The organism is Bradyrhizobium sp. Kon10, from assembly GCF_055807395.1.
Genome location: NZ_JBVVOZ010000036.1, coordinates 1 through 56,372, shown reverse-complemented (window position 1 = coordinate 56,372; position 56,372 = coordinate 1). Strand labels below are relative to the sequence as shown.

Below are 56,372 nucleotides of genomic sequence, written 5' to 3'. Positions count from 1 at the left end.
GACCAGAACCGCCCGGCAGTCGGCCAGCAGTTCGTCGGGATCGGACAGCATCACGCGCCACAGCGCAGGGTCGCGATAGATGGTGAGCGTTCGTTCGCCGGAGGGCTCGATCATGATCGCAGAGACCGGAGTCATGAGACCCGGCATGCGCACGATATGCGTGGTATCGACACCCTCGACGGCCATCAGCTCGAGGATGAAACGGCTCGACGTTTCCTGCGCATCGCCCATCGGACCGGCGAACGCGACGCGGCCGCCGAGCCGGGCGATGGCGATCGCGGCATTGAGCGCGTTGCCGCCGCAGATCTCCGCAAGGTGACTGGCATTGGCCTTGCTGCCGCGCTCGGGCACGGCCTCGACGCGAAAGATGAGGTCGCGCACGGGAATGCCGATGCAGAGGATGCGCGGCGCGATCCCGGCCATCGCCGATCTCAGCTCAAGCGCCGCTCTTTTCGTGCACCCAGCGGCCGAGCAGATGATGGGCGATGGCGAAGGGATGCGGGCCGGCGAGCCCGTCGGGATGCGTTCGCGTCAGCATCAGGGCTGCCTCCTCGCGTGTGAACCAGCGCGCATCCTCCAGCTCGGAGTGATCGACGACGATGTCCTCGCTCACGGCCCGCGCGCTGCAACCGATCATCAGCGACGACGGATACGGCCAGGGCTGAGTCATGTAATACTGCACGTCGGTGCAGCTGATGCCGGACTCTTCGAGGATCTCGCGGCGCACCGCATCCTCGATCGTCTCGGCGGCCTCGACGAAGCCGGCGAGGCAGGAATACATGCCCGGCGGAAACTGCTTCTGGCGCCCGAGCAGGCATTTTTCGCCGGAAGCCACCAGCATGATCACGACCGGATCAGTGCGGGGAAAGTGCTCGGCCTTGCAGGAAGGGCATTCGCGCTTCCAGCCGCCTTCCTTCATCGCGCTGCGCGCGCCGCAATTGGCGCAATAGCCGTGGCGCTGGTGCCAGCTCACCATCGATTTCGCCATCGCGATCGCCGAGAGCTCTTGCGGTGGAATCGCGCCCTGCATCGCCATGCCGCGCAGCTCGGTGACGGTATAGTCCTCCCGCCCGATCAGCTTCTCGGCGGCGGCCTGCGGCATCCCCATGCCGAACACGGCCGCACCATCGCGCAGCCCTAAGAAAATCGTGCCGGGATTGGCGCCGCACTTTAGGGCCTCGTCGATTGCCAGCAACGCGCGCGCCTTTTCGCCTTCGCGCTTCACCAGCAGCGAGTCGCGGTAGACGACATAGGCGCGCGATGAGACCTTCTGCTCCATCGCGAACAGTTTTTCCTCGTCGCGGCGCAGATGCGCGGCGCGATCGAGCACGTTGGTGACGAAGGCCGGTTGCCCCAGCGGAAAGGAATCGAATGCTGACATTTGTTCTTTCAACCCAACCAGATTTTTCGGCGAAGCGCGCTGATGAAAGTCTGCACCTCGGTGGCGTCATGCGCCAAGGGCTTCATCACCCCCCACACCGGCCGCGGCCAGGCGGCGTCACTGCTCCGGCGCGCGATGATGTGCACGTGCAGCTGCGGCACGAGGTTGCCGAGCGCCGCGATATTGAGCTTGTCGCATTGGGTGATCTCCTTCAGCGCGCGCGAGACGCGGGAGATCTCCGTCATCAGCTGCGCCTGCTGCACTTCATCGAGATCGATGATCTCGACTGCATCCGCGCGCCGCGGCACCAGCAGCAGCCAGGGATAATGCGCGTCCTTGATGACCAGCACCTTCGATAGCGGCAAGTCGCCGATGTCGATGGTGTCCTCTTTCAGGCGGGAGTGCAGCGACCAGGCGGGTTCAGACATGAAGGCTTCCGGATGGCCCGATGGGGCTTGTTTGGCCGGACCATACGACACGCAGTTGACGAGGGGAAGGTTGGGGCTCCGCTATCACTGCATACTCGATCGTCGTCCCGGACAAGCGCAGCGAAGCGGAGCGCAGATCCGGGACCCATATCCCCAGGAAGAAGTTTGGCGAAAGCTCGTAGTGAAGAGTCTTCCGGTGGGACGACCGCCAGCTTCTCGGCGTCCGTCTCGGCCCTCCATCACGTTCTGAAGCGTCGTCATGTGCGGGAATATATTGAAATGCTGGAACACCATGCCGGTGGTGGCACGGAATGTTGCGAGTGTCTTGACGTCCGGCAGCCTTGCGCCATCGCCGAATGTGAAGTGCGTGTCGCCGACGCGGACGCTGCCGCCGTCGGGCGCGACCAGGAGATTGATGCAGCGGAGCAGCGTCGACTTGCCGTCGAGAAAGAGCCAGCGATAGCTCCAGAGGATGCCAAAGTCCCACTGGTACATATTCTTTTGGGCCTCAGTCGCGAAGAAGTTTGGTCAGGCAGAGCGGCGGTCTCACTGCACCCCTCCCGCTTGCGGGAGAGGTCGGTGCGCGGCAGCGCGCCGGGTGAGGGCTGTTTCCTCTTGGGGAGTCTCCCTGGAGGAGAGACCCTCACCCCAACCCTCTCCCGCAAGCGGGAGAGGGGGCGCACCGCGCGTAGCGGATAGGGTCCGACTCAAACTCATCGCCTACAGCGAAACGCCGGCGGAATGTCCGCTTCGGTCACGCCCATCAGCTCCATGTTCGTGACGATCGCGTTGCGGATGAAGCCGAGACCCTTGTTGAAGTCGATCCAGGTGTTGAGGTAGTCGCGCCAGGTGTTGTCGCTCTCGCGGCGGAAGCCGGCATTCGACGTCGTGGCGAAAATCGGCGTCGGCAGCACGAAACTGGCCGAGCGAAGGATTCTTCTTCAAAACCGTCAGCGACAGCATGGTGATCAGGCACAGCGTCGACGCGGCCGGTCTGGAGCGCGGCGGTGGCCTCGTCGGCGCTCTTCAGCCGCGGGATCTGCGCCTTTGGTGTCAGCCAGCTGACGACCTGGTCGTGCGGCGAGCCCTGGTCGACCGCGATGGAGTTCCGGCAGCGTTCCAAGGCGCCCTCGGCAGTGAAAGCACAGCCTATCGGCTGGGCACACCGGGAATTGCCCGGAGGCCAGGCATGCCAATGCCAAGCCAAGGATAAATCGAGGCTAAGCCCAGCCCGTCCAAGATGATACCCGCTTGCTTTCCCGCCCTTTTGGCTCCAAATAGGCACCGGGAGATTGGCGGTGGACGAGCCACTCGCCAACCGGGTCAGGTCCGGAAGGAAGCAGCCCTAACGAGGTCCGGATCGGGTCGCTCGTCAGTCTCCTACCGTTTTTTCGAGCGAATTGCGCCGGCGGCTCGAACCGCCAGCGCGCTCCTTTCCGCAAAGCCGGCTGAGAGAGATTTCATTGCGGATCGACCGATGACCGATGCTGGCGCCCCTCCCAATTCCGATAGCGCCAGCCAGGCCGGCTTTGCACTCGGCGCGCCGGCGGGCACGCCCTACCGGGTGCTGGCACGCAAATATCGCCCCTCCAGCTTTGACGATCTGATCGGCCAGGAGGCCGTGGTTCGCACCGTCTCCAATGCGTTCGAAACCGGGCGCATTCCGCAGGCGTGGATTCTCACCGGCGTCCGCGGCGTCGGCAAGACCACCACCGCGCGCATCCTCGCCCGTGCGCTAAACTACGAGATCCCGGACGACTCGGTGAAGGGGCCGACCGTCCACATGCCGACACTGGGCGTGCATTGCCAGGCGATCATGGAAAGCCGGCACATGGACGTGCTGGAGATGGACGCGGCGTCGCATACCGGCGTCGACGACGTCCGCCAGATCAATGACAGCGTGCGCTATGCCCCTGCCAGCGCCCGCTACAAGGTCTACATCATCGATGAAGTCCACATGCTGTCGACGGCGGCGTTCAATGCCTTCCTGAAGACGCTGGAGGAACCGCCGGAGCACGCCAAATTCGTGTTCGCGACGACAGAGATCCGAAAAGTTCCGGTGACCGTGCTGTCGCGCTGCCAGCGTTTTGATCTGCGCCGGGTCGAGGCCGACGTGCTGATGAAGCACCTCGCCAACATCGCTGCGAAGGAAAACGTCGAGATCGAGCCCGAGGCGCTCGGCATCATCGCGCGCGCGGCGGAAGGTTCCGTGCGTGATTCGCTGTCGCTGCTCGACCAGGCGATCGCGCATGCGGCGGGCACCGTGAAGGCCGATGCTATCAGGCAGATGCTGGGGCTCGCCGACCGCACCCGCGTCATCGATCTCTTCGATTCGCTGGCGCGTGGCGACATCGCGGCCGCCTTCAAGGAGTTCCGCGACCAGTACGACGTCGGGGCTGACCCCATCGTGGTGCTCTCGGATCTCGCCGAATTCGTCAACTTCGTCACCCGCGTCAAGATCGTGCCGGCGACCGCGGACAATGTCGCCTATGGCGAGACCGAGCGCGTGCGCGCACGTGAATTCGCGTCCAAGATCTCGATGCGCGTGCTGTCGCGGATGTGGCAGATGCTGCTCAAGGGCATTACCGAGGTGCAGGCCGCGACGCGCCCGGCGGCTGCCGCCGAGATGGTGCTGGTGCGCATCGCCTATGTCGCCGACCTGCCGACGCCGGACGAAGCCATCAAAATGCTGGAACAGAACGGCGGCGGTTCGCCGGTCGTGAGCGGCAGCAGTGCCGCGCGCAGTACGCCGGCAGCACCTGTTGCCTCGGCGGCGCCTGTTCGCGCGCCGACCTCGTCGCCTTCATCGTTCGGCGGCGGCGCCCGGCCGCAGATGGCCGCGCCCGCGCCGGATCCGCAAGCTGCCGCCCCCGCGCTGCGGGTCACGAGCTTCACCCAGCTCGTCGCGCTCGCCGGCCAGAAACGCGACCTGATGACCAAGGGCGCGCTCGAAAGCGACATGCGCCTCGTCCGTTTCGAGGAAGGCCGGCTCGAGATCGCGCTCGAGCCGAATGCCTCCAAGACCATGATCACCGAGCTCGCACGCAAGTTCGAACTCTGGACCGGCCGCCGCTGGACCGTGATCGTCTCCAATGAACAGGGCCAGCCGACGCTGCGCTCGGTGAACCAGGCCGCCAAGCAGGAGCACGCACGTACCGCGGAAGCCGATCCGCGCGTTCAGGAGGTGCTGTCGCGTTTCCCCGGTGCGAAGGTCGTCGAGGTCCGCAGGCTTGCCCCCGAGACGCCGGAAACCAATATTAATGCGGACTATGGCAGTGACGATCCGCCCGACGATTCCGACGGCGACGATCTCTGAGCCAGTTTTGAGGACACGCACCGATGGCTGATTTTCTCGGCATGATGAAGCAGGCGGCGCAGCTGCAATCCAAGATGCAGGAGATGCAGGAGCAGCTTGCCAATGTAGAGGTCGAGGGTATCTCCGGCGGCGGCCTGGTCGCCGTGCGGATGACCGCGAAGATGGACGTCAAGGGCGTCAAGATCGACCCCTCGCTGATGAAGCCGGAAGAGCGCGAGGTGCTGGAGGACCTTCTGGTCACCGCGCTCGGTGACGCTCGCCGCAAGGCGGAGACGGCGATGCAGGAAAAGATGCAGTCGCTCACCGGCGGGCTCGGCCTGCCGCCGGGGCTGTTCGGCCAATAATATGGGCGCGGTTGCAGGTCCCGAAATCGAGCGGCTGGTGCAGCTTCTCGCACGGCTGCCGGGCCTCGGTCCGCGCTCCGCGCGGCGCGCGGCGTTGCATCTGATCAAGAAGCGCGAAGCGCTGATGATGCCGCTGTCCTCCGCCCTGCAAGTGGCGCTCGACAAGGTTCAGGTCTGCAAGACCTGCGGCAACATCGACACGCAAAATCCCTGCACGGTCTGCATCGATCCGCGGCGCGATCCGTCGATCATCGTCGTCGTCGCCGATGTCGCCGATCTCTGGGCGCTGGAGCGGGCCAATGCGACTCAAGGTCGTTACCATGTGTTAGGGGCGACCTTGTCGCCGCTCGACGGCGTCGGCCCGCAGGATCTGACCATCGATGCGCTGGTCGCGCGCGCGCATGACGCACAGGTCCACGAAATCATCCTGGCGCTGAATGCGACGGTGGACGGCCAGACCACCGCGCACTACATCACCGACCTGCTCCAGGACGCCAACGTAAAAGTAACGCGTCTCGCCCATGGTGTGCCGGTCGGTGGCGAGCTTGATTATCTCGATGAAGGGACGCTGTCGGCCGCGATGCGGCAGCGGACCCTGTTCTAGCAATCCAGAAGTTACGGAACGGACCACATGACGAAACTTTTCGCCACGCGATTGGCTTTGGCCGCGATGATGACAGTGCTGGTGACCCCGGCCTTCTCCGCGCAACAGGACGACGAGGCGTTGCCGCCTTCAAAGCCCGGCAAGCCGATCAACGCCGGCGAGGTGCTCTCCGGCGAGCTGAACACCATGAAAGTGCGCGACGTCAAGAACGCCGGCAAGAGGGTTGCGACCTACCAGATCACGTCCGAGCCGCGCCGCCTGCCGCCGCCGAACGGGCTGTGCAATCTCGAGACCGGGCCGGAGACCTTCCAGCTCGTCCCCAATGGCGATGCCCAGGCTGCGCAGTTGAAGACGTTTGCCGGCAAGGAGATCTCGGTCAAGGTCGACGAAGTCGCCTGCGCCAGCGATCCCGGCCAGATGAGCGAAGCCGTGATCACGAAGTGGAGTTTGGTGAGGAAGCAGTAGGGGGTCCGCTCTGCTCTCGTCGTCGTTGCGAGGAGCCCTTGCGACGAAGCATCCAGACTGGTTCTGAGGAGAGATTCTGGATTGCTTCGCTTCGCTCGCAATGCCGAGTGTGAGGCGGCGCCCTGCTAAATCCGCACCTGCCCCAGCGTCTCGAAATGCCGTCGCTTCTGCAGCCATGTCAGCAGGACGAGGCTCGGGACCGCCACCAGCACGCAGATCGCGAAGAACAGCGGCCATCCGGTCGCCTTGGCGACATAGCCCGCACCCGATGAGAGATACGTCCGTCCGACCGCCGCCAGCGCGGTGAGCAGCGCATATTGCGTCGCCGTGTGCAGCGGGTTCTGGCACAGCGCCGAGAGATAGGCGACGAAGATCACGGTGCCGATCGCGCTGGTGAAGTTCTCGCAAGTGATGGCGAAGGCCAGCGCCCATTGACTGGTGCCCACGAAGGCCAGCCAGGAGAAGGAGAGGTTGGCGAGCGCCTGCAAGACGCCGCCGATCCACAGCGACGTCGCCAGCGAATAGCGCCGCGCGACAAAGCCGCCGGCAAAGCCGCCGATCAGCGTCGCGGCGAGGCCGACGCCCTTCACGATCGCCGCATAGTCGTTGCGGGAGAACCCGAGGTCGATCACGAACGGCGCTGTCATGGTGCCGGAGAACGCGTCGGTGAACTTGAACAGCACGACGAAGATGAGCGCGGCGAGCGCGTCCTTGCGCGACAGGAACTCCGAGAAGGCGCCGATCGCGGCGTGGAGCACGCGCGCGAAGGCCGTCTCGGTGTGCGTCGCTGCTTCGGCCCGCGCCGATTGCTCGGGCTCGGTGGCGACCAGTGCCGTGACCGTCCCGATCAGCACCATCGCTGCCATCACCACATAGCCCCACATCCAGGCCGATGCGCGCGCAATGCCGGTGCTCTCGAAACCGGAGACGATGAACAGCGCGCCGGCGGTCGAGACCAGCATGCCGATGCGATAGGCCGCGACATAGGATGCCATGCCGGCGGCCTGCTCGCTCTCGGGCAGGCTCTCGACGCGGAAGGCATCGACCACGATGTCCTGCGTCGATGACGTCGTCGCCACCAGCAGCGCGCCGAGCGCGACGTAGAACGGCGAGCGCGCGGGATCGGTCAGCGCCAGGAGCAGGATCGCGATGATCAGCAGCAGCTGCGAGAACAGCAGCCAGCCGCGCCGCCGGCCGAACGCGCGGGTGAACAGCGGCACATGCAGCGCATCCACCAGCGGAGCCCACAGGAATTTCAGCGTGTACGGCGTGCCGACCAGCGCGAACAGCCCGATGGTGCCGAGATCGACGCCGGATTCCCGCATCCACACCAGCAAGGTCGACCCCGACAACGCGAGCGGCAGCCCGGAGGAGAAGCCGAGAAACAGCACGATCAGCACCCGCGGTTGCAGGTACACGGCGAGGCTGTCGCGCCACGAGGTGGCGGAAGTGTCTGTTCCGGCGGCGGAGGTCGCGTCGGGTGCGGTCATGGGCAGGTGTTAGCAGATTCTGGCGGCCACAAGGGAGGTGTCGTTCCCGCCGGCCACAAAGGAGGTGTCGTCGCCGGGCTTGACCGGGCGACCCAGTATTCCAGAGGCCGAAATTAGGGAGGACCAGCGATCCCCGCATAAAGATCGTTCCAATCCGGATTGTCCTTCTCGATTAGCGCGATCTTCCAGGCGCGCTTCCATTTTTTCAGCCGCTTCTCTCGTTTGATGGCGTTCTCGGGGTCATCGAGCTGCTCGAAATAGACCAGTCGAGCGACATCGTACTTCTCCGTGAAGCTCTCGATCAGCTTCGATTTATGCTCGGCCACCCGGCGGATCAGATCATTCGTCACGCCGATATACAACGTTCCGTCGATCTTGCTGGCGAGGATGTAAACGTAGTAGCAGCGTGCCCCCATGCCGCATTCCTCTCGCTGTCATCGTCCGCGAAGGCGGACGATCCAGTAATCACCGGCATCTCGGCTCAATCACCACCGCCGCGGCGTACTGGATGCCCCGCCTTCGCGGGGCATGACAGTGTACCGGGCCTCACTCCCCCGCTTGCAGCTTCCGTGGGAACAGCTCGGCGGCGCCGGTGGCCACCAAATGCGGGCCTTCGGGGGCGTCGGTCTTGCTGAAATCGAGCTCCTCGATCCGCCCCGCTCGCTTCTCGATCTTGTCGGCGGAGATCAGCACCTGCCGGACGTCCTCGTTGGCGTCGGCAAAATGCTTCTGCAGTTTCAGCACGCGGTCCCTGAGGCGGCCGAGGTCGTCGCCAAGCTTGATCACTTCGGTGCGGATCTGGTCGGCGGCGTCGCGCATGCGCGCGTCCTTCATGATCTGCTGCATCACCTGGATCGCGAGCATCAGCAGCGAGGGCGACACCAGCACCACGCGGGCGCGATAGGCTTTCTGGATCACGTCGTCGAAACCGTCATGGATCTCGGCGTAGACCGATTCCGACGGCACGAACATCAGCGCCATTTCCTGGGTCTCCCCGGCGACCAGATATTTCTCGGCGATGTCGCTGACATGCTTCATCACGTCGGCGCGCAGCCGCTGCGTGGCGATCCGGCGCTCCTCGTCGGTGCGGGCGTCGTGCAGCGCGGTCATCGCCTCCAGCGGAAATTTCGCGTCGATGCAGAGCGGGCGCTGGTCGGGCAAGAACACCACGCAGTCCGGCCGCTTTCCGGTCGAGAGCGTAAACTGGAACTCGTAGGCGCCCTTCGGCAAGCCGTCCTGGACGATCGCCTCCATGCGCGCCTGGCCGAACGCGCCGCGCGACTGCTTGTTGGCGAGCACGTCGCGCAAGGTCGTGACCTGGGTGGTGAGGTCGGTGAGGTTCTTGTGCGCGCTGTCGATGATGCCGAGACGCTCGTGCAGTGCGCGCAGGCTGTCCATGGTGTTGCGAGTGGTGTTCTCCATCGACTGGCCGACGCGGTGGGTCACCGAATCCAGCCGCTCGTTCACCGCGCGCGCCATGTCGGCCTGGCGGCCGGCGAGGGCCTGGGTCATGGCATCCACCCGGCCCGAAGCCTCGCTCTGGGCGTGCAGCATCTGGCTGACGCGCTCCTCGAGCTCGTCGGCGCGGATGGCATTGGCCATCGCGAGTTCCGCGCCGCGCCGCGAGGACCGCGCGATCGCGACGGCGATCACTGCCAGCAGGATGAGGACGAGGGCGCAAAAGCCGATCAGCGCGTCGATGGTGCGCACCGGCCAGTCGCCGAGCATGAAGATGATTTCGTTCATGGCCGCCTTTTAGCCGATTCGGCGGGTTTCGCGAACGAATAGCGAACATTTCTGGTTAATGGCCCCTTAATTTTTACGGTTAGCAAAGCCTCAAGTTTTATGGTTAGCGGACCGTTAACGGAGTTCCTCGCTGCATTGACCGCATCGGGCGCGCAGCTTAAATCGCGGCCATGGCCCTCAGAGAAATCATCATCCTGCCCGACAGGCAGCTGCGTCTGGTCTCCAAGCCGATCGAGAAGGTCACGCCGGAGATCCGCAAGCTTGCCGACGACATGTTCGAGACCATGTACGACGCGCCCGGCATCGGGCTCGCGGCGATCCAGGTCGCGCAGCCGCTGCGCCTCATCACCATGGATCTCGCCAAGCGCGACGAGAACGGCGAGACCAATCCGGAGCCGCGCGTCTTCATCAATCCGGAAATTCTGTCCTCGTCCGAGGAGCTGTCGGTCTATGAGGAAGGCTGCCTCTCGATCCCCGAATATTACGAGGAGGTCGAACGCCCCGCCAAGGTGCGCGTGCGCTTCACCGATCTCGACGGCAAGGTGCACGAGGAAGACGCCGAAGGCATCTACGCCACCTGCATCCAGCACGAGATCGATCATCTCAACGGCGTGCTGTTCGTCGACTATCTGTCCAAACTCAAGCGCGACCGCGTGATCAAGAAGTTCGAGAAAGCCGCCAAGCGCGGGGAGTAGGGTATCTGTCATTCCGGGGCGATGCGCAGCATCGAACCCGGAATCTCGAGGTTCTCAGGCGCGCAATTGCGCGCCGTAGTTCGGCTGTTCGAGCCGCCCGGAATGATCGTCAGTGGATCGCGTTTCTCGCAGGTTTTTCACATGCCCCTTCGCCTGATCTTCATGGGCACGCCCGACTTCTCCGTGCCGACGCTGTTCGAGCTCGTCGCGCATGGCCACGAGATCGTCGCCGTCTACACCCGCGCGCCGAAGCCGGGCGGGCGGCGCGGCCTGCAATTGCAGCCGACCCCGGTGGAAGAAGCCGCGCGAAAGCTCGGCATTCCCGTGCTGACGCCGAAGACGCTGAAGACACCGGAGGCGCTGGACGAATTCCGCGCGTTCGACGCTGATGCTGCGGTCGTCGTCGCCTACGGCATGATCCTGCCGCAGGCCATTCTCGATGCGCCGAAGCTCGGCTGCTACAATCTGCACGCCTCGCTGCTGCCGCGCTGGCGCGGCGCCGCGCCGATCAACCGCGCCATCATGGCCGGCGACGCCGAGAGCGGCGTGATGGTGATGAAGATGGATGTCGGGCTTGATACCGGCGACGTCGCCATGGCCGAGCGCATTGCGATCACGGACGCCATGACCGCAGCCGATCTGCACGATCGCCTGTCCCGGCTCGGCGCCGATCTGATGGTGCGCGCCATGGCGGCGCTCGACCGCGGTGCCCTTCAGCTCAGGAAGCAGAGCGAGGACGGCGTCACCTACGCCGCCAAGATCGACAAGGCCGAGGCCCGGATCGACTGGACCAAACCCGCGCGCGACGTGCTGCGTCACATCCACGGATTGTCGCCTTTTCCCGGCGCCTGGAGTGAGCTCGCAGACGTCAGCGAAAACGTGCGCGTAAAAATCCTGCGCTGCGAGTTCGCCAAAGGCGCAGGTGCCCCGGGCGATGTGCTCGACGACCAGCTCAGCGTCGCGTGCGGCGAGGGCGCGATCCGCATTCTCGAGCTGCAGCGCGAAGGCAAGGCGCGGATGCAGGCCGTCGACTTCCTGCGCGGCGTGCCGGTGAAAGCAGGTGCCAAATTCATCTAGCACTGTCATACCCCGCGAAGGCGGGGTATCCAGTACGCCGAGGCTTCTCGGCTTAACAGAGATGTCTCGGAGTACTGGATCGCCCGGTCAAGCCGGGCGATGACACCATCCGGATTGAGATGCCCCGCTACAAGCTCACCATTGAATATGACGGCGCGCCGTTCTTCGGCTGGCAGGTACAGGAGACGCTGCCCTCGGTGCAGGGCGCGCTCGAAGCGGCGGTGAAGGCGATGACTGGCGCGGATTTGCGGGTGCATGGTGCCGGCCGCACTGATGCCGGCGTGCATGCGCGCGGCCAGGTCGCTCATGTCGACGTCGAGAAGCAGTTTCCGCCGGGGCGTTTTCGCGACGGTCTCAACGCACATCTGCGCCCACATCCGATCGCGGTGCTCGAAGCCGAGATCGTCCCTGACAGCTTCGAGGCGCGCTTCTCGGCGATCAAGCGCCACTATCGCTACCGCATCGTCAACACCCGCGCCAATCTCGCCCTCGATATCGGCCACGCCTGGCGCGTGCCGCGCCGGCTCGACAGCAACGCGATGCATGCCGCCGCGCAGCGCCTGCTCGGCAAGCACGATTTCACGACGTTCCGCGACACCGAGTGCCAGGCCAAATCGCCGGAGAAGACGCTCGATCAGCTCGATGTGCTGCGCGACGGCCGCGAGATCACCATCGTCACCTCGGCGCGCTCGTTCCTGCACAGCCAGGTGCGCTCGATGGTGGGCTCGCTGGTGTGGGTCGGCGACGGCCGCTGGACCGCGGACGATCTCGCCGCGGCACTCGCCGCCCGCAACCGCGCCGCCTGCGGCATCGTCGCTCCGCCGGACGGGCTGTATCTGATGAAGGTGGATTATTGATTGGGGTGAGGGCGCGCGCTCTCGCTACTTCCACCACTGTCATGCCCCGGCTTGACCGGGGCATCCAGTACGCCGCGGCCTCTCGGCTCAATCACTGCCGTCTCTGGAATACTGGATCGGGCGATGACAGCGGAGGGCTCGCGAAGATCGCGTCTACCCAAAATACCTCTGCAAAATCCCGCGATACACCTGCGTCAGCTTCTGCAGATCCGCCACCGGCACGCGTTCGTCGACCTGGTGCATGGTCTGGCCGACCAGGCCGAATTCGATGACCGGGCAATAGCTCGAGATGAAACGCGCGTCCGAGGTGCCGCCTGAGGTCGACAGCTCCGGCTTGCGTCCGGTGACCTCCTCGATCGCCGACACGGCAAGATCGGTGAACGGGCCGGGCTGGGTGACGAACACGTTGGAGTTCGACGGCTCCCAGACGATGCGGGCGCGGATGCGGTTGCCGCAGGCTTTTGTCAGCCGCGTCTCGACCAACTCGCGCAGGCTCGCCTGGGTGTGGTTGTCGTTGTAGCGGATGTTGAACTTGGCGCGCGCCTCACCGGGGATGACGTTGTAGGCCTTGTTGCCGACGTCGACCGAGGTGAATTCGAGATTGGAGGCCTGGAACTGCGCGCTGCCATGGTCGAGCGGCTCGTCGGAGATCGCCACGATCAGCCGCGAAATATCCGGCACCGGATTGGACGCGCGGTGCGGATAGGCGACATGGCCCTGCACGCCGTTGACGTAAAGCGTGCCGGATTGCGAGCCGCGGCGGCCGACCTTGATGGTGTCGCCGAGCGTCTCGACATTGGAGGGCTCGCCGAGCACGCAATGATCGAATGTCTCGCCGCGCTCCGCCGCCCATTTGAGCAGCTTGATGGTGCCGTTGATCGAGACGTCTTCCTCGTCGCCCGTGATCAGGAACGAGATCGAGCCCTTTCCGTCACTGCGCGGCTTGCCGCCATTCGCGGCGAGATGCTCCAGCACCGCCGCAACCGAGCAGGCGATGCCGCCCTTCATATCGACCGCGCCGCGGCCGTGCAGGAAACCATCCTTCACCTCGCCCGAGAACGCGCCGACATTCCAGGCGGTCTCGTCGCCGGGCGGCACCACGTCGGTGTGACCGGCAAAGGTGATGTGCGGCCCTTCGCTGCCGATCCGCGCATAGAGATTGTCGACGTCGGCGGTGCCGGGCTCGCTGAAGGTCACGCGATGGCAAACGAAGCCGGCTTCCGTGACGGCCTTTTCGAGCACCCCGAGTGCGCCGGCATCGGCCGGGGTCACCGAGGGGCAGCGGATCAGATCGCGGGCAATAGAGAGAGCATCGGTCATGCGCTCCGCTTAACATGCATGCCGCCGGGCGGGCTAGCACTCGGCGGGACAATTTCGACCTCGCTCTGCTGGTCCCAGCTTTTTGCAGGGGACGAGGCGGATGCGGAGCTGTTCTCGGTTTCAGCCAGAGGGTCGGGGCCAAACCGGTTGTGGCCCGAGGTGCCGCGCAAGCAGAACATTTCGACGAGACCCCACAGCCACAGGATGGAGGCCGCGAGGGTGAACGGAAGAACCCAGTTGGACTTCGGCAACAGGTCTGAGAACTGGTCGAACAGGCCGGGCACGACGAAGAACGGAATCATCCACCAGCCGCTCCTGTTGCGATCGTGCAGCCGCTTGTTGGCGGTCGCGAGATAAATCCACAGAAACAGCGGCGTTGCGGACAGCTTGAAGATCAGGGTTGGGCGGTCTGCGGATCTCAGCAAACGGTACGACCTCGGATCGACAGCGTTGAAGAGCTCGTCGAGATTGAAGTCGAGGGAGAAGATAAGCGTGGTGGTGGTGGATTTGTGGCCCTTGAAGACGTTGATGGCCTCACCGATGGTCCCGAGTACGGCTGCCAGCAGCATGACGATCAGCAGCGCCTGCCACAGCAGGGCGCGGTTGATGCGGCCGTCGAAGCGGAAGAGATACCAGGTCCAGTCCATGCCAATGGCTCCGGGCGGTGGGCCGCCCGGTGATTTGTCGCGATTGAGGAAGGGTGGGTTCGATGCGGCAAGCTGGTGCCGCAAGTCACCTCGCCCCGCTTGCGGGGAGAGGTCGGATCGCTCTTGCGATCCGGGTGAGGGGGTACAGGTCTCGCGGCCATCTCATCCGCGGAGAGAAGCCCCTCACCCCAACCCTCTCCCCGTAAGAACGGGAGAGGGGGAAGATAGAGTCTTAATCCCGCAGCAGCTCGTTGATGCTGGTCTTTGAGCGCGTGCGCTCGTCGACGCGCTTGACGATCACGGCGCAGGCGGTGCTGGGGCCGATCTGGCCGTTCTTCATGGGCTTGCCGGGCAGCGCGCCCGGCACCACCACGGAATATTCCGGCACCTCGCCGATGAAGATCTCGCCGGTCTCGCGATCGACGATCTTGGTCGAAGCGCCCAGGAACACGCCCATCGCCAGCACCGCGCCCTTGCGCACGATGACGCCTTCGGCGACTTCGGAGCGCGCGCCGATGAAGCAGTCGTCCTCGACGATTACGGGCTCGGCCTGGAGCGGCTCGAGCACGCCGCCGATACCGACGCCGCCGGAGATGTGTACGCGCTTGCCGATCTGCGCGCAGGAGCCGACCGTCGACCAGGTGTCGATCATGGTGCTCTCATCGACATAGGCGCCGAGATTGACGAAGGACGGCATCAGCACGACGTTGCGGGCGATGAAGGCGGAGCGGCGCACGATCGCGCCGGGCACCGCGCGAAAGCCGGCGTCGCGAAAACGGTTCTCGCCCCAGCCGTCGAACTTCGAGGGCACCTTGTCCCACCAGGTCGCCTTGCCCGGGCCGCCGGGAATGGCGCCCATGTCGTTGAGGCGGAACGACAGCAGCACGGCCTTCTTCAGCCACTGATTGACCTTCCACTTGCCGTCAGCCCCGCGCTCGGCCACACGCGCTTCGCCCTTGTCCAAGATCTCCAGCGCATGATCCACCGCGTCGCGCACCTCGCCCTTGGTCGAGGTCGAGATGCCGTCGCGCGCCTCGAAGGCGCCGTTGATGGTGGATTCGAGGGCGGGGAGGGACATCGGGATTTCCTCTCGGGAAGGCTAACGACTGGTGGCGGATTGGAGCGCTTTTTCGGGATTTGGCGAGAGAGAGTCAAGGCATACTCCGCTGTGGACCATACTCCACTGTCGTCCCGGACAAGCGAGCGAAGCGGAGCGCCGATCCGGGACCCATAACCACAGGGCGGAGTTTGGCGAACACTCGGAGTTACCACTTCGCGCTACAACCACTCCCTGTGGCTATGGGTCCCGGGTCTGCGCTTACGCTTGCCCGGGACGACAGCGGTTATTTGGCAGACAGCTTGGCCAAAAACCCCGCCAGATCATCCGTGACGTGGTCGACATGGGCGGCATCGCGGCCCTCCAGCTCCCAATCTTCACGCACCACCTCCTTGGTGCCATCCGGCACCACCAGAACCGTGGTCATGCCCAGCTGATGCGGGACGGTGAGGTTGCGGGCAAGGTCCTCGAACATCGCGGCGCGCGCGGGATCGACCGCATGGTCCGCGAGAAATCTTTGATAGGTCTGCGGCGCCGGTTTCGGTTCGAAGCCGGCGGCGATGATGTCGAACACGCCGTCGAAATGCGCGGCCAGGCCGAGCCGCGCCAGCACCGCATCGACATGGTCGACCGAGCCGTTGGTCAGGATCAGCTTGCGTCCGGGCAGCTTTGCGATGGCAGCGCCGAGCGCCGGGTTCGGCTCCAGCGGCGAGTGATCGATCTTGTGGACGTAAGCGAGATAATCGTCGGCGCGTACGCCATGCAGGCTCATCATGCCGCGCATCGTGGTGCCGAAGCGCCGGTAATAATCCTTTTGGATCTTGCGCGCTTCATCCGGGCTTACGTTCAGCCAATTGCAGACGAACTCCCCGATCCGCGCATCGACCTGCTGCCACAGATTGACGTGATGCGGGTAGAGCGTGTTGTCGAGGTCGAACACCCAGGTGTCGACGTGAGTGAAGGTGCGGGTGGATTTCATTGCGGCTCTCTATCAGTTGGCGTGGCAGCCGCCAGACATTCCGTCGTCGTCCCGGCGAAGGCCGGGACCCATACCGCGTGATCTGTCAATGGGGCACTCTGGTCGTCGTTCTTCGCCAAAGGCAATTCGGTGGCTATGGGTCCCGGCTTTCGCCGGGACGACATTGGTGTTTGTGGCGCGCGCGTTCTGACCACAGCGCAATCCATCACGGCACCGCAAAGCGCAGCGTCTTGCCGCCGCTCGACATATCCACTGCGCCGAATCCAGTCGCCGCGAAGCCGCGCGCCGCGCAATCGGTCTGCTCGTTGGTCTCGAACTTGGTCTCGCGCGTGCAGAGCTGCCTGTCGCCGCCCCAGTTCAGCGGTCTGTCTTTGAGCTTGATGCTGCGGTTGTCGGCGTCGATGGCTTCGGCGAAGCTGAAGATCTGCTTCGGCTGTCCGGTCACATCCGGATGCAGGCATTTGCCGGGATCGATGCGATACCAGCCGCGGCTGGTCACGGATTTGCCGTCGTCGGTGGCGACCGCGGCCATCACCTTGTGCGGCGTGTCGTTGCACCAGGTCAGGCCGCTCGGCGAGGGCGTCTGCACCGCGTCGACCATGGTCTTGAAGAAGTTCGGCGAGGACACGACGTCGGACGGCAGCCCGCGGCTCTTCAGGAAGGCGGCAAGGGCCGCTTGCGTCTTCGGTCCGTCGACGCCGTCGATCGGCGCGGCATCATAGCCGGCGATCACGAGCAGCCGCTGGATGCCGGCCAGTCGCGCCTGCTCGTCGTCATATTCGGAATCCTCGGCGAGATAAGCCACGAGATTGCCGTCATCGCCTTGCGTCGGCGTCACTTGCGTGAAGGCGGCCTGGGTCTGGCCGCTGCGGCACTGCCGCGCGGCGGCGATGACGAAATTGTCCGGCGCGACGCACAGCATGTCGTTGCCGTTCTGCGGGATCGGCGAGGCGCCATAGACGCCGAGCGCGCGGGCGTTGAGCAGGATGCGGTCGGCGGACAGCGTGCCCTGCGCCACCACACGGCAGGTCGCGGGATCGATCCTGAACCAGCCGCGCGTCGCGGTCGCGGCCTTGTCGTCGATGCCGATCGCGGCTTCGACGACATAGGACATGCGGTTGCAGATCTTGAGGTCGGCAAAGGCCGGCGCGGAGGAGAACACGAACGAGACGGCCGCGGCTGGCAGCGTCATCAGGAGACGTGTCAGCGCTGAGCGGCGGTGTGGCCTCACCCCCCGCTCGTCATGGCCGGGCTTGTCCCGGCCATCCACGCGCAGCAGCGCCCACGGAGAGTCGTGGATGCCCGGGTCAAGCCCGGGCATGACGACCTTCTTCCGCTGCTCGCGTTCGCTCATCACTTGTGGATCAGCGTTCCCGTGCCCTGGTTGGTGAAGAGCTCGAGCAGCACGGCGTGCTGCATCTTGCCGTCGATGATGACGACGCCCTGCACGCCCTGCTCGAGCGCGTAGATGCAGGTCTCGACCTTCGGGATCATGCCGCCGGAGATGGTGCCGTCGGCGATCAGCTTTCGCGCATCCTTCACCGAGAGCTGCGGGATCAGCTTCTTCGACTTGTCGAGCACGCCCGGCACATCGGTCAGCAGCAGCAGGCGCTTTGCCTTGAGCGCGCCGGCAACCGCGCCGGCAAAAGTGTCGCCGTTGATGTTCAGCGTCTGGCCGTCACGCGAGGTCGCGAGCGGCGCCAGCACCGGGATCAGCTCATAGCCGATCAGCTGGTTCAGCAGCGTGAGATCGACCTTTTCGGGGTCGCCGACGAAGCCGAGATCGACCACCTTTTCGATCTGCGAATCGGGGTCCACCATGGTCCGCGTCGTCTTGGTCGCGGTCACCATGTTGCCGTCCTTGCCGCAGAGGCCCACCGCCTTGCCGCCGGCGCCGTTGATGTAGCTGACGATCTGCTTGTTGACCGATCCGGCCAGCACCATCTCGACGATCTCGATGGTCGCGGCGTCGGTGATCCGCAGGCCCGCGGCGAATTCCGAGACGATGCCGAGGCGCTTGAGCATGGTCGCGATCTGCGGCCCGCCGCCATGCACCACGACGGGATTGATCGCGGTCTGCTCGAGCAGCACGATATCGCGGGCAAAATTCCTTGCGGTCTCCTCGTCGCCCATGGCATGGCCGCCATATTTGATGACGATGGTTTCTTCGTCATACTGCTGCATGTGCGGCAGCGCTTCGGACAGGATGCGGGCCTGGTCGAGCGGGGAAATTTCGGTCATGAGGCGGATCTCGCTGGCGGGACAAACGCGGCCTGCGTTCTATCCGATTGGCGGACGACGCGCAAAGTGAGAGTCTTTACCCTCTCCCCTTGTGGGAGAGGGTGGATCGCCGCGACAGCGGCGAGACGGGTGAGGGGTTTCTATCCGCTGAGGCAGACCCCTCATCCGGCGCGCTACGCGCGCCACCTTCTCCCGCAAGGGGAGAAGGAAGAAAGGGACACTACTTCCGCCGCACCACCGCCGCCAGCGTCACGGCCAGCCAGCTCGCGATCATGGTCGTCCCGCCCGTCGGCGCGGCGTAGGGAAACAGCGAATGCCCGGCGTATTGCCGCACGGTGAGGTCGCCCGCGAACAGCGCCGGGCCGAGCATGAAGCCGAACGCCGCCACAAGGCCAATTCCGCCGTGCAGAAGTCCGCGTTCGATCAGCGCGACGGTCGCGAGGATGGCAGTTGCATGAAACAGCAGCATGGCGCTTGCCGAGGCAAGCCGGCCTGCGTCGGCGCCGTGTGCGGAAGCGGCGGCCAGCACGACCCCGCCGGCGCCCATCAGACCGGCGAGCGCGATCAGCGGGCGCAACGCAGCCATCAAGAGCTCCGCTCTTCCAGCAGCTTCGCCATCGCGGCGCGCAGCTCGGCCATTCCGGCCCCGGAGCGCGAGGAGGTCGTCAGCACATCCGGAAACGCGGCGGCATGCTTGGCGAGCACCACCCCGGTCTCGGCAATCCGCTCGGCGAGCTCGGAGGCCTTCACCTGGTCGGCCTTGGTCAGCACGATCTGATAGCTGACGGCCGAGCGGTCGAGCGTGCCCAGGATTTCGAGATCGACGTCCTTCAGCCCGTGGCGTGCATCGATCAGCAGGTAGACGCGTGCGAGTGACGCGCGGCCCAGCAGGAATTTGTGAATCAGGTCGGTCCAGGACGCGACCTGGGTCTTGGGCGCCTTGGCATAGCCGTAGCCGGGCATGTCGACCAGGCGCAAATCTGTCTTGCCCGGGACCTCGAAGAAGATCAGCTCCTGGGTGCGGCCCGGTGTGTGCGAGGTGCGCGCGAGCGCGTTGCGGCCGGTGAGCGCGTTGATCAGGCTCGACTTGCCGACATTGGAGCGGCCGGCAAAGGCGATCTCGAGCCCCGCCATCGGCGGCAGCGTCGCAATCGAGGGCGAGGCCCAGATGAACTGCCAGTCGCGGGTGAATAGCTTTCGCCCGGCCTCGATCAGCTTCGCATCGGTTTCGTCATTCATGCGAAGACTTTCAATTGTCTGCCTGGTCATTGCGAGCGAAGCGAAGCAATCCAGAAATGCACCCGGGGAGGGACTCTGGATTGCTTCGTCGCTTGGCTCCTCGCAATGACGATCGCTACGTCGCCTTCCTCGCGAACGTCGCCTTGAGATTGTCGAACAGCTCCACCTTCACGCCGTTGCGGCGCATGATGAAGCTCTGCTGGAGCACCGACAGCGTGTTGTTCCAGGCCCAGTAGATCACGAGGCCCGCCGGGAAGCCTGCCAGCATGAAGGTGAAGATCAGCGGCATCCAGTTGAAGATCAGCTGCTGGGTCGGATCCGGCGGCGTCGGGTTCAGCTTCATCTGGAACCACATCGTGATGCCCATGATGATGGGCCAGATGCCGAGCGCGAGATAATGGCCGAACAGCGGGAGTTGGGTCGGATCGTAGTGCAGCAACCCGAACAGGGTGAACAGGTTGGTCGGATCTGGCGCGGAGAGGTCCTTGATCCAGCCGAAGAACGGCGCGTGCCGCATCTCGATGGTGACGAACAGCACCTTGTAGAGCGAGAAGAACACCGGGATCTGGATCACCACGGGAAGACAGCCGGCGACCGGATTGATCTTCTCCTTGCGGTAGATCTCCATCATCTCCTGCTGCTGCTTCACCTTGTCGTCGGGATAGCGCTCCTTCAGCACCGCAAGCTGCGGCTGGATCGATTTCATCTTCGCCATCGAGGCGTAGGACTTGTTCGCCAGCGGGAAGAACAAGAGCTTCACGATCACGGTCACGAGCAGGATCGAGATGCCGAAATTGCCGAAGAAGCGGTAGAAGAAGTCGAGACCGAGGAACATCGGCTTCGTGATGAAGTAGAACCAGCCCCAGTCGATCAAGAGATCGAAATGGTTGAGCCCGAGCTCCTTGTTGTAACCGCCGAGGCCTGCGAACGGGAACACGCCGACCACGCCGGCTTCCTTGGCGCCGGCGAACAGCCGTGCGTTCGCGGTCGCGGTGCCGCCGATCGCGACGGTGACGGGATCGAGCAGATAGTCGGTCTGGTAGGTGTGCACATTGCCGGTGAGGTTCGACGAGAACCGCGCCTCGAGCTGCGCATTGGTGTCGGGCAACAGCGCCGAGGCCCAGTACTTGTCGGTGATGCCGAGCCAGCCATTGATGGCCTTGAAGTTGACCTGCTTGGCTTCGTCGATCTTCTTGTAGGCGTATTCCTGCAAGCCGTGGTCGCCGAGATAGCCGATCAGGCCTTCATGCAGGATGTAATAGCCGGAGACATGCGGCGTGCCGTGGCGCGAGATCAGCGCGAACGGAAACAGCTTGACCGGCGTATTGCCGACATTGCTCACTTCGTCCTTGACGGTGAAGAGATAGTGGTCGTCGACCGAGATGGTGCGGCGGAACGTGAGGCCCTCGCCATTATCGTATTTCAGCACGACCGGCGTCGACGGCGTCAGGCTGCCGCTGCCGTCCTGCTGCCACGTGGTCTGGGCATCCGGCAGCTTGGCCGTCACGCCGGTTGCCGCCACCCAGCCGAACTCGGCGTAATAGGGCTCCGCGGTGCCAGAGGGCGAATAGAGGATGATCGCCGGCGACTTCGGGTCGACCGTTTCGCGGAATTGCACCAGCGCGAGGTCGTCGATGCGGCCGCCCTTCAGGGCAATGCTGCCGGCGAGGCGGGGTGTGTCGATCTTCACGCGCGGGCTGGCTGCAATCGCGCTGTCGCGGCTGACGACCGGCTGCACCTGCTGGTTCGCGCCCGGCGTCGTCGCGGGCGCCGGCGACGTGCCGGACTGCGGCGTGGCGCCTGGCGTCGCGGACGCGGTCGGCTGCGGCGTGGTCTTCTGGAGCTCGGCCTGCGTCTGCTGCTGGGCGCGCTGCTTCTCCATCGCCGGCACGTTATAGAAATACTGCCAGGCGATCAGCACCAGGCCCGATAGAATGACGGCGAGGATGGTATTGCGATTGTCGGTCATCACTATTGTCTCGTCATCAATCGGGTTTGCGGCTGGCTGCGGCGGAGCCGGGAGCTGGCTTTGAACCGCGCCCCTTGTGCGTATGCCGCGCGGGCCTTGTGAACGCTATGCGCAGATCGTCGAGCATGGTCGCGAAGTCGCGCGACAGCGCGTCCCTGCGTCCGACCAGCACATAATCATGATGGGGCTGCATCGACACCGGATCGAGCCGCTTCACGAGTTCGCGAAGCCGGCGCCGGATGCGATTGCGCTCGGGGGCGTTGCCGTTCTTTTTGGTAACGGTGAAGCCGATCCGGATCGGGCCGCTGTCGTCGCGGTCAAGGCTTTGGCGGTCAAGGCTTTGTAGGACGAACGCGGGACTATTCACCCGCGCGCCATTAGCAACGGCGAGGAAATCCGCCCGCTGCCTCAGCCGATCCATGATGAAATCCCAAAAAGGGGGTCTGGCTCAGGCGCTCAGACGCTTGCGGCCGCGCGCGCGTCGGGCGGCGAGAACCTTGCGGCCGCCGGCAGTGGCGAGACGGGCACGGAATCCGTGACGGCGCTTGCGCACCAGTTTGCTGGGTTGATAAGTCCGCTTCACGGGTTTTTCTCCGCTGACCGGGCAATTTGCCTGTAGAATTGATGGTAAAGTCCGGAAGATGCGGCCCAAAATGGGCCATTTCCGGCCCCAAGAGAGCCGCTCCCGACATCACGCCGGGTCATCGCGGACAATTTGGCCGGCTTATAAGGGAGCGTCCTGCCTTCGTCAACGCCGCAGGACCGCGCAGGCCGGATGAATATCACTGTTTCGGCGGGGTTTTAACTCTTGAGGTAGCGGCTCGCCGGATCAGCGCTTACATCCGACCTCGGCAGATGAGCGATCTGTAATTTGACCGGCTCCCGGGCGGGTCGCATCCTCCGAATCCAAGGCCAGCAGGGGCGAATCTCGTGGCGACAGACCTCCAGCCGACCCAAGATTTCGATCGGGTCATGGATCAGCCGGACCCGCCGGTAACACGGTCGCGCGGACCGACGGGGCTCGGCCTGTCCGGCAAGCTGCTGTTGCTGACCGTCCCCCTGGTGATGATCGCGGCGAGCCTGCTCTATGTCCCCGCCATCGCCAACTTCTGGGTCAACCGGCTCAACGACCGCGTCGCGGCGGCGAACACGGCGGCACTGGTGCTCGATGCGGCGCCGCTCGGCATGGTCCCCGATTCGCTGTCGCGCGAGATCCTCAAAAGCATCAACGCGCGCGCCGTCGCGATCAAGATGGGACAGCAGCGCCGGTTGCTCGCCAGCGACAATTTGCCGGCCACGATCGAGCATGACATCGACCTGCGCGACATCACCGCGTGGGAGGCGATCACCGGCTCGTTCCAGATGATGCTGGAGACCGGCAACCAGCCGATCCGCATCGTCGGCCCCGGCGTCGGCAACGCCCAGTTCATCGAAATCGTCACCGACGAGCTGCCGCTGCGGCAATCGATGTATCGCTTCTCCCGCAACGTCGTGGTGGTCGCGCTGATCATCGCGGTGCTGACCGCGGGCCTCGTCTACCTCGCGCTGCATTATCTGTTCGTGCGGCCGATGCGGCGGATGACGGCGAGCCTGGTCGGATTCCACGAAAATCCCGAGAGTTCGGCGCGGATCATCGTGCCGAGCCAGCGCAGCGACGAGATCGGGGTCGCTGAGCGCGAATTGTCGGACATGCAGCGCGATTTGATGTCGATGCTGCATCAGAAGAGCCGGCTCGCCGCCCTCGGCCTCGCCGTCTCCAAGATCAACCACGATCTGCGCAACCTGCTCGCTTCGGCGCAATTGTTGTCGGACCAGCTTGCCAGCGTGCCCGATCCGCGGGTGCAGCGTTTTGCGCCAAAGCTCGTGCGTTCGCTCGAGCGCGCCATCGCGTTCTGCCAGTCGACGCTGTCCTACGGCCGCGCCCAGGAGGCCGCGCCCGACCGCCGCATGATGCTGATCGAGCCCGTCGTCATGGAGGTCCGCGAGACCGCGGGTCTCGCCTCCGACGCCTCGATCGCCTGGGTCGCCGCCATCGAGCGTGGGCTCGCCGTCGATGCCGACCCCGACCAGCTGTTCCGGGTGCTGCTCAACCTCGTCCGCAACGCCGCCCAGGCGCTGGAAAGCCATGCCTCCGGCGACGGCGGCCCGCAGCAGATCAGGATCACGGGCAAGCGCGAGGGCGCCGTGGCCATCCTGGAGGTCTCCGACACCGGCCCCGGCGTTCCCCAAAAGACTCGGGAGCACCTGTTCGAGGCGTTCCAGACGTCGGGCCGCCCCGGCGGCAGCGGCCTTGGCCTGGCCATCGCCGCCGAGCTGGTCCGCGCCCATGGCGGCGACATCCACCTGGTTGAAGGCACCATCGGCGCCACCTTCCGGATCGTCATCCCCGATCGCCCGGTGGAGCTGCTCTCGATCCGCAACGAGCGGGCGCGGGCGTAGTCGGCCATCGGCCGAGTTGCCCGTCATTCCGGGTTCTCGCTTCGCGAGCCCCGGAATGACGGGGATAGACTGTCCATGTCCGGGCAAAATCTCTCCCACCCGGACCTTGCCAATCGCGACAAGAGCGGTTAGTCAGGGCGCTCTTTCGCACCCCTCCGGCGCCGTCCGGAGGCTGCGTGCGGGCCATGCCCGCCAACGCTGTTCGCGAAACACGCGCCCGTAGCTCAGCTGGATAGAGCATCAGACTACGAATCTGAGGGTCGGACGTTCGAATCGTTCCGGGCGCGCCATTTCGGTACAGAACTGTGAACGGCCCCTGCCGCTACCCTTGGCCAGCGATCGCCTATATGAAGGGCGCCTTGTCGCCGATGATACGTATCGCGTCATCGGCTACTTCAATCCGGTCCACAATCACCTGAGTAGCCGCAGCGCGTACGCGACATTACCGGCCTTCATCCCTGTGTACAGAATCCAGGCGACGATCTAGCAAGAAAAAAGAAGTCGTCTAGCATCGTGCTTGGGTTGAACCGGGTCTATCCGACAATTCCCTCGCTGCGGAATCAGCGGCAAGCTATTTGCTTATTGATCGCTGGAACGCCTCTTTTGGGGATCGGATGGATAGTCTTCGAATTGCCACCGGTGCATTGCCGGCCGCGCAGCGGCTGGAGGCATTTCGCGAAGTCTTCGGGCGAAAGCTTCTCAAGATCGAGATCGAGCCCGAGCGTGGTACCGAATTCGATGTCGACATGACATTGCGGGCATTGCCGGGGCTCGGCATGGCATCCGGTTCTCTCTCTCCGATGCGCAATCGGCTCACCCGTGCATTGATCAACAACGATGATCTTGTTTTCGTCATTCTGCAGGAGGGCGTCGGTACGGCCGGGCAACGTGGCAGACAAGCGACTATCAGCAATGGCCAGGCGATCTTGACGACGAACGACGAGCCGGGAAGCTTTGCCGGACATACGCGTACGCAACTCATCAACCTTCGCTTCGAGCGTAAGAGGCTTGCTCCGCAGCTTGCGGATGCTGACGATTTCCTCCTGCGGCCGATGTCAGTGAATAATGCGGCGTTGCGGCTGCTGACGTCTTACCTGCAGATTGTCGGCAGCGAACTGACCCGATCGCCTCCCGTTCTGCAACGGAGCGCGGCCGACCATATCCATGACCTCGCCGCTCTCGCCTTGGGTGCGACCCGGGAGGCTGCTGAGATCGCGACCGGTCGCGGGGTGCGAATTGCGCGTCTGCAGGCAATCAAGGCGGACGCGATCGCCAACGCTGCCTCAAGCTGGCTTTCGCTTGACGCGATCGCCGCGCGCCATGGTCTTTCTCCGCGCTATGTCCGTTCGCTTTTTCAGAGCGAGGAGACGACCTTCACAGATTTTGTGCTGAGCCAGAGGTTGGCCCGTGCCCATGCGCTCCTGGTCGATCCACGATTCGGCGATCGTCTGATTAGTGCAATTGCGTTCGAAACTGGTTTTGGCGATCTTTCCTATTTCAATCATCGCTTTCGCCGACGCTATGGAGCGACCCCATCCGACGTACGGGCCGCTGCCCGGCGCAACGATGGATAGCGGGCCGACTAAGCCAACCACAGGCTGACGCAGTTGAGTTCGGCTGTTCCTCACAGCCCAAGGCGATATGTCATTCAGCCCAAGCGGCCGTCTGCTTCTTCTCGGTACCTTGCTTCGACGTCGCTAAAGAGGCGGCCGGAGGGGCTGCTGTGCAAGAGGGTGCGGGATTTTTCCGCTTTTCGACCGACGAGTTGCCAGAGCGCGATCGGCTTTCGGTGTGGCGGGAAGTTTTTGGGCGCACCGTCGTCAAGATGGAAATGGAGTCGATCGGCAGCGGGCCGTTTCGAAGCGAAGCTCAGATCTATGCAATGCCGAACCTGACGGTCGCATCGGTTTCCAGTTCTCCCAACCGGATTGCCAGGACACGGGCCCTCGCCGCCGACGGTAGCGACGACCTTGTGCTCGGCATTCTTCTCAGCGGACAAGCCGTTACGCATCAAGGAAAACGAGAAGTTTCGTTTCAAAAGTCGGAAGCTGTTCTGTGGTCGAACGCCGTGCCCGGAGGCGCGCTTTACAACTCGTCGATCGATTTTCTCACAATTGCCATGTCGCGAACCGTCCTCACGCAGGTCGTTGCAAATATAGACGATGTCCTGATGCAGCTTATCTCGCGAGACAACGAGGCGCTTCGGCTTTTGACCGGCTACGTCAGGTTACTGCAACGCGAGTTTAGTTCCATGTCGTTGGAATTGCAGGCGGCGACAAGTTCGCACGTGCAGGATCTCGTGGCGCTGGCACTTGGAGCAACACGGGATGCCACCGAAGTTGCCAAGGGGCGCGGCGTTCGCGCCGCACGGCTGCTCGCGGTCCAGGCCGATATCCTTGCCAATCTCACCCGGCACGATCTGTCGATCGACGCCCTTGCCTCGCGGCACGGTATATCGCCGCGCTACATCCGGACGCTCTTCCAGAGCGAGGAGACAACGTTCACTGATTTCGTGCTGGGTCAGCGCCTCGCCAGAGTCCATCGTTGCCTCGTTGATCCGCGCTTTGCCGGCTACATGATCAGCACCATCGCCTTCGAAGCGGGGTTCGGGGATCTGTCCTATTTCAATCATGCGTTTCGGCGGCGCTACCGTGCGACCCCATCCGATATACGCGCTGCGGGCCGCCGGCCTGACGATGCCGCGGGCTGAGAGCATTTCATTGGTCTAGCCGTTAGGTGCCCGGCACGTTGCGCGGGTCGGATGACCAAGTCAGTACAGTTGCCGATCAGCAACATCGGCTCGGCGATGGCCTTCTTTGCCGCCTAGCCCAACTCATCACGTCATTCAGACCAAGCGCCGTGCCGAGTCGGCCCGCTACGGTCTGCCCGCCTACTTTCCGCGGCATCCGTCGGCGTTCATTTGAAAGTCTTTTTGCCATGACGACATCGCTCCCCAGCTGCCCCCGCTTCCATCTGCAGCAGCACGCGCGACGGTTTGCGGCCTTGCTGCTGGCTGGAACGGCACTCGCTGGCCTGCCACTCGCATCGCCGGCGCAGGCGCAGACATGGACCGGCGCGACATCCACCGACTGGTTTGCGAGCGGCAACTGGAGCGCGAACACGGTGCCGACGGCCGCAACTACGGTTGTCATTGACACGGTCGCACCCAATCCGACGGTGATCGGCGCAGCAGGCGCCGCCGGCAACGGCGTCATTGTAGGTCAAGCGGCGACCGGTGCTCTTACGATATCGGGTGGTGGCGCCCTCAGCGCTTTCAGTGTTACGGCCGGCAACACCTCCGCAGCCACTGGCGCGGTGACCGTGACGGGATCGGGATCGACTCTCACCGCAGCGGGTGCCGGCAGTCAGGTCGTGATCGGTAACCTGGGCGCAGGTACGCTTCAGATTTTGAACGGCGGTGTCGTCAGCGATGCGTCCGGCTTCGTTGGTAACAGTGTTGCCGGCACCGGAGTGGTGACCGTGGATGGTCTGGGTTCGACCTGGACGAACAGCGCAATTCTCGGAATTGGTGAACTTCAATCGACCGGAACGCTGACGATTTCGAACCAAGGCCAAGTCACCGCCGTCGCGGCCTACATTGGTGTCGTAGATGGCACTGGTACGGTCAACGTCACCGATCTCAATTCGGCATTGTCGACCAGCGGGGCTCTCAACGTCGGCCAATCTAGCACTGGCACGTTGACGGTCTCGAATGGCGCGAGGGTCATCAGCAATACTGGTACGATCGGTAATTTTGCCGGCGGTAACGGCACTGTCACGGTTGACGGCGCGGGATCGACCTGGACCAACAACCTGGGTGTTACGATCGGCAGCTCGAGCACTGGCACGCTGACCGTATCCAACGGCGGCGCCGTCAGCGCCGCAAGCGTCACGGCCGGCGATCAGGCCGGTTCGACTGGCACGGTGACCGTGACAGGAACAGGCTCGACCCTGACCACGACAGGAATCGGCAACCAGGTCGTGATCGGAAACTTCGGCACCGGCACGCTTCAGATCTTGAACGGCGGCGTGGTCAGCGATGCACAGGGCGTCGTCGGCCAGAATACCGGTGGCATCGGCGCGACGACCGTGAACGGCCTCGGCTCGACCTGGACGAATACGTCGACTCTGACCGTCGGCACCCAGGGTACCGGCACGCTGACGCTTTCCAACCAAGGCCAGGCAGCGGCCGCAGGCGTCTTCATTGGCGTTGCGGGCGGCACCGGCACCGTTAGCCTCACGGGCCATTCGGCAATGTCGAGCACGGGAGCTCTCAACGTCGGCTTTTCGGGTATCGGCATACTGACGGTTTCAGGCAACTCGTCCATCACGAGTGACGGCGGCGCGATCGGCAACATCGCTGGTTCGAGCGGCGCAGTCACGGTGACGGGCGCCGGTTCAGCCTGGTCTTTCGGCGCTTTCGATTTGACCGTTGGTGCAAACGGCACCGGCTCGCTTCTGGTTTCGAATGGCGGCGCGATGAGCAGCAGCAACGGCGCCGGTATCCTGGGCCAAGCCGCCGGCGCGATCGGCACCGTGACGATCGACGGCACTGGGTCGTCGTGGACGACTCCCGCTTTTCTGTTCGTCGGCATTGGCGGCACCGGCGCGATGACGATTTCGAACGGGGGTACCGTCATCACAGGCGACGGATATCTAGGCGCTGCCACCGGCGGGGCTGGCGTGATGACGGTGACTGGCGCGAATTCAGCATGGACGAGCACCGGTGGCGTCTTTGTCGGCTTCGGTGGCAGCGGTGCGCTCACGGTTTCGAATGGCGGCACCGTATCGGCGCCGAGCGGCATCGCTATCGCAGCCTCGGCCGGTTCGACTGGAGCACTCAACATTGGAGCCGATGCGGCTAGCGCCGCCGCCGCGCCCGGAACGTTGAGCACCCCAACCGTTGGCTTTGGGTTGGGTGCCGGCAGCATCAACTTCAATCACACCAGCGCGGGCTATGACTTTACGCCGGTCATTGGCGGCAAGGGTACGATCAATCAGATCGCCGGCACCACGATCCTCACCGCCGATTCCAGCGGCTTCACCGGTGTCACCAACGTTACGGGCGGCCGGCTGGCTGTGAACGGTTCGCTCGCCGGCTCTGCCGTTACGGTGTCGGGCGGCGGCGTCCTCGGCGGCGCCGGCACAGTCGGCAACACCACCGTCAATGGCGGCACGCTGTCGCCCGGCAATTCGATCGGCACGCTGACCGTGCAGGGCAACCTCGCGTTCACTTCGGCTGCACATTACCTTGTGGAGGTCTCGCCGACGGCGGCCGACCTCACAAATGTAACGGGCACCGCGACGCTCGGCGGCGCCACGGTGAACGCGTCGTTCGCTCCAGGTAGTTACGTCGTTAAAAGGTACACGATCTTGAACGCTACCGGCGGCGTCAGCGGCACGTTCGGTTCGGTGGTGGTCAACACCAACCTGCCATCCGGTTTCAGGTCGAACTTGAGCTACGACGCAAACAACGCCTACCTCAATCTAGACCTCGCATTGCAATATAGCGGTCTCAGCATCAATCAGCAGAACGTCGCCAATTCGCTGACAAACTTCTTCAATACGACCGGCGGCATTCCGGCGGTGTTCGGGTCGCTGACGCCAGCCGGCCTGACGCAGGTCTCAGGCGAACTGGCCACCGGCTCGCAACAGACGACGTTTGATGCGATGGGTCTGTTTCTGGGGGCGATGACCGATCCTATGATGGGCAGACGTGGCGAAGTGGTTGGGCCATCGGCGCCCCCGCAATTCGCTGACGAAACCCGCGCGCCCGGTGCTTCGCCCGCCTTTGCGATGATGCCCGGCAAAGCGCCGGCGGCCAGCTTCGATCAGCGCTGGAGCGTCTGGGGTGCTGGTTTTGGCGGCTCCCGAACCACCAATGGCGATGCCGCGCCCGGCTCGAGCGGCGCGACCGGCCGTGTTTACGGTATGGCTGCGGGTGCCGACTATCTGCTCTCGCAGTCGACGCTGGCAGGCTTTGCCTTAGCCGGCGGTGGCACCAATTTCAGCGTCTCGAATGGGGGCACGGGTCACTCCGATCTGTTCCAAGCCGGCTTGTTCATTCGTCACACGATAGGTCCGGCCTACATGGTGGCTGCCTTGGCTTATGGCTGGCAGAATGTCACAACTGACCGGACTGTCTCCGTTGCCGGCGACGATCAGTTGCGCGCGAAGTTCAACGCCAACGCGTTTTCCGGTCGTTTGGAAGGCGGCTATCGCTTTGCGACGTTGTCGGTCGGGATCACGCCCTATGCCGCCGGACAATTCACCACTTACGCCTTGCCCGCTTATGCCGAGCAGGCCGTCAGCGGCACCAACACATTCGCGTTGACCTACGGCGCGAAAACCGCGACCGCAACCCGCACCGAACTTGGTATTCGTGCCGACAAATCGTATGCGCTGACCGATGCCATCTTGATGCTGCGCGGCCGCGTCGCATGGGCACACGACTTCACCACCGATCGCGCGATCGCCGCGACGTTTCAAACGCTGCCGGGGGCGTCATTCGTCGTCAATGGCGCCGGACAGGCCGGCGACGCCGCGCTGACCACCGCGTCCGCCGAAATAAAATGGATTGGCGGCTTTTCGCTTGCCGCCACCTTCGAGGGCGAATTCTCCGGTGTTTCCCAAAGCTATACCAGCAAGGGCGTCGCACGGTATGCGTGGTGAGCGGGCACCCGCAGCTATGCAGGCAAAAGCACGGTGCGATACGCATGGTAGCGCGTGCCCGGGCTGCATCGGCGACCTGCATGAATATTCCGTGCGGCGCCTAACGAGATTATAGTGCGATCTCAATAAGGTATAAGTTCGCGGTTTTATTCCGAATGGCGCGCCATTTTGCGATTTTGCATGATATTGTCACCGATTGACGCGCAAGCGCCGCATCAAGCCACCGACAGCGGCACGTGGAACTTGCTGCCGGTTGCCGCGGCATAGCGCAGCAGCGTCTTCGTGCTTGGTAGCGTTTGACCGCTTTCAAGCCGCGCGATGGTGGATTGGCTGGTCCCCATCCGGTCGGCCAGTTCGGTTTGCGAGAGACCTGCGCGCAGGCGAGCCCTGAGCAACTCGGCGGCAATCTCGAACTCCGGCGCCAGCGCGTCGTACTCCGCCTTGACCTTCGGGTTGGCCAGGAGACGAGCTTTGAGTTTTTCGAACGGGATTGTCATGTGACCTCCTTGGCTCGCTGCAGCGCGAGCTCGATCTCGGCGCGTGGGGTCTTTTGCGTCTTTTTCACCAACGCGCGAACCACGACTACTCTTCGGCCAATCGCCCGTGACGTAGAGGGCAGGCAATCCCGGATCGCCCTCTCACATTGTAACCGGCACTTCGACCAGGCCCAGATAACGCGCCATCGGACGGAAATCGCTGTCGTTGTGTAGCAGGGGCGCGCTGTTCTCGATGCACCAGGTGCCGATCAGCAGGTCGATTGTCTTGCGGACAGTGATCCCGCGTGCGCGCAATGTACGGAAATTGCGGGCCGCCGCGACCGCGATCGCATCGCCAACCATTGGCACAATGTCGAAGCGGCGCAGCAGGGCCTCGACTTCCTGAGCCGCCCGGGCGGTGCTCAGCCCCTGCAGCACTTCGCAAAGCATCAAATCCCCCACGATAATTTCGTCCACGCCGAGTACCATGCCCAGTCGCCGCACATGAGGCGCACTCCGCCCGTTGAGGAAGTCGATCCAGACGCTGGTGTCGACAACGATCACCCGGTTCCTCGCCCTTTGCGGCTCCGGGCGAGATTGCCGCGCCAGTGGTATTTGCCGAAGGCTGCGCCGGCCTCGTGCTGCCCTCGCAGCTTAATCATCAAACGGAGCGCCTCTTCCACAGTCTGCTTTTTGGTCGCATGCCCGGAAGCCTTCTGGGCTTCTGCCATCAGCGTATCGTCGATCTCGATATTGGTGCGCATGGCCATGTCGCCGAGATGTGTACTATGATGGAATCTAATACACATTGCGCTCGACTTGCGCAACATGTCGGTCGACCCCGGCTCAAGCGCGGCTTTTCGCTTCCGTACGGGGATGCCGATGCAGGTCAAAATCGCCCGCGTGCTTTGAGCTATGAGAGGCGCACGTTCAAAAAACGACAGGTCCTGCTCGATGCATGACGTGCCTCGGTTCATGCTCCGCAAACTAACATATGTTAGTTTGCTGGTGCTAAATACCGGTGCCCACCGCGCCATTTGCCGCTTAACGCGCGGAATACCAACGCCATTTACGCGATGTTTCCAGAGTCTCTCCTAGCCTGCTTTGCGGGCGGAGCGGCACATGGAACTCAGCAAAATATGGAACTTGTTCTCGGTCGGGCGTCTTACGACCCCGGTCGATCGCGCGCTGCTGGTGGAACAATTCAAGGTTCTCCGAAAGCAGGTTCCTGTCCTCTACGCAGTGCTGTTGCTCGACAGCTTCAGTGTGGCCTGGGTCCTGCCGAGGGAGTGTTCACCCTGGCTGAGATTCGCGCTGCCGGCAGTTCTTGTTGCGGTCTGCATGGTGCGAATGGTGCAATGGCTGCGCATGCGCGCATGCGAGGTTACTCCCGAAGAAGCCTTCAGCAATCTCTCTCGAATGCGGATTTTTGCCGCCGTTCTCACCTCGGGATTCGTCTGCTGGATATTGGCGCTGATGGAGACCGTGGAGCCGGCGCTGCGCGCGCCTTTGGCGTTGCTGGTGTTCATGGGCTGCATCGGCACGTCGTATTGTCTTGGCAGCTTCCCGGCTGCCTCGCGGCTGTCGATGTTGATCGCGGGCGTGCCGATCTCGGCGCGGCTGCTGTTTTCGGGTGAGCCCCTGCAGCTCTGCTTGGGGCTGAATCTGGCGCTGCTCCTGGTCTTGCTGGCGCGAATGCTCAACATCAATTTTCGCAATCTTGAAGGGCTGATCGAGGAGCAGGCTAACTCGGCCGAAGAAGGCAGGCGTGCGCGAGCCGCGGAAAAGAGTGCAATCGAGGAGAAGTCGAAGGCCGACGAATTTGCGGACCGGTTCACCACCGCGTTGAACAACATGTCCCAGGGTCTTTGCTTTTTCGACGGGCAGCAGCGCCTCATCGTCTGCAACCGGCAATATCTCGAGATCTATGCTCTCAGTCCGGAAAGCGTGACGCCCGGCATGCGCCTGCAAGAGATCGTTCAGCTGCGATACGGTATCGGCAGTGCACCGAAAATGTCCGAGGAGGCGTATCTAAGCTGGCGCACGAGCGACAATGTGATCAATCGAAACTCGGATACGACTGTCGAGCTTGCCAATGGGCGGATCGTTCGCATCCGTCATCGACCCATGGAGGACAACGGTTGGGTCGCCACCCACGAAGACGTCACGGAGCGATATCGGACTGAAGAGGCGCTCGCCGCTGCGAAGGCGGCCGCAGAGCGGGCCGAAGCCGCCGCGCGAGCGGCGCACGCGCATCTGAAGGAAGCGCTCGACGTCGTTCCGGAAGGACTTGCGGTTTTCGACAAGGAAGATCGACTGGTCCTGTGGAACCGCCAGTACGCCGACTTCTACTCGGCCAGCAACCACGCACTCGCGGAAGGTGTCCGGTTCGAGGAGATGCTGCGAGCGGGGCTGCGGCGCGGGCAATACGCGGACGCGCTGGGCAGAGAGGACGAGTGGCTCAGCGAACGGCTCGCCTGGCACAACCTGCCGCAGTCCTCGCATGAGCAGCGGCTTCCGGGAGACAGGTGGCTGCGCGTCGAGGAAAGACGAACGGCGGATGGCGGCAGTATCGGGGTGCGCATCGATATTACCGAGCTCAAGCGGCGCGAAGCATCCTTCAGGCTGCTTTTCGAAGAGAACCCGATCCCGATGTGGGTGGCGGAGGCCGGTTCGCAGCGCTTTCTCGCCGCGAACGCCGCGATGTGCAGCCATTACGGATACAAGCAGGACGAGTTGCTCGCGATGACCGAGCCGGGTCTGAATAGCGGCGAGGCGGGGCGCTGCGATGGTGAGCAGGACGTTGCGGCTCACAAGACCCGCGGCGGCGACGAACTGGAAGTGGTCGTCGAACGTCGTTCTCTGATGTACGAAGGCAAGCTTGCGCAGGTCGTAGCCGCATTCGATGTGACCGAGCGCAACCGAAGCCAACGCAGGATCGGTCATCTGGCATCCCATGACGCCCTGACCGAACTGCCGAACCGGACCGCGCTCGACGGAGCCCTGACTGCCGCGATGAACCGGGCGCGCGATAGCGCTAGCAGCGTGGGCGTCCTGTGTATCGACCTCGATCGCTTCAAGGACATCAATGATCTGTTCGGGCATTCGATCGGAGACGCTGTCCTGCGCGAGACGGCCCGGCGGCTGAAGCACGCTGCCGAAGGAGCCTATGTTGCCCGCGTCGGGGGCGACGAGTTCATGGCCATTACGGAACAACTTCCGCTGCCGGGCGCTGCCGAGCTCCTGGCCAAAAGGATGCGTGAGGCGTTTGCCGTTCCGATCGAAACCAACGGTCATTGTCTGGAACTCGACCTCTGTGTCGGCATCGCAGTGTTTCCACGGGATGGAGAGGATGCGGTCTCGCTGCTCGCCAACGCGGACGCGGCACTCTACCGTGCCAAGCATGACGGCCGGGGCGCCGTCCGCCTGTTCACAAGTGCGATGGATCAGCAGCTGCGCCAACGTCGTGCCGTCGAGCACGATCTGCGCTCGGCCGTGGAGAACGGCGAGCTGTTCGTCGAGTACCAGCCCCAGGTGGATCATGTCCGCGGCATCGTGGGCCACGAAGCGCTGGTGCGCTGGCAGCATCCTGTCCGAGGCGTCATTGCACCGGGCGAGTTCATTCCGGTTGCGGAAGAGAGCGGGCTGATCGCCAGGATCGACGAATGGGTTCTCAAGGAAGCCTGTCGCGCAGCGGCTTCATGGAGCACGCCGCTCAGGATCGCGGTCAACATCTCTGCGGCTCAATTTCGCCGGGAAAATCTTGAAAGACAGGTGAAATCGGCGTTGCGAGAAAGCGGACTTGCGCCGGCCCGCCTGGAACTGGAAATCACAGAGGGCGTACTGATCGAGGACGTCGGCCGCGCAAGAGAAACGCTGAACCGACTCAAATTACTCGGAGTCCTGATTGCCCTGGATGATTTTGGGACGGGTTACTCCTCATTGTCATATCTGGACGCGTTTCCGCTCGACCGCATCAAGATCGATCGCAGCTTCGTAGCGACCCTCGGTACCAGCGAAAAGTCGATAGGGATTATTCGCGCGGTGATCGGCCTGACCCACAGCTTCGGGATTCCAGTGCTGGCGGAGGGGGTCGAAACCGAGGAGCAGTTCGCTATGCTGGCGGCAATGAAGTGTGACGAGATGCAAGGTTACCTGATCGGGCGCCCGCAACGTCTGCCGCTACAAGGGGACAGAGACCTCTTCAAGCCGCGAGTCCAAGCGAGCGCCTAACTGCGACTACGCCCTCATGCTTTCGGAGCGACGTTGACGGCACAGTCAGGGGCTGGGCTGAGGTGTGGGCGACGGCTGTGGCGCGGCCGGGTGCGGAGACGGCGTCGCCGCCGGCTGCTGGGTCGCGGCGACGGCGGGCTGGTCGCCGCCACCGCCGTGCGGGACGCATGTGCCGATGTTGCTCAACAGCCGTTTGGCCTGCAGATCGCGAGCCTTCGAGTAGTCCCGCCGCCGCTCGATGCTGCCGGCGGCCAATCGATCCCAAGCCTCGAATGCGTCCGCATAGTGCTTGCGCATCTGCTCCTCGGCCGCCAGGCATTCAGAGAACTTGTCGAACACCAGGTCGGTATTGACCGGGGTTACGCCGCCCACCAGGACCACGAGCATCCATTTCATGCCTTCGGCCTTCGCGCTCTCTGTGCCGCAACCTCTCTGGTGAAGGACTGAAATCCCGAACTTGGGATTGGTTCCGCGAGCTCCGGAGCGAGGCGCTCGCAATTGCTGCAGGCAGGTGGAACGACCATTCCCGGCCGGCGGTTGGGCTGAACCGCCAAGTGGGAGAGACGCATGGACACGGATATGAAGGAAGCCTCGGCAATGACCGAAGCCTCCGGGCTGACCGACGAGATCGACGCCACTGAGAACAGTTCCGGGCCACGCCGGCGAGCGCAGCAGTCGCCGTCGCAAGATGCGGCAATCCGCTGGGCGGACCAGTTGCGCAAGATGACCGTCAAGGCCCCGCTGCAGTCGCTCTTCGCCGCGTTCCTGTTCGGGATGTGGGTCGCGCGTCGGCGCTGAAGCATTCGGTCCAGCGCCGGTTTGGACGGAAGCCGTGCGCCCGGAACGGAGTTCGCCCGCGCCGCGTTGATCTTCACGATCAACCCAGGACCGGAGAATGCAAATGAAATGGACCATGGCAGTGGCCTTCGCGGCTGCGCTCTCGATCGCCTTTGCGCCTGGCGCCGATGCCAAGGGCTGCATCAAGGGGGCCATCGTCGGTGGTATTGCCGGCCACATGGCCGGACACGGCAAGGTCGGCGCCGCGGCCGGTTGCGCCATCGGCCACCACGAGGCCAACAAGCAGAATCCGAACAATTCGAACGCCCAGGCTCCTGCCCAGCAGAAGTGAGAACAACTTGCTTCCCGGCCGAGTGTCGGGTCTCCTCGCCTTCGCGCTCCCTGTGAGCCGACCCCTTGGGTTAAGCCTCTCGACATCTTCGTCCGGAGCACCTCGGGTCGGCGGCGTCATTGATGTTCGGGCGCACCGCAACACGATCACGCACATGGCAAGCCGGTGCGTGCAGCGCTGTTCTCCGTGACCCAACATTTGTGTTGTTCATCGACTCCGGTGCCTCTAGCATCCCGGCAAATACAGCCCGAGAAGAGCCGCACCGGGAGGGCATGATGCGCTGCAGTCGTATGTTGCTGGCGGTTGCGTGTGCGGTCGCCTGGCTGCCGTTGCTTTTCGCGACGCCAGGCCTGGCGCAGGGTATTCCGCAAGACATTCCGAGGAAGGATCTGCTGATCCTGGAAAACCCCGAAGGGACGGTGAAGAACGCAGGCTGGTTCAACATCTGGACCATCAATGCCGGATCGCAGTCCAACGGACTCCAGCAGGTCGCCCTCGACACGCTCTGGTACATCGATCCCGAGAGCGGCATCGACGGGGTCTGGGATAATTCGCTGGCAGCGGAGAAGCCACACTACAATGCCGACTTCACCGAAATGACGGTCAAGCTCCGCAGCGGCATCTTCTGGAGCGACGGCGTCGAATTCACCGCCGACGATGTCGTCTCGACGGTCACGACACAGATCAACAATCCGGCGATGCGCTTCAGTGCGGTGCTGGCGAGCAACGTTGCGTCGGTGAGCGCTCCCGATGCTCACACCGTGATCTTCAAGCTCAAGAAACCGAATTCACGCTTCCATGCCAACTTCACCGTGCGCTGGGGTGCGGTGTGGATCCTGCCCAAACACGTGTTCGACAAGGTGGCGGATCCGGTCAAGTTCGACTTCAACAAGCCGATCTCGCTCGGCGCCTATGTGCTGCATAGCTACGATCCGGACGGCAAGTGGTACATTTGGCAACTCCGCGACGATTGGCAGCGCACCACGCTTGCGCGGTTTGGCAAACCAGGTCCGAAATATCTCGCCTATGTCGATCCTGGACCGCCCGAAAAGCGGGTGATCGCCCAGCTCAACCACGAGCTCGACGTGATTCACGACATCGCGCCCGAGGGCATGTTTGCCCTCGCCAAGCAGAGCAAGACGACGCGGGCATGGTTCAAGGGCTTTCCCTACGGTCACCCCGATCCGACGCTTCCAGCTGTGATCTTCAACACCCAGAATGAAAACTTCAAGAATCCGGATGTGCGATGGGCGCTGGCGCTGTTGATCGACATCAAGGCGGTGGCGATGGCGGCCTATCGCGGCGCCGCCACCATCTCTGCGATCGGGGTGCCGCCGACCGGAACCCATCCGGCGACCTATCATGGACCGATGGAGGACTGGCTCAAGACATTCGAGATCGATACCGGCAAGCGCAAGATCAGGCCTTATGACCCGACGATCGGCAAACAGATTGCCGACATGTTGCGACCTTCCATGGGCGAGCAGATTCCGTCCGATCCTGCCGAGATCGCCAAGGCGTTCGGCAGGGGCTGGTGGAAAACCGATCCGCGCGCCGCGCAGGAGCTTCTCGAGAAAGCCGGATTCACCAAGCGAGGCGGCGCCTGGATGACGCCGGACGGAAAGCCGTTCAGCGTCCGTGTCATGGTCGAAGGCGATTTGCGCCCGGTGATGACCCGCGCCGGAACGATGATCGTGCAGCTCTGGAAGCAGGCGGGCATCGATGCCAGGATCGACGTCGCACAGGGGACGCTGCCCACGCGGCGGGCCGCGGGCGATTTCGATACGTTCATCGGCTGGAGCGTCGAGACCTGGGGCGGCAACCAGGACCTGTCCTATTTCCTCGACAGTTGGCATTCGGAGTTTGTTGCCGAGCCGGGCAAGCCGCAGCCGCTCCGCAACTGGCAGCGCTGGTCCAATCCCGCGCTCGACAAGATCATCGAGGAGATCCGCACTATCGGATTCGACGATCCAAAATCGATCGAGCTCGGCAAGGAGTACGTCAAGCTCGCCGTGAAGGAGATGCCGACCATTCCGCTGATGGCCTACAACGTGTTCACCGCTATGGATCAGACCTATTGGACCGGATTTCCGACCTCGGAGAATCCCTATACCAACCCCGTGCCGAACTGGGGCAACTCGCGCTACATGTTCGTCAGGCTGAAGCCGGCCAGTTAGGACGCGATCATGCAAACGCGACCGCATCGCCGGGGTTTGCCTGAACGATGTCGTCCGGCGTCCCCGGTGCTTCCATGAGCGGCTACGCCGCCTATGTCGGCCGGCGGTTCGGGCAGTTTCTGCTGGTTGTCTTCATCGGCATCAATGTTGCGTATGTCATCACCCATGCTTCACCCATCGATCCCGTCGAGCAGTCGATTTCGGCGGTGAGCTCCTACGGCAACACCGCGCCGGAGGCAATCGAGCAGATGCGCAACTCGCTGCGCGACCTCTACGGTCTCAGCGGCACGCCTTCCGAGCAGTACCTTCTGTTCTGGAAACGAATCCTTCGCGCGGACTTCGGTCCCTCGATGTCGGCGTTTCCGACACCCGTTGCCACACTGATCGGCCGCGCGCTGCCGTGGACCGTGGGTCTCCTTTCGGTTTCGACCATTGTCGCCTGGGGGCTCGGAAATCTGCTCGGCGGACTTGCGGGCTACTACCGGCAGAGCCGAGGTCTGAAGCTGATGGGGGTGATCGCCATGGGCCTCCACCCGATCCCATATTACCTCGTGGCGATGCTGCTGCTGATCGTGTTTGGCTTCGTCTGGCCGGTGCTTCCGATCACCGGCGGTTCGACGATGAATCTCCCTCAGACATGGACGCTCGAATTCGTTCTCAGCGTGCTTCAGCACGCGATTCTGCCGGCGCTCTCGCTGATCCTGATCGGTGTGGGGAGCTGGTTCCTGGGCATGCGCGCACTTGTATCCAATGTCCTGGCGGAAGAGTTCGTGCTGTACGCCGAACTCGCCGGCGTGAAGCCCTGGCGCATCCTGACCTTCTACGTGATGCGTAACGCCATCGTGCCGCAGGTAACGGGGCTTGCCATGTCGCTCGGTGGAATCTTCAACGGCGCCGTGATCACCGAAAAAGTGTTCGGCTATCCCGGTTTGGGGTCGCTCCTGGTCGACGCCGTCTATGCCGGAGATTACGGGCTTGTCCTTGGTGTTACGACGATCTCGATCCTTGGCGTGTCGGTCGGCGTGCTCGTCATCGATCTCATGTATCCGCTGCTCGATCCCAGGGTGAAGATCAGCTGATGGCCGTTCTTCTCCGCAACCTGCTGCGCCACAGCCCTGAATTCCGGATCGGGGCCGTGCTGATCGCCCTCGTTCTGTTGCTCGCCATGCTGGCCAGCGTCTCGCCGTATCCGCCGGACATCGTCTATGTGGTCCCGCCCGACTTGCCGCCGTCAGCGACCTATTGGTTCGGCACCACCTCGCGTGGCCAGGATGTGTTCTGGCAATTGAGCTTCGCCATCCGAAACACGCTGCTGTTCGGATGCACCGTGGCCCTGACCAGCCGGGTGATCGCGCTAACGGTCGGTCTCATCAGCGGCTACAAAGGTGGCTGGATCGATCGCGCCCTGATGTCGGTCAACGACACGTTGATCGTCATTCCACTGTTGCCGATCCTGGTGCTGTTCTATTTCGTGATGCGCGACCAGATCTCCTGGCTGATGCTGGCTCTGATCATGGCCTGTTTCGGCTGGGCCTATGACGCGCGGCTGATCCGTTCGGTGGTGATGAGCCTGAGGGCGCGCGAATTCACCCAGACGTGCCTGTTCTCCGGGATGAGTACGCGACAGATCCTGACCGAGGAGCATCTGCCCTACGTCCTGCCGATCGTGTTCTCTACGACGATGAACAACATGGTATGGTCGATCGGGCTGGAGGTCACGCTCGCCGTGCTCGGCTTCACCGACATCGACACGCCGACCATCGGTGGCATGATCTATTGGGCCAACCAGCACGCCGCAATGGTGGCGGGAGTCTGGTGGTGGATCGCCTTCCCGACGCTGACGGTGGTGATGGCGTTTATCGGGCTGTTCCTGCTCGCGGTGTCGGCGAGCGCCTACATCGACCCACGAAGCCGCCTCTGGACAATCGGAGATGCCTCCTGATGCACGCCAATGTTCAGCAGGCAGAGGCCCCCGGAGACGTTCAGCCGATCCTCAGGGTTCGCGACCTGCAGGCCCATTACCGGACCACGCATCTCGGCCTCAAGCGCGGCGTCAGAGCGGTCGACGGAGTGAGCTTCACTGTTCGCCGCGGTGAGATCTTTGGGCTTGCCGGGGAATCCAGTTCCGGAAAGACCACCTTGATCAAGAGCATCGCGGGTGTGATCAGGCCCCCGCTCGAGATCGTGGGCGGCACGGTGGATTTTGCATTTCTCCCCGGCTTTGGCGGACTGCACCGCGCGCCGCCGGCTGAGCTGGCTCGGATCCGCTGGCGGCATTTGTCCTATATCGTGCAAGGATCCATGAGTGTTCTGAACCCGGTCCGCCGTGTCGAATCGGCGTTCCTCGATTTCGCATATCCGCATATCGGCGGTCACCGGAAGCAGTTTGAGCAGCAGGTGATCGCTCATCTGGCGCGCGTGCGGCTCGAGCCTTCGGTGCTGACGGCCTTTCCGCACGAGCTGTCCGGGGGCATGCGTCAACGCGCCACGCTTGCGCTCGCTACGATTTGCCGTCCTGATTTCATCATCGCCGACGAACCCACGACCGCACTGGATGTATTGGTGCAGAAAGAAGTGCTCGGCATGATGCGCGGCATTCAGCGGGAGACCGGCTCGTCGATCCTGCTCGTGACCCATGACATGGGCGTGCATGCGCATGTGACGGACCGCCTCGGCATCATGTATGCCGGGCGTCTCGTCGAAGAAGCCGCAACCGCGGAGATTTTCCGCAATCCACTGCACCCTTACACCAGACATCTGATTTCCAGCCTTCCCCGCATCGGCGACGACGCGCCTCGGGCGGGGCTTGTCGGCTCCCCGCCGAATCTCGCCGACCCGCCTCCCGGCTGCCGCTTTCATCCCCGCTGCCCACTCGCAACCGAAATTTGCAGGCGCGAGGTCCCGGCCATGCTGGAGGCCGACAACGGACATCGGGTCGCGTGCTTTGCGGTCGAGCGAGGCATTCAGGCATGAACGATTTGCTCCTTGACGTCTGCGAGGTCAGCAAGACCTTCGTCCGGGGAGGGCTGTTGTCGCGGCAGACTGTTGCTGCTGTAAACCAGGTCAGCTTCCAGCTTGTCGCCGGACGTCCGGAGATACTGTCGGTCATCGGCGGATCCGGCGGCGGGAAGACGACGCTGGCGCGGATGATCTTGAACATCGAAGCCCCGACCAGCGGAAAGTTGTTGCTCGATGGCATCGACCTCGCTGCCATCACCGGCAGCGCCGCTCGCCTGGCCTTCATGCACAAGGTGCAGCCGATTTTCCAGAATCCGTTTGACTCCTTTAACCCGCTGAAGCGGCTCGACCGTTATCTGTTTGTGACGCGTAGCCGGTTTTCCGGCGCGGCGGGGCAGGGCACAATTGAGGCCGCCGTCGATGCGGCGTTGCACAAGGTCGGGCTGTCGCTCGAGCAGGTGCGCCATCGATACCCGCACGAGCTGTCCGGCGGCCAGCTGCAAAGGGTTGCCATCGCGCGCGCACTGCTGGCCGAACCCAAGCTGCTCGTGGCGGATGAGCCGGTATCCATGATCGATGCGTCGCTGCGCGTGTCCATCGTCAATCTGTTCAGGACGTTGCGGGACGACCTTGGCATCTCGATCATCTATGTCACCCATGATCTCGCCACGGCCTATTATGTCAGCGACCGGATCGTGATCATGCAGGAGGGCCGCATCGTCGAAAGCGGCGACGCGAGGACTGTGTTGAACGCGCCGCGGCATTCCTATACCCGCCAATTGCGCGACGCCGTGCTAATACCTGACGTCGCCGATGCTGCCCGTGGCGCATCTCCCGGCATCTACGATTCCATCAGCCCCGCGGCACCCGAGAGAAGAACATGAGGAAAGCCAGAGTTCTGATCGACCGCGACTTTGCCATCGGTCGCACCGATCCTCGTCTGTTCGGTGCGTTCGTCGAACATTTGGGCCGATGCGTCTATGGCGGCATCTATGAGCCCGGCCATCCGACCGCGGACGAGAAGGGTTTTCGAACCGACGTACTGGCGTTGGTGAAAGAGCTTGGCCCGACGCTGATCCGATATCCCGGCGGCAATTTCGTGTCGGGATATAATTGGGAGGACGGCGTCGGCCCGTCGGCAGCGAGGCCGACGCGCCTGGACCTCGCATGGCTCTCCACTGAACCGAACAGTTTCGGCACCAATGAATTCATCGACTGGTGCAGGGCCGCCGCCGTCGAGCCGATGATGGCGGTCAACCTCGGCACCCGCGACGCCGATGCGGCGCGCAACCTGGTCGAATACTGCAACCACCCGGGCGGAACGGCCTGGTCGGAGCTTCGCCGCACGCATGGCTGGGACAAGCCCCACGACATCAAGCTGTGGTGCCTCGGCAATGAGATGGATGGCTCCTGGCAGATGGAAAACAAGAGCGCCGCCGCTTACGGTGCCGTGGCGGCCGAAGCCGCAAAGATGATGCGCTGGGTGGATTCGAGGATCGAGCTTGCGGCGTGCGGTTCGTCAGGGCGCACCATGCCGAGCTATGGCCGGTGGGAAGACACGGTGCTCGATCTCAGCTTCGATCATGTCGATTACATTTCGCTGCATACCTATCTCAACAACTACCGACGGGACACGGCATCGTTTCTGGCGAGCGCCGACCTGATGGACAGATTCATCGACGAGGTCGTGGCGCTAGCCGATGCGGTTGCGGCCAAACGGCGTTCCGACAAGCGCCTGATGTTGAGCTTCGATGAATGGAACGTCTGGTATCGGACCCGGCGCAGCCGTGGCGACAGGGTGAAGGAGGGCTGGCCGGTGGCACCGCCGATCCTCGAGGAAATCTATACGATGGAAGATGCGCTCGCGTTCGGCGGCGCCTGCATTTCACTGCTCAATCATGCCAATCGGGTCAAGGTTGCCTGTCTTGCGCAACTCGTCAACGCAATCGCGCCCATCATGACCGAGACGGGTGGAGGTGCGTGGCGACAGACCATCTTTTTTCCTTTCGCTCACATGAGCCGCTTCGGCCGCGGCAGCGTCTTGCGTGCGCAGGTGGAGTCGGAGAGCTACGACACGTCCTACTACGATCCCCGCGGTACCCAGGAGCAGACCTTTCCAGTACCAAACGTGAGCTATCTCAAGATGGCGGCGGTGGCGACAGAAGACGGCGGCCTGTCGCTGTTTCTGCTCAACCGGGATCTGAAGCAGGAGATGGAGGTGAGTGTCGAGGCCAGAAGTTTCGGCCGGCTCATGGTGAGCGAGCGGCTTGAGCTGCGGCACGATGATCTCAACGCAACGAATGGCAAGGATGCGCCGGACAGGGTCAAGCCAGGCCCGTTGCAGAACGCCACCTTCGAAGGCGGACGTTTGCAGGCCACGCTCACGCCGGCCTCCTGGAATGTGATCCATCTGGCGGCGAACTAGCGCTCGCAGTCGACTGCGGCAAACGAATGTTGACCGTGATGCATCAACTCGTGCCGTCGCGAATTGTCCGGGAATCAAGCACCTGACGAATTGAACGCGCCAAATCTGCCGGCCGATAGGGCTTGCTGAGCAAGGTGATGTCGGGGTCCAGCCGACCGTCATGCATCATGGCGGCTTCCGGATATCCGGACATGTAGAGCACAGGCACATTCGGGCGCAGCCGGGTGACGATCTCCGCAAGTTCGCGCCCGTTCATCCCGCCGGGCATGACAACGTCGGTAAACAGCAGGTCAAACGCTGTGCCCTGGTTCACCAGAACGAGCGCGTCGGGACCATTGGCCGCGGCAATCGTACGATAGCCAAAGCTCTTGAGCTGCGCCAAGACGTAATTGCGCACCAGCTCGTCGTCCTCGACAACGAGAATGATCTCGCTGCCACCCTGTAACTGCGTTCTCGTCGCAGTCTCTGAACCCGCTGCGGCCCGCGCAGAGCGCGGCAGATACAGGCTGACCGTGGTTCCCAGTCCTTCCTCGCTGTCGATCCTGATGTGACCGCCGGATTGCTTGGTGAAGCCGTAGACCATGCTCAATCCGAGGCCCGTGCCCTTGCCAAGCTCCTTGGTGGTGAAGAAGGGCTCGAATATCTTGTCACGGATAGCCAGCGGAATGCCGCCGCCGGTATCGCTGACGGTGACCAGGACGAAGTCGCCGAGCATTCCGTCCGGGCCGGGATTGTCCGCTTCGAAGGTTACATTCGCGGTCCCGAAGGAGAGCTTGCCTCCGCCCGCCATTGCGTCGCGGGCATTCACCGCCAGGTTGATCAAAGCGGTCGAAAGCTGACTTGGATCGATCAACGCGTGCCAGCCGTCGGCTTGCAGCGTCGAACCGATCTCGACATGCTCGCCGAGCGTCGGGCGCAGCAGCTTGGCGGTCTCGACAATGAGGCTGCTGACGTCAACGTCGCGTGGCTGCAGCGGCTGCTTGCGGGCGAACGCCAGCAATTGCTGGGTGAGATCAGCGCCGCGAATGGCGGCCTTGTCGATCATGTGGCCGATCGCGACGAGGTCGGGCTGATCGGCAAGACCATCGATCAGGATCTGTATGGTCCCCGTGATGACGGTCAGGATGTTGTTGAAATCGTGGGCCACCCCACCGGTGAGCTGGCCGATAGCATCCATCTTTTGCGATTGGCGAAGCTGCTGCTCCAGGCGCAGGCGATGGGTGATATCTCGGCCGATGACGATGATCAGGTCTTGGCCCCCGGTCGACACGTGGGCGGCGGACAGCTCCGCGTCGAGGCCTTTCCCGTCCGGGCCATCCAGACGCAGTTGAAGCAGGCCGGCTGAACCGGGCGCGAGCAGGCCGTCGAAGTCGATCAGCCCCGCGGGATCCAGGACGGATCGGAACGGGATCCGGATGATCTGGTCTCGCGGCCGGCCGAGCATGATTTCGGCCGTGCGGTTTGCCTCGATGACCAGCCCGTTCTGATCGAGCACCAGAATCGCGTCGCGCGCCTGCTCCATCAGCAGGCGGTACTTCTCTTCGGCCTGCTTGCGCGCGGTGAGATCGAGCACGAACGAGATGCATTGGTCGGGTGACCCAGTGATCGAGGCCGAGCCGATCAGGACAGGAACGCGGCTGCCGTCCTTCCTGACGAACTCTTTCTCGCGAGGTGCAGTCTGCCCCGAGAGCCGGAGATGTTCGATTCTCTGCGTGTCCTCGTCACGGTATTCGGCGGGAGTCATGTCCCTCCAGCGGATCGCTCCCGAAATCAGCTCCTGCCTGGAGTATCCGGTCATGCCCAGGAAGGCGTCATTGGCGTAGCTGATGTCGCCGCCGCTGCTCCAGAACAATATTCCGATGATGTTGGAGTCGACGAGCCGACGGATGCGAGCCTCGCGTTCCTGGAGATCACGGTAGAGCAGCGTGTTCTCGAGCGAAATCGCGGCCTGAGCTGCCAACAGGTCCAGCACTGCGACACGGTTTGGCGTGAACGCATGCGTGGTCAGGCTGTTCTCGAGATAAAGCAATCCCGTCAGCTTGGCCTGCTTGATCAGCGGCAGGCAGAGGATCGATTTGGGATTCCGGTGATGCAGGTAGTCCCCGCTGTAAAGCGGGTCAGGCCGGGTCGCATCGTCGATGATAAGGGGTTTTTGCGAACGAATGACGTAACGCACCAATGTCTCTGGACAGTGCGGCGTGGACAGTGGGCTGTGCCGCATAGCGACGGCAAACTCGCCGCCCCTCGAATGGCCCTCCGCCTCGATCCAGAAGTCATCGTGTCGCGACAGGATCAGCAGGCCGCGATCGGCGCCTGCGTTCTGCAGCGCGATCTTCATCAATGTCTCGATGAGCTTTGGCAACTCGATTTCACTGGATACCGCCTGAGACGCCTTCACGACCGTGGCGACGTCCATTTGCTGGACGGTCGGTCTGGCGGCGGAACCGCTGTCGTCCGCGACGTGGAGACGAGGATAGAAACGTTGGAGCTGCGTGACCTTGGCCGCCGCTCCCCAGCGGAGAAATCCGGATTGAGCATCGCGCAAATAGGCATAGGCGATCTTCTCGAAGCCGCGCGTGGCATAGAAACGCCCGGCAATTTCGTTGGCGATCGCCTCATTTTGAGGGAATCCGTTGCTGCGCGCCGAGGCAATCGCCTGGTCATAGAGGCGCATCGCATCGAGCTCGCGACCTTCGATCCGCGCGATCTCCGCGGCAATGAGATCAGCACGGTCGGCAAAGTCTTCAGGAGAGATATCCGCCCAATGCCGAAGCTGGCGATAGTGATCGGTCAGGGTATGAACCTGGCCCCCTGCTCCCCTTGCATCTGGCATCTCGCCCGATGCGGCGAGCGCCAGGGCTGCATAGAAGTGAAACTCCACGCGATCGAACAGCGCCTTCGAGGTCCACAGCAGCTGGTCGGCCTTGGCTGCGGCCGCGATTGCGCCGCGGTCGTCGGCGAGGACGCGTGCCTGAAGCTTGCGGACCCAATACCAGAATCCGGCTTGTTCAAGCCGCGGATCGGCCTCGAGACGATGTTCAAACTCCGCCTCGCTGAACTCGGCATCATCGAAACAGCCGAACTGGATGGTGAGTCCGCGCAGCGTCCGGACCAGCTGTAGCTGCCCGGCGATACGGTCGGCGGCGAGCTCGACGCGCGCATGGTGCGCGAAATCCAGCCCGGCCTCTGCCTCGCGCTGCACCTCGGCGAGTGGATCGCCGCAGGCGAGAAGGTGCGTCAGCAAATGATGACGGGTAAAGCTCGCGTAGTTGATGTCGCCGGCCTGCTGGGCTGCGTCGAACGCCCGCCGGAGCCACGGGCGGCCGGTCCTCACGTGCCGCGTCCAGCTGCCGAAGCCGAGATAGACGCGGGCCTTGAACCGGTCCAGTCCCTGTCGTTCCACCAGATCCAGGCCAAGCCGGGCGAAGCGGTACCCGGAGGCGTAGTCGCCGAAGTCGGGGCCAAGCACGTTGCCAAGCACGACATAGGCGAGGCAGGAGGCATCGGAATTGCCGTATTCCATGCTCAGATTGGCCATGCGCCCGATGATCAGGCGGCGCAGTCTCTCGTCGATGTACCAGGCCGGTGAGACAAGGACCGTGAGAACGTCCATCGTTCCGCGCGCGATCGGGTCGGTCATCTCGGGCAGGTCGAGCAGGGCCTCGACCGGACGCTCGCCGATCTGTCGCCACATCCGCTCGTATTCCTGGCCGACTTCCTCCGATGTGGGATGCGCCGACCATACGATGCCGACGCGACGCAAATAGCCGAGCCCAACCTCGACGTCGCGATCGCTTGGCTCCATGCGCAGCCGGGTGACGGCGGCGAGCTCGGGCAGAGTGGCGGCATGGTTCGCGAGCCAGGCAAGCCGCACTTTCGCAATTGTCGGCTCGCCCGCGACGAATTCGCATTCCGCCCGCTGGAGCGCCAGGGCGAAGCTGAGGGCGTGGTGCTGCTCCCATCGGTCCTCCGCCAGCATCTCTTCTCCAGAGCTGAAGTGGACGAGCGCACTGGCAAAGTCGGTCGCTGCCTTGGCGCGCCGGCCGGCCAGCAGGTTCAGCTCCGCCGCCCTCACGCGCTCCTCAGGCTCCGTGATCAGGGCCGCCCCGCGGTTGAGCTGGCTCACGATCTCGAAGACGTTTTCCTCGACTGCCTCTGGCGGGGTCCGCGCCACGAACAGTCTGCCGATACGCAAATGAGCCGCGGCCCGTTCTCCCTCCGCGATCAGCGCGTAAGCCGCCTCCTGGAATCGGTCATGGACGAATCGATAGCCGCCGGCGTGGGGCTCGACGAATTCCTGACGGACGGCGGGCCACAGGTCCGCATGGACCCGGTCATCGGACGCGCCGAGGACGATCGAAATCACAGCGATTTCGGCCGTGTTTCCGAGGCAGGCCATCTGGCTTAGGGCTGCGCGCGTTGCGACGGGGAGCCGGGTGAGCTTGCCGAGCATGAGATCGACGACATTGTCCGTGTATCGCTTGGCGTGGATGCGATCGAGATCCCAGCGCCACTGCGTCGCGTCATGGTCGAACGCGAGCAGCCCTTCGTCGACAAGCGAAAACATGAACTGGATGGCAAACAGCGGATTGCCGCCGGTTTTCTCATGGACCAGCTGCGCCAGCGGCGCCGCATGCGTCTGTTCGCAACGAAGCGCGTCTGCAAGCAACTGGCGGAGATGCCTGCGGCCGAGCGGCGCGAGCGTGATCTCGACGATCCGTCCACCCCGTGCCTTGACGGCCTCGCGCATGCGCATCACCGGGTGAGTGGCGCCAACTTCGTTGTCCCGATAAGCACCGATCAGCATCAGGTGCTTCAGGCTCGGCTGGGACAAGAGATCCTCGAGCAGCTCGAACGTCGCCATATCGACCCATTGCAGGTCGTCGAGAAACAGCACCAGCGGATGTTCGGGCCGGGCAAACAGCCCGATGAATTGCTCGAACACGCGGTGAAAGCGGCTTTGCGCCTGCTGGAGCGGTAGCTCGGGGACGGGCGGCTGTTCGCCGACGATGGCCTTCAGCTCCGGGATCAAGTCGACAACGAGCTGCCCGTTCGGACCGATCGCGCTGAGGAGATCATGGCGCCATTGGCTCAGCTCGGTCTCGCTCTTGCCGAGAAGGGGCCGAATGAGGCTCTGGAATGCCTTGGCCAACGTTGCGTAGGGCACGTCGCGCTTGTGCTGGTCAAACTTGCCCGATGCAAACAATCCACCCGAAGGCACCAGCACCTTGTGGAGCTCGTTCACGACAGACGATTTGCCGATCCCCGAATATCCCGACACCAGCGCCAACTCGGGGGCACCGTTCTCGATGATGCGCGCAAAGGAGGCGAGCAGCAGCTCGAGCTCTTGCGTTCGTCCGTATAATTTCTCGGGAACGAGCAGCCGGTCGGGCGTGTCGTGCTCGCCCAGGGCGAAGTTGTCGATACGATGCCGAAGCTCCCACTGCGCAAGGCAGTGCTGTAGATCCCTCTGGGCGCCGGCTGCGGTCTGGTAGCGCTCCTCGGCCATCTTGGAGAGCAGCTTCATGACGATATCGGAAACCGCCGGGGGCACGTCGCCGCATCGCTTGCCCGGCGGCTCCGGCTCTCTTGCGACGTGGCAGTGCACCCACTCCATCGGGTCGGACGCGGCGAATGGAAGCGAGCCGGTGACCATCTGATAGAGTGTGACACCGAGTGAATACAGGTCGCTCCGGGAATCGATCGAGCGGTTCATCCGGCCGGTCTGCTCGGGCGACATGTAGGCGAACGTGCCGGCGATCGACTCCGGCGGGGCCAGGGACTGCCGTTCGCGCGGACGGCGCGAGGCGAAGCCGAAGCCGGTGAGATGCACGTTGTCGTTGCTCTGGCTCACCAGGATATTTGCCGGCTTGATATCCTTGTGCACCAGGCCACGCTGATGGACCTTGCTCAGGGTGGCGGCGATCTGGATGGCGATGCGCAGGAAGCTCCCCGTCTCCATGGGGGTGCCGATCATCCAGCTCAGCGGCTCGCCACCGGGATCTTCGAGGACAAGGATGCTGCGGCTGCGATCCTGCACAAGCTCCAGCGGCTTGGCAGCCCAGGAACTGTCCAGTTCATCCTTCAGCGCAAATTCGTGCGCGAGGCGATCAAGGCATTGCGGCGTTGAATGTTCCGCCGCCGGGACGACGGCCAGCACAACGCGTTGCTCTCCGTCGATGGGTTCGCGGGACGTTCGGCACAGGAGAATTCCTTCCTCGTCGCAGAGAACCTGCGGACCGGGAGCCCAGCCAGGACCCATAAACGACGAAAGGTTCATGTCGGCAGCCCGTGCCGCGGACGAGCCGGGGTCTGAGCCGAAGCGGGCTCGCCCGGTACTCCGCTGCATCCCCCCTTAAGCCCCGCGAATGCGGCGACCATATCGATGACTGTTTCCGCCTCGCGTGTGCAAGACGCATAAGGCGAGACGCAAGTGATAGGCTTGACAAGATGCGGCGGGCCCTCGCGCCTTCATTCGGCGCCTCGTCGACCGGCTACCCGACGCCTCGGAATCGTATCATTTGCGCCAATCCCGTCAACGTGCCGCCATTCGCGCGATCGGCGAACCAGGTTGGTGCGGACGGACCGAATGTCGCATCGCGGCATCCAGCAGAGGTCTGCTGTCGCGCGAGATGGCAACTTAAGGAGGAGCACAACTTTTGCTTGGAGGTCCGCTCGCCGTGAAAGCCTCTCACCGCCAGCCCAGCGCCGGCGCGACGTGCGTCAAAATCGCTTCGATCGCATGGGCGCAATAGTCGACGCCGAGCTGGTTGGGGATGGTCAGCAGCAAGGTGTCGGCCTCCGCGATCGCCTCGTCCTGCCGCAGCTGCTCGACCAGCGCGTCCGGCTCGGCGGCGTAGCTCCGTCCGAAGATCGCGCGCGTGCGCGGATCGATGAAGCCGATCTGGTCTTCGCCGCCGCGCTCGCCGCCGAAATAGGCGCGGTCGCGATCGTCGATCAGCGCGAAGATGCTGCGGCTGACGGACACGCGGGGCTCGCGGGTGTGGCCACTTTCCTTCCACGCGGCACGATAGGCGCGGATTTGCGCGGCCTGCTGCACGTGAAAAGCTTCGCCGGTCTCGTCGTTCTTCAGCGTCGAGCTCTGCAGATTCATGCCGTGCTCGGCGGCCCACACCGCAGTCGCGTTCGAGCCGGCGCCCCACCAGATCCGTTCGCGCAGGCCTTCGGAATGCGGCTCGAGCCGCAGCAGCCCCGGCGGGTTCGGAAACATCGGCTGCGGATTGGGTTTTGCAAAACCCTCGCCACGCAGGATGTCGAGAAAGACCTCGGCGTGACGCCGGCCCATGTCGGCGTCGCTCGCGCCCTCGGCCGGCTGGTAGCCAAAATAGCGCCAGCCGTCGATCACCTGCTCGGGCGAGCCACGGCTGATGCCGAGCTGCAGCCGGCCGCCGGCGATGAGATCGGCGCTGCCGGCGTCCTCCGCCATGTAGAGCGGGTTCTCGTAGCGCATGTCGATCACCGCCGTGCCGATCTCGATCTTGCTGGTCTTGGCGCCGACGACGGCCAGCAGCGGAAAGGGCGAGGCGAGCTGCCGCGCGAAATGATGCACGCGGAAATAGGCGCCGTCCAACCCCAGCTGTTCGGCTGCGACCGCAAGCTCGATCGATTGCAGCAGCGTGTCCGCGGCCGAGCGGGTCTGTGATTGCGGCGAGGGCGTCCAGTGCCCGAACGAGAGGAATCCGATCTTTTTCATGGGCGTCCTTTAACGATGATCGGGAGGGCGTCAACCGCCTGCTTCGGCAGGGAACCGGCGAAGTGCTCGGCGCGCTCGACCAGGAGATCCAGAAAGCTTCGCGCACGTAGCGACATCCAGTGCGTCTCCGGATAGACGGCATGCAGGGGCAGCGCGGCGATGGCGTAGTCCGGAAGCAGATGCTCGAGCGCGCCGCTGCGAAGCCCGTCCGCGGCATTCCAGTCGGGCAGGATGGCGATGCCGAGATGATGCATCGTCGCCTCCTGCATCGCATCGGCATCGTCGACATGAATGGGTCCGTTGATGGATGCGACGTGGCGGCCATGCTCGGATTCGAAGGCCCATTGATGGGCCGGTGACATGCGCGAATAGACGATGCATTGGTGTGAGCTGAGGTCATCCGGCGTCCGCGGCATCGGGCGACCGTGCAGATAGCCGGGTGTCGCGACCAGATAGCGCTGCACAGTGCCGAGCCGGCGCGCGACCAGCGTGCTCGCCTCCAGATCTCCGATCCTCAGCGCAAGCTCGATGCCTTCTTGCACCAGATTGACAAGCCGCTCGCTGAACCGGATGTCGTCCCGAACCTCCGGATAATTGCGCACATACTCGGCAATGACCGGCATCATGTAGCGCCGGCCGAACGACGACGGCACGCCGATGCGGAGTGTGCCGGTGGGGCGCGGCGCCGCCTTTTCGACGCTCGATCGCGCCATGTCGAAACCGTCGAGGATCTGGCGCGCGAGATCGTAGATCCGGTGCGCCTCGGCTGTCGGCTTCAGCGTGCGCGTCGTGCGCAAGAACAGCTGCGTGCCGAACTCGCTCTCCAGCATCCCGATGCGCTTGCTGATGGCCGGCTGGCCGATCCCGAGCTCCTTGGCCGCGGCCGAGAAGCTGCCGCTTTCGAGGGTGCGCACGAACGCGCGCAGGCAATCGATCCGGTCCATGATCTATTCCTATCCGGAATAAATTATATGCCACCTATTCCGTAGTGGGCAAGCCGGTGCCTCGCTAGGCTGCGTCAAAACAAGCAAATCAGAACATCGGGGAGGCCAGGACGTGACACGCAAGATCGGAATCGTCGGCGCAGGAATCGCAGGTCTGCATCTCGCGCTCTATTTGCAGAAGCATGGCGTGGATGCCACGATCATCACGGATCGGCCGCCGGAGGACTATCGGGATATCCGGCTGCTCAACACCGTCGCGCATCATCACGTCACGATCGCACGCGAGGATGATCTCGGCGTCAATCACTGGACCGATCCGAAGGACCACTATTATTACCACGACCACGTCTTCAATTTCCCGCAGCCGCTGCGCTTTCGCGGCGACTTCTCGAAGCCGAGCCGTGCCGTCGACTACCGGATCTATCTTCCCGCGCTGATGCAGGATTTCACCAGCCGCGGCGGCCGGATCGAATATCGCCGCATCGAAGAGCGCGACATCCGTCCGCTGCTCGCGCGTTTCGACCTGTTGGTCGTCTCGACCGGCAAGGGGCCGCTGGGCCAGCTCTTCACCTACCGTCCGGAGCACACGCCCTATTCGCAGCCGCAACGCAGACTCTGCGTCGGGCTCTACACCGGCGTGCGGCAGCCCGATCCGATGAATGTCACGCTCTCGGTCTCCCCCGGGCATGGCGAGATGATCGTGATCCCGACCATCACCTTCGGCGGCATCGCCAACGCGCTGCTGATGGAGAACGTGCCGGGCGGCGACATGGAGGAATTGGCGACACTCAGCTACGACGACAACCCGAAGCACTTTCTGAAGGTGCTGCTGGGCAAGCTCGAGAAGCATCATCCCACGACCTACGATCGGATCGACACGGCACGCTTCGATCTCGCCCAGCCGCAGGACCTGCTGCAAGGCGGTGTGGTCCCGACGGTGCGCAATACGGTGGTCGAATTCGACGACGGCAAATGCGCGATCGCGCTCGGCGACGTTCACGCGATCGTCGATCCCATGATGGGCCAGGGCGCCAATGTCGCCTCCTATGCGGCCTTCGTGCTCGGCGAGGAGATCGTCAATGCCGATGTGCTCGATGCGCGGCTGTGCGAGAAGATCGATTTGAAACGGCAGGATCGTGTGCTGGCGGCCTCGCGCTGGACCAATGTGATGCTGCAGCCGCCCACGGAAGCGCTGGGCATGCTGATCGGCGCGATGAGCCAGAACCCGGCGCTGGCGAACGAGTTCACCGAGAATTTCAATTATCCGGACCGGCAGTGGGACCGCATCTCCACGCCGCAGCGCATCCAGGCCTGGATCGAACGCATGTCGGTGCCGTCACGACCCGTCAGGGCCATTGCGTGAGGTCCGATGCGAGCGGCGACTGACATGCAGCGCGCCAGTCCAGCGTCGTTTCGCGAAGCCGCGTCGCGGTTTGCGACCGGGGTCACGGTGCTGACCGCGCTGGACGAGCACGGCCGTGTCTGCGGCATGACTGCAAACAGCTTTGTCACCGTCAGCCTGTCGCCGCCGACCGTGCTGGTCTCGGTGATGCCGGGACGGGTGCACCGCGCGATCTCGGCGACAGGACGCTATTGCGTCAACGTCCTGCCGGACCATGGCCGGGAGCTTTCGCGGCATTTCGCGAGCCAGCCCAACACCGGCGCCACTCCGGATTACGAGACCGTCGACGGCCTGCCGCGGCTTCAGGGATGCCTCGCCTACTTCGCCTGCGAGGTCACCCGGCACGTCAACGTCAGCGATCACACGCTAATCATCGCCGAAGTCTCGACCTGCGACTATCGCGACACCACACCGCTGGTGTTTTTTTCCAGCCGGTATCACCGCGGGGCGGGGGTGCCGGTGGAGAGGTGAGGGTTTTGCGACGGCGCATGACGCGTTCGAGTGATGGCGAAGCCGAGACGCCTCAAGCGTAGGCCACCCAGCCGCGGAAGGCGAGCCCGGTGTAGAACAGGGTTGGGTCGGAGAAGCCTGTCTCGCGCAAAATGGCCTCATCCTGGGCGGGCGCGAGAATTTCCAGATGTTTGGTGACGGCCTCACGCGCGGCTGCCGCCTTGTCGGGCTCGACACCCGATGCCGCCAGGAACGCGGAGTACCGCGATAGCCACAGCGGGCGTTCCTGTTCGCCGTCGGGAGCGCTCAAATGGGCCACCACGAACGGCGCGCGCGGCTTGAGGCGGCGGCGGACTTCCGACGCGATGCGGCGCCGCTCCTCGACGTCAACGAAGTGCAGCGTCAACAGGCAAGTGGCGCCATCGAATGGCCCCTCCGGGGCATCGTCGATATAGCCTTGATGAAGACGCGCTCGGGCCGCGAGCGATCCCAGCGTTTGCCTTGCGAGGCTGAGCATTGCCGCCGAAGGATCCACGCCATCGAAGCTCCATCCTGCATGCGCATGCGCAAACGCCTTCAACTCCAGGCCGCCGCCTGCACCGAGCACGAGCACCCGCGCATTGTCGGGAACGCGTTCGGCGAGAAGAATCGCAGCCATGGCCAGCATGGCATTGTAGCCGGGAACGAAGCGGGGCGGCCCATCTGTGTAGCTCGCCACCGCTTGCGGATCGGAGAACGCGTTGTGAATGCTGGTCATGATATCGCCATTGCTGAATGGAGCCGATCACACGTGATGCGCGACGATGTCGCCGGTCTTTCGGGTCCCGAGGCGCTTGCGCAGATCGTCGCCCAGCATCGCCAGCGTGACCTTACCGAGGCGCGACAGCAGCAGCACCTCTGCGTCGTGAAAGGCCTGATCAAGCGCGGCGTTGACGGCCCGCTCAACCAGACAGCCCGGCGCCTCCGTCCGGTTGCCCATGGCCAGTAGCGGTGGACTGCCCAACGCGGCGTAAATGTCGCGCAGCGTCACCTTCGAGAGATCGCAGGCCAGCGTCCAGCCGCCGCCGTGCCCCTTCTCGGAGCGGACGTAATCGAGATCCCGCAAGCCCGCCATGATGCGCCGGATCACCACGGGGTTCGTCTCCATGGCCTTCGCTAGGGTCTCGGACGTAAAGGGGCCCGGCCGCTGCGCCATGTGCAGCAGGACGTGGAGCACGCCAGACAGTCGGCTGTCTCGTTTCATGTAACTTTATATGTTACATGATGCTGAACGTCAACCCACTGGCGACTATGGCGATACAACGCCGCTGGTGTTCTTTTCCAGCCGGTATCACCGCGGGGCGGGGGTGCCGGTGGAGAGGTGAGGATTTTGCGACGGCTCATGGCGCGTTCGAGGATTGACGAAGCCGAGACGCCTCAAGCTAGTCACGCGAATCTAAAGTTCGCCACATAAAGTTTGCTGGGCTTTGTGACAGAAGCGTTTGACGGAAGCCAAGAT

At 63.5% G+C, this 56,372-nt stretch carries 49 protein-coding genes, 1 tRNA gene, 1 other RNA gene and 2 pseudogenes (1 of these 53 running past the window's edge); 24 read left to right on the top strand and 29 right to left on the bottom strand.

Features of this window, described 5'->3' with window-relative positions:
- The 5 genes and pseudogenes from AC0L2O_RS31335 to AC0L2O_RS31315 all read right to left on the bottom strand — a co-directional run.
- Positions 1 to 423 carry the 5' end (the start) of a sugar kinase gene (locus AC0L2O_RS31335; RefSeq protein WP_473372478.1) on the bottom strand. 504 nt of this gene lie to the left of the window's left edge, so the window shows 423 of its 927 coding nt (coding positions 1-423); its start codon is at positions 421 to 423; its stop codon lies beyond the left edge, outside the window.
- A 13-nt stretch (positions 424 to 436) separates the two neighbouring features.
- Positions 437 to 1,381 (bottom strand): NAD(+) diphosphatase, encoded by a 945-nt coding sequence (nudC, locus tag AC0L2O_RS31330; protein WP_473372477.1) that lies wholly within the window; start codon positions 1,379 to 1,381, stop codon positions 437 to 439.
- A gap of 8 nt (positions 1,382 to 1,389) precedes the next feature.
- Positions 1,390 to 1,809: an HIT domain-containing protein gene (locus tag AC0L2O_RS31325; protein WP_409190952.1), complete on the bottom strand. Its 420-nt coding sequence runs from the start codon at positions 1,807 to 1,809 to the stop codon at positions 1,390 to 1,392.
- A 231-nt stretch (positions 1,810 to 2,040) separates the two neighbouring features.
- Positions 2,041 to 2,250: pseudogene (locus AC0L2O_RS31320) on the bottom strand (ATP-binding cassette domain-containing protein); the annotation flags it as partial.
- A gap of 272 nt (positions 2,251 to 2,522) precedes the next feature.
- Positions 2,523 to 2,911: pseudogene (locus AC0L2O_RS31315) on the bottom strand (type 2 periplasmic-binding domain-containing protein); the annotation flags it as partial.
- A 185-nt stretch (positions 2,912 to 3,096) separates the two neighbouring features.
- Between AC0L2O_RS31315 and ffs the strand changes: the two are divergent.
- The 5 genes from ffs to AC0L2O_RS31290 all read left to right on the top strand — a co-directional run bounded on the left by ffs (position 3,097) and on the right by AC0L2O_RS31290 (position 6,538).
- Positions 3,097 to 3,193, top strand: an RNA gene (gene ffs, locus AC0L2O_RS31310) — signal recognition particle sRNA small type.
- Between the two features lie 93 nt (positions 3,194 to 3,286).
- Entirely contained in the window at positions 3,287 to 5,125 is a 1,839-nt protein-coding gene (locus AC0L2O_RS31305) for a DNA polymerase III subunit gamma/tau (RefSeq protein WP_473372476.1), read from the top strand.
- Positions 5,126 to 5,148: 23 nt separating this feature from the next.
- Positions 5,149 to 5,469, top strand: a complete 321-nt coding sequence (locus AC0L2O_RS31300) for a YbaB/EbfC family nucleoid-associated protein (RefSeq protein ID WP_369719644.1) — start codon at positions 5,149 to 5,151, stop codon at positions 5,467 to 5,469.
- Between the two features lies 1 nt (position 5,470).
- Positions 5,471 to 6,073: a recombination mediator RecR gene (gene recR, locus AC0L2O_RS31295; RefSeq protein ID WP_473372475.1), complete on the top strand. Its 603-nt coding sequence runs from the start codon at positions 5,471 to 5,473 to the stop codon at positions 6,071 to 6,073.
- A gap of 27 nt (positions 6,074 to 6,100) precedes the next feature.
- Positions 6,101 to 6,538: a hypothetical protein gene (locus AC0L2O_RS31290; protein WP_473372474.1), complete on the top strand. Its 438-nt coding sequence runs from the start codon at positions 6,101 to 6,103 to the stop codon at positions 6,536 to 6,538.
- A 125-nt stretch (positions 6,539 to 6,663) separates the two neighbouring features.
- Here AC0L2O_RS31290 and AC0L2O_RS31285 read toward each other — a convergent pair whose 3' ends face one another.
- The 3 genes from AC0L2O_RS31285 to AC0L2O_RS31275 all read right to left on the bottom strand — a co-directional run bounded on the left by AC0L2O_RS31285 (position 6,664) and on the right by AC0L2O_RS31275 (position 9,774).
- Complete coding sequence (locus AC0L2O_RS31285) at positions 6,664 to 8,028, bottom strand: AmpG family muropeptide MFS transporter (protein ID WP_473372473.1); 1,365 nt, start codon at positions 8,026 to 8,028, stop codon at positions 6,664 to 6,666.
- Between the two features lie 113 nt (positions 8,029 to 8,141).
- On the bottom strand, positions 8,142 to 8,444 hold the full coding sequence (locus AC0L2O_RS31280; protein ID WP_473372472.1) for a GIY-YIG nuclease family protein: 303 nt from the start codon (positions 8,442 to 8,444) through the stop codon (positions 8,142 to 8,144).
- A gap of 130 nt (positions 8,445 to 8,574) precedes the next feature.
- A complete protein-coding gene (locus AC0L2O_RS31275; protein ID WP_473372471.1) occupies positions 8,575 to 9,774 on the bottom strand; it encodes a DNA recombination protein RmuC in 1,200 nt (399 codons plus the stop codon).
- Positions 9,775 to 9,944: 170 nt separating this feature from the next.
- Between AC0L2O_RS31275 and def the strand changes: the two genes are divergently transcribed.
- The 3 genes from def (at position 9,945) to truA (ending at position 12,403) form a co-directional block, all read left to right on the top strand.
- On the top strand, positions 9,945 to 10,469 hold the full coding sequence (gene def, locus AC0L2O_RS31270) for a peptide deformylase (protein WP_369719638.1): 525 nt from the start codon (positions 9,945 to 9,947) through the stop codon (positions 10,467 to 10,469).
- A gap of 141 nt (positions 10,470 to 10,610) precedes the next feature.
- On the top strand, positions 10,611 to 11,546 hold the full coding sequence (gene fmt, locus AC0L2O_RS31265) for a methionyl-tRNA formyltransferase (protein ID WP_473372470.1): 936 nt from the start codon (positions 10,611 to 10,613) through the stop codon (positions 11,544 to 11,546).
- 119 nt (positions 11,547 to 11,665) lie between these two features.
- Positions 11,666 to 12,403, top strand: coding sequence for a tRNA pseudouridine(38-40) synthase TruA (truA, locus tag AC0L2O_RS31260; RefSeq protein ID WP_369719637.1), 738 nt, complete (start codon positions 11,666 to 11,668; stop codon positions 12,401 to 12,403).
- Between the two features lie 153 nt (positions 12,404 to 12,556).
- Here the strand turns inward: truA and dapE are convergent, their stop codons facing one another.
- The 11 genes from dapE to rpmH form a co-directional block, all read right to left on the bottom strand.
- The gene (dapE, locus tag AC0L2O_RS31255) at positions 12,557 to 13,723 is read right to left on the bottom strand and encodes a succinyl-diaminopimelate desuccinylase (RefSeq protein ID WP_473372469.1); all 1,167 of its coding nucleotides are present in this window, start codon (positions 13,721 to 13,723) and stop codon (positions 12,557 to 12,559) included.
- Positions 13,720 to 14,370, bottom strand: coding sequence for a DUF805 domain-containing protein (locus tag AC0L2O_RS31250; protein WP_473372468.1), 651 nt, complete (start codon positions 14,368 to 14,370; stop codon positions 13,720 to 13,722). Before AC0L2O_RS31250 ends, dapE begins: the two co-directional genes overlap by 4 nt.
- A 232-nt stretch (positions 14,371 to 14,602) precedes the next feature.
- Positions 14,603 to 15,448, bottom strand: coding sequence for a 2,3,4,5-tetrahydropyridine-2,6-dicarboxylate N-succinyltransferase (dapD, locus tag AC0L2O_RS31245; RefSeq protein ID WP_369719634.1), 846 nt, complete (start codon positions 15,446 to 15,448; stop codon positions 14,603 to 14,605).
- A 265-nt stretch (positions 15,449 to 15,713) separates the two neighbouring features.
- Positions 15,714 to 16,406 (bottom strand): pyrimidine 5'-nucleotidase, encoded by a 693-nt coding sequence (locus AC0L2O_RS31240; protein ID WP_473372467.1) that lies wholly within the window; start codon positions 16,404 to 16,406, stop codon positions 15,714 to 15,716.
- A 205-nt stretch (positions 16,407 to 16,611) separates the two neighbouring features.
- Complete coding sequence (locus AC0L2O_RS31235; protein WP_473372466.1) at positions 16,612 to 17,727, bottom strand: DUF1036 domain-containing protein; 1,116 nt, start codon at positions 17,725 to 17,727, stop codon at positions 16,612 to 16,614.
- 32 nt (positions 17,728 to 17,759) lie between these two features.
- On the bottom strand, positions 17,760 to 18,647 hold the full coding sequence (gene argB, locus AC0L2O_RS31230) for an acetylglutamate kinase (RefSeq protein WP_369719631.1): 888 nt from the start codon (positions 18,645 to 18,647) through the stop codon (positions 17,760 to 17,762).
- 220 nt (positions 18,648 to 18,867) lie between these two features.
- Positions 18,868 to 19,233, bottom strand: coding sequence for a DUF423 domain-containing protein (locus tag AC0L2O_RS31225; protein ID WP_473372465.1), 366 nt, complete (start codon positions 19,231 to 19,233; stop codon positions 18,868 to 18,870).
- Positions 19,233 to 19,886 carry a ribosome biogenesis GTP-binding protein YihA/YsxC gene (gene yihA / locus AC0L2O_RS31220; RefSeq protein ID WP_409190940.1) on the bottom strand — a complete coding sequence of 218 codons (654 nt, stop codon included), beginning with the start codon at positions 19,884 to 19,886 and terminating at the stop codon, positions 19,233 to 19,235. The genes AC0L2O_RS31225 and yihA overlap by 1 nt, the downstream gene beginning before the upstream one ends.
- A 115-nt stretch (positions 19,887 to 20,001) precedes the next feature.
- Complete coding sequence (gene yidC, locus AC0L2O_RS31215; RefSeq protein ID WP_369719628.1) at positions 20,002 to 21,855, bottom strand: membrane protein insertase YidC; 1,854 nt, start codon at positions 21,853 to 21,855, stop codon at positions 20,002 to 20,004.
- A 16-nt stretch (positions 21,856 to 21,871) separates the two neighbouring features.
- Entirely contained in the window at positions 21,872 to 22,276 is a 405-nt protein-coding gene (gene rnpA, locus AC0L2O_RS31210) for a ribonuclease P protein component (protein WP_409190939.1), read from the bottom strand.
- A gap of 27 nt (positions 22,277 to 22,303) precedes the next feature.
- Positions 22,304 to 22,438: a 50S ribosomal protein L34 gene (gene rpmH, locus AC0L2O_RS31205; RefSeq protein WP_008542748.1), complete on the bottom strand. Its 135-nt coding sequence runs from the start codon at positions 22,436 to 22,438 to the stop codon at positions 22,304 to 22,306.
- A gap of 389 nt (positions 22,439 to 22,827) precedes the next feature.
- On the opposite strand from rpmH, the gene AC0L2O_RS31200 reads away from it, so the two are divergent.
- The 5 genes from AC0L2O_RS31200 to AC0L2O_RS31180 all read left to right on the top strand — a co-directional run bounded on the left by AC0L2O_RS31200 (position 22,828) and on the right by AC0L2O_RS31180 (position 30,966).
- Positions 22,828 to 24,294 (top strand): ATP-binding protein, encoded by a 1,467-nt coding sequence (locus AC0L2O_RS31200; protein WP_473372484.1) that lies wholly within the window; start codon positions 22,828 to 22,830, stop codon positions 24,292 to 24,294.
- 213 nt (positions 24,295 to 24,507) lie between these two features.
- Positions 24,508 to 24,584, top strand: a tRNA-Arg gene (locus tag AC0L2O_RS31195).
- Between the two features lie 324 nt (positions 24,585 to 24,908).
- Positions 24,909 to 25,868, top strand: a complete 960-nt coding sequence (locus AC0L2O_RS31190; protein WP_473372464.1) for an AraC family transcriptional regulator — start codon at positions 24,909 to 24,911, stop codon at positions 25,866 to 25,868.
- Between the two features lie 149 nt (positions 25,869 to 26,017).
- Positions 26,018 to 27,004, top strand: coding sequence for an AraC family transcriptional regulator (locus tag AC0L2O_RS31185; protein ID WP_473372463.1), 987 nt, complete (start codon positions 26,018 to 26,020; stop codon positions 27,002 to 27,004).
- A gap of 413 nt (positions 27,005 to 27,417) precedes the next feature.
- Entirely contained in the window at positions 27,418 to 30,966 is a 3,549-nt protein-coding gene (locus AC0L2O_RS31180; protein WP_473372462.1) for an autotransporter domain-containing protein, read from the top strand.
- A 215-nt stretch (positions 30,967 to 31,181) separates the two neighbouring features.
- Here AC0L2O_RS31180 and AC0L2O_RS31175 read toward each other — a convergent pair whose 3' ends face one another.
- The 4 genes from AC0L2O_RS31175 to AC0L2O_RS31160 all read right to left on the bottom strand — a co-directional run bounded on the left by AC0L2O_RS31175 (position 31,182) and on the right by AC0L2O_RS31160 (position 32,206).
- A complete protein-coding gene (locus AC0L2O_RS31175; RefSeq protein ID WP_473372461.1) occupies positions 31,182 to 31,463 on the bottom strand; it encodes a helix-turn-helix domain-containing protein in 282 nt (93 codons plus the stop codon).
- On the bottom strand, positions 31,460 to 31,531 hold the full coding sequence (locus tag AC0L2O_RS31170; protein ID WP_473372483.1) for a hypothetical protein: 72 nt from the start codon (positions 31,529 to 31,531) through the stop codon (positions 31,460 to 31,462). The genes AC0L2O_RS31175 and AC0L2O_RS31170 overlap by 4 nt, the downstream gene beginning before the upstream one ends.
- A gap of 73 nt (positions 31,532 to 31,604) precedes the next feature.
- A complete protein-coding gene (vapC, locus tag AC0L2O_RS31165; RefSeq protein ID WP_473372460.1) occupies positions 31,605 to 32,006 on the bottom strand; it encodes a type II toxin-antitoxin system VapC family toxin in 402 nt (133 codons plus the stop codon).
- On the bottom strand, positions 32,003 to 32,206 hold the full coding sequence (locus tag AC0L2O_RS31160; RefSeq protein WP_409190936.1) for a type II toxin-antitoxin system VapB family antitoxin: 204 nt from the start codon (positions 32,204 to 32,206) through the stop codon (positions 32,003 to 32,005). The genes vapC and AC0L2O_RS31160 overlap by 4 nt, the downstream gene beginning before the upstream one ends.
- A gap of 358 nt (positions 32,207 to 32,564) precedes the next feature.
- Between AC0L2O_RS31160 and AC0L2O_RS31155 the strand changes: the two genes are divergently transcribed.
- On the top strand, positions 32,565 to 35,675 hold the full coding sequence (locus tag AC0L2O_RS31155) for an EAL domain-containing protein (protein ID WP_473372459.1): 3,111 nt from the start codon (positions 32,565 to 32,567) through the stop codon (positions 35,673 to 35,675).
- A gap of 45 nt (positions 35,676 to 35,720) precedes the next feature.
- Here AC0L2O_RS31155 and AC0L2O_RS31150 read toward each other — a convergent pair whose 3' ends face one another.
- A complete protein-coding gene (locus AC0L2O_RS31150; RefSeq protein ID WP_409190934.1) occupies positions 35,721 to 36,071 on the bottom strand; it encodes a hypothetical protein in 351 nt (116 codons plus the stop codon).
- A gap of 171 nt (positions 36,072 to 36,242) precedes the next feature.
- Between AC0L2O_RS31150 and AC0L2O_RS31145 the strand changes: the two genes are divergently transcribed.
- The 8 genes from AC0L2O_RS31145 to arfA all read left to right on the top strand — a co-directional run bounded on the left by AC0L2O_RS31145 (position 36,243) and on the right by arfA (position 44,364).
- Complete coding sequence (locus tag AC0L2O_RS31145; protein WP_369719624.1) at positions 36,243 to 36,473, top strand: hypothetical protein; 231 nt, start codon at positions 36,243 to 36,245, stop codon at positions 36,471 to 36,473.
- A 103-nt stretch (positions 36,474 to 36,576) separates the two neighbouring features.
- Positions 36,577 to 36,804 carry a hypothetical protein gene (locus AC0L2O_RS31140; RefSeq protein WP_409190933.1) on the top strand — a complete coding sequence of 76 codons (228 nt, stop codon included), beginning with the start codon at positions 36,577 to 36,579 and terminating at the stop codon, positions 36,802 to 36,804.
- A 275-nt stretch (positions 36,805 to 37,079) separates the two neighbouring features.
- Positions 37,080 to 38,981 carry an ABC transporter substrate-binding protein gene (locus AC0L2O_RS31135; RefSeq protein WP_473372458.1) on the top strand — a complete coding sequence of 634 codons (1,902 nt, stop codon included), beginning with the start codon at positions 37,080 to 37,082 and terminating at the stop codon, positions 38,979 to 38,981.
- A gap of 74 nt (positions 38,982 to 39,055) precedes the next feature.
- Positions 39,056 to 40,060 (top strand): ABC transporter permease, encoded by a 1,005-nt coding sequence (locus AC0L2O_RS31130; RefSeq protein ID WP_473372457.1) that lies wholly within the window; start codon positions 39,056 to 39,058, stop codon positions 40,058 to 40,060.
- Positions 40,060 to 40,923: an ABC transporter permease gene (locus tag AC0L2O_RS31125; protein WP_473372456.1), complete on the top strand. Its 864-nt coding sequence runs from the start codon at positions 40,060 to 40,062 to the stop codon at positions 40,921 to 40,923. The genes AC0L2O_RS31130 and AC0L2O_RS31125 overlap by 1 nt, the downstream gene beginning before the upstream one ends.
- Complete coding sequence (locus AC0L2O_RS31120; RefSeq protein ID WP_473372455.1) at positions 40,923 to 41,954, top strand: ABC transporter ATP-binding protein; 1,032 nt, start codon at positions 40,923 to 40,925, stop codon at positions 41,952 to 41,954. Before AC0L2O_RS31125 ends, AC0L2O_RS31120 begins: the two co-directional genes overlap by 1 nt.
- Positions 41,955 to 42,010: 56 nt before the next feature.
- Entirely contained in the window at positions 42,011 to 42,823 is an 813-nt protein-coding gene (locus tag AC0L2O_RS31115) for an ABC transporter ATP-binding protein (RefSeq protein WP_473372454.1), read from the top strand.
- The gene (gene arfA / locus AC0L2O_RS31110) at positions 42,820 to 44,364 is read left to right on the top strand and encodes an arabinosylfuranosidase ArfA (RefSeq protein ID WP_473372453.1); all 1,545 of its coding nucleotides are present in this window, start codon (positions 42,820 to 42,822) and stop codon (positions 44,362 to 44,364) included. Before AC0L2O_RS31115 ends, arfA begins: the two co-directional genes overlap by 4 nt.
- 43 nt (positions 44,365 to 44,407) lie before the next feature.
- On the opposite strand, the gene AC0L2O_RS31105 is transcribed toward arfA, so the two are convergent.
- From AC0L2O_RS31105 to AC0L2O_RS31095, 3 genes are all read right to left on the bottom strand, one after another.
- The gene (locus AC0L2O_RS31105; protein WP_473372452.1) at positions 44,408 to 50,524 is read right to left on the bottom strand and encodes an AAA family ATPase; all 6,117 of its coding nucleotides are present in this window, start codon (positions 50,522 to 50,524) and stop codon (positions 44,408 to 44,410) included.
- A gap of 531 nt (positions 50,525 to 51,055) precedes the next feature.
- Positions 51,056 to 52,078, bottom strand: coding sequence for an LLM class flavin-dependent oxidoreductase (locus AC0L2O_RS31100; RefSeq protein WP_473372451.1), 1,023 nt, complete (start codon positions 52,076 to 52,078; stop codon positions 51,056 to 51,058).
- Positions 52,075 to 53,022 carry a LysR family transcriptional regulator gene (locus AC0L2O_RS31095; RefSeq protein ID WP_473372450.1) on the bottom strand — a complete coding sequence of 316 codons (948 nt, stop codon included), beginning with the start codon at positions 53,020 to 53,022 and terminating at the stop codon, positions 52,075 to 52,077. Before AC0L2O_RS31095 ends, AC0L2O_RS31100 begins: the two co-directional genes overlap by 4 nt.
- 112 nt (positions 53,023 to 53,134) lie before the next feature.
- On the opposite strand from AC0L2O_RS31095, the gene styA reads away from it, so the two are divergent.
- A complete protein-coding gene (gene styA, locus AC0L2O_RS31090) occupies positions 53,135 to 54,385 on the top strand; it encodes a styrene monooxygenase subunit StyA (RefSeq protein WP_473372449.1) in 1,251 nt (416 codons plus the stop codon).
- A gap of 6 nt (positions 54,386 to 54,391) precedes the next feature.
- A complete protein-coding gene (styB, locus tag AC0L2O_RS31085; RefSeq protein ID WP_473372448.1) occupies positions 54,392 to 54,895 on the top strand; it encodes a styrene monooxygenase NADH-dependent flavin reductase subunit StyB in 504 nt (167 codons plus the stop codon).
- A gap of 52 nt (positions 54,896 to 54,947) precedes the next feature.
- Here styB and AC0L2O_RS31080 read toward each other — a convergent pair whose 3' ends face one another.
- Entirely contained in the window at positions 54,948 to 55,631 is a 684-nt protein-coding gene (locus AC0L2O_RS31080) for a class I SAM-dependent methyltransferase (RefSeq protein ID WP_473372447.1), read from the bottom strand.
- 27 nt (positions 55,632 to 55,658) lie between these two features.
- Positions 55,659 to 56,117 carry an Rrf2 family transcriptional regulator gene (locus AC0L2O_RS31075; RefSeq protein WP_473372446.1) on the bottom strand — a complete coding sequence of 153 codons (459 nt, stop codon included), beginning with the start codon at positions 56,115 to 56,117 and terminating at the stop codon, positions 55,659 to 55,661.
- Positions 56,118 to 56,372 lie beyond the last annotated feature (255 nt).

What these genes read in the sequence shown, in the direction of transcription:
- truA (WP_369719637.1), top strand. Translation starts at nt 11,666, where the DNA reads ATGCCCCGCTACAAGCTCACCATTGAATATGACGGCGCGCCGTTCTTC.
- AC0L2O_RS31225 (WP_473372465.1), bottom strand. Translation starts at nt 19,233, where the DNA reads ATGGCTGCGTTGCGCCCGCTGATCGCGCTCGCCGGTCTGATGGGCGCC.
- argB (WP_369719631.1), bottom strand. Translation starts at nt 18,647, where the DNA reads ATGACCGAAATTTCCCCGCTCGACCAGGCCCGCATCCTGTCCGAAGCG.
- AC0L2O_RS31160 (WP_409190936.1), bottom strand. Translation starts at nt 32,206, where the DNA reads ATGCGCACCAATATCGAGATCGACGATACGCTGATGGCAGAAGCCCAG.
- yidC (WP_369719628.1), bottom strand. Translation starts at nt 21,855, where the DNA reads ATGACCGACAATCGCAATACCATCCTCGCCGTCATTCTATCGGGCCTG.
- AC0L2O_RS31080 (WP_473372447.1), bottom strand. Translation starts at nt 55,631, where the DNA reads ATGACCAGCATTCACAACGCGTTCTCCGATCCGCAAGCGGTGGCGAGC.
- AC0L2O_RS31125 (WP_473372456.1), top strand. Translation starts at nt 40,060, where the DNA reads ATGGCCGTTCTTCTCCGCAACCTGCTGCGCCACAGCCCTGAATTCCGG.
- AC0L2O_RS31155 (WP_473372459.1), top strand. Translation starts at nt 32,565, where the DNA reads ATGGAACTCAGCAAAATATGGAACTTGTTCTCGGTCGGGCGTCTTACG.
- AC0L2O_RS31280 (WP_473372472.1), bottom strand. Translation starts at nt 8,444, where the DNA reads ATGGGGGCACGCTGCTACTACGTTTACATCCTCGCCAGCAAGATCGAC.
- AC0L2O_RS31100 (WP_473372451.1), bottom strand. Translation starts at nt 52,078, where the DNA reads ATGAAAAAGATCGGATTCCTCTCGTTCGGGCACTGGACGCCCTCGCCG.
- dapD (WP_369719634.1), bottom strand. Translation starts at nt 15,448, where the DNA reads ATGTCCCTCCCCGCCCTCGAATCCACCATCAACGGCGCCTTCGAGGCG.
- AC0L2O_RS31235 (WP_473372466.1), bottom strand. Translation starts at nt 17,727, where the DNA reads ATGCCCGGGCTTGACCCGGGCATCCACGACTCTCCGTGGGCGCTGCTG.
- AC0L2O_RS31175 (WP_473372461.1), bottom strand. Translation starts at nt 31,463, where the DNA reads ATGACAATCCCGTTCGAAAAACTCAAAGCTCGTCTCCTGGCCAACCCG.
- AC0L2O_RS31150 (WP_409190934.1), bottom strand. Translation starts at nt 36,071, where the DNA reads ATGAAATGGATGCTCGTGGTCCTGGTGGGCGGCGTAACCCCGGTCAAT.
- AC0L2O_RS31135 (WP_473372458.1), top strand. Translation starts at nt 37,080, where the DNA reads ATGCGCTGCAGTCGTATGTTGCTGGCGGTTGCGTGTGCGGTCGCCTGG.
- AC0L2O_RS31325 (WP_409190952.1), bottom strand. Translation starts at nt 1,809, where the DNA reads ATGTCTGAACCCGCCTGGTCGCTGCACTCCCGCCTGAAAGAGGACACC.
- yihA (WP_409190940.1), bottom strand. Translation starts at nt 19,886, where the DNA reads ATGAATGACGAAACCGATGCGAAGCTGATCGAGGCCGGGCGAAAGCTA.
- styB (WP_473372448.1), top strand. Translation starts at nt 54,392, where the DNA reads ATGCGAGCGGCGACTGACATGCAGCGCGCCAGTCCAGCGTCGTTTCGC.
- AC0L2O_RS31250 (WP_473372468.1), bottom strand. Translation starts at nt 14,370, where the DNA reads ATGGACTGGACCTGGTATCTCTTCCGCTTCGACGGCCGCATCAACCGC.
- arfA (WP_473372453.1), top strand. Translation starts at nt 42,820, where the DNA reads ATGAGGAAAGCCAGAGTTCTGATCGACCGCGACTTTGCCATCGGTCGC.
- AC0L2O_RS31240 (WP_473372467.1), bottom strand. Translation starts at nt 16,406, where the DNA reads ATGAAATCCACCCGCACCTTCACTCACGTCGACACCTGGGTGTTCGAC.
- recR (WP_473372475.1), top strand. Translation starts at nt 5,471, where the DNA reads ATGGGCGCGGTTGCAGGTCCCGAAATCGAGCGGCTGGTGCAGCTTCTC.
- AC0L2O_RS31145 (WP_369719624.1), top strand. Translation starts at nt 36,243, where the DNA reads ATGGACACGGATATGAAGGAAGCCTCGGCAATGACCGAAGCCTCCGGG.
- AC0L2O_RS31120 (WP_473372455.1), top strand. Translation starts at nt 40,923, where the DNA reads ATGCACGCCAATGTTCAGCAGGCAGAGGCCCCCGGAGACGTTCAGCCG.
- AC0L2O_RS31305 (WP_473372476.1), top strand. Translation starts at nt 3,287, where the DNA reads ATGACCGATGCTGGCGCCCCTCCCAATTCCGATAGCGCCAGCCAGGCC.
- AC0L2O_RS31275 (WP_473372471.1), bottom strand. Translation starts at nt 9,774, where the DNA reads ATGAACGAAATCATCTTCATGCTCGGCGACTGGCCGGTGCGCACCATC.
- rnpA (WP_409190939.1), bottom strand. Translation starts at nt 22,276, where the DNA reads ATGGATCGGCTGAGGCAGCGGGCGGATTTCCTCGCCGTTGCTAATGGC.
- nudC (WP_473372477.1), bottom strand. Translation starts at nt 1,381, where the DNA reads ATGTCAGCATTCGATTCCTTTCCGCTGGGGCAACCGGCCTTCGTCACC.
- def (WP_369719638.1), top strand. Translation starts at nt 9,945, where the DNA reads ATGGCCCTCAGAGAAATCATCATCCTGCCCGACAGGCAGCTGCGTCTG.
- fmt (WP_473372470.1), top strand. Translation starts at nt 10,611, where the DNA reads ATGCCCCTTCGCCTGATCTTCATGGGCACGCCCGACTTCTCCGTGCCG.
- AC0L2O_RS31075 (WP_473372446.1), bottom strand. Translation starts at nt 56,117, where the DNA reads ATGAAACGAGACAGCCGACTGTCTGGCGTGCTCCACGTCCTGCTGCAC.
- AC0L2O_RS31300 (WP_369719644.1), top strand. Translation starts at nt 5,149, where the DNA reads ATGGCTGATTTTCTCGGCATGATGAAGCAGGCGGCGCAGCTGCAATCC.
- AC0L2O_RS31190 (WP_473372464.1), top strand. Translation starts at nt 24,909, where the DNA reads ATGGATAGTCTTCGAATTGCCACCGGTGCATTGCCGGCCGCGCAGCGG.
- AC0L2O_RS31200 (WP_473372484.1), top strand. Translation starts at nt 22,828, where the DNA reads ATGGATCAGCCGGACCCGCCGGTAACACGGTCGCGCGGACCGACGGGG.
- AC0L2O_RS31285 (WP_473372473.1), bottom strand. Translation starts at nt 8,028, where the DNA reads ATGACCGCACCCGACGCGACCTCCGCCGCCGGAACAGACACTTCCGCC.
- AC0L2O_RS31130 (WP_473372457.1), top strand. Translation starts at nt 39,056, where the DNA reads ATGAGCGGCTACGCCGCCTATGTCGGCCGGCGGTTCGGGCAGTTTCTG.
- AC0L2O_RS31095 (WP_473372450.1), bottom strand. Translation starts at nt 53,022, where the DNA reads ATGGACCGGATCGATTGCCTGCGCGCGTTCGTGCGCACCCTCGAAAGC.
- AC0L2O_RS31290 (WP_473372474.1), top strand. Translation starts at nt 6,101, where the DNA reads ATGACGAAACTTTTCGCCACGCGATTGGCTTTGGCCGCGATGATGACA.
- dapE (WP_473372469.1), bottom strand. Translation starts at nt 13,723, where the DNA reads ATGACCGATGCTCTCTCTATTGCCCGCGATCTGATCCGCTGCCCCTCG.
- AC0L2O_RS31140 (WP_409190933.1), top strand. Translation starts at nt 36,577, where the DNA reads ATGAAATGGACCATGGCAGTGGCCTTCGCGGCTGCGCTCTCGATCGCC.